This window comes from Tahibacter caeni (assembly GCF_024609805.1).
In the GTDB taxonomy this organism is placed as follows: domain Bacteria; phylum Pseudomonadota; class Gammaproteobacteria; order Xanthomonadales; family Rhodanobacteraceae; genus Tahibacter; species Tahibacter caeni.
Genome location: NZ_JANFVR010000004.1, coordinates 1 through 50,941, shown reverse-complemented (window position 1 = coordinate 50,941; position 50,941 = coordinate 1). Strand labels below are relative to the sequence as shown.

The window sequence follows — 50,941 nt, the reverse complement described above, 5'->3', positions numbered from 1 at the left end:
CTGTGCGCGGCAGCCGGTCGAGGACCTCGACACGGTGCTGGCCGAGCTCTGGCGAGGCGTGGCCGCGGAGCGACGCAGCGACGATCCATGAGCGCGCCGGCGACGAGCCTGATCCTGCTCGGCGCGACGCGCGAGGGCCTGGACATCGCCACTGGCGACGGCGTGCTGCGCCTGATCGAGGTACAGCGCGCCGGCGGCCGGCGCCTCGCCGTACTCGACTACCTCAACGCGCGGCCCGAACTGCGCCGGCCGGCCGCATGAACGACGCGCGCGCGCTTGCGGCGCAGGCTCTCGACCAGGTCGTGCGCGGCGGCGTCTCGCTGCGCAGCGCGTTTGCCGACGTCGCGCCGCGACTTGCCGACGCGCGCGACCGCGCGCTGGTCTCGGCACTGCTGCACGAGGGCGCACGCTGGTGGCTGCGCTACGACGCCTTGCTCGGCCGGCTGCTGCAGAAGCCGCTGCGTGGGCGCGAACCCGTGGTGCATGCGCTGCTCGTCGTTGGGCTGGTCCAGCTCGCCGTGCTCGGCCTGCCCGAATATGCTGCGGTCGCCGGCACGGTCGAGGCCGTACGGACATTGAAGCGGCCGCAGCTCGCCGGACTCGTCAATGCCGTGCTGCGCCGCTTCCTGCGCGAACGCGCGACGCTCGATGCGGCCGCCGCGGCCGACCGTGCGCTGGCCACGGCGCATCCGCCCTGGCTCGTGCAGCAGCTTGCGCGCGACTGGCCCGACGACGTCGACGCGATCCTGGCCGCGAACAACGCACCGGCCGCTTTGGTGCTGCGCGCCAATCGCCGCCGCACCACGCCGGATGCGCTCGTCGCGCGCCTGCTCGACGCGGGCCATGCCGCCGCCGCGCATGCCTGGCTGCCCGACGCGGTCGTGCTCGAGGACAGCACCGACGTGACGCGGCTGTCGGGTTACGCGCAGGGCGAATTCTCGGTGCAGGACGGCGCGGCCCAGCTCGCGCCGGACCTGCTCGATCTGCGCGACGGCCTGCGCGTGCTCGACGCCTGCGCCGCTCCGGGCGGCAAGAGCGCGCACTGCCTCGAGCGGCATGCGCTGGATCTGCTCGCGCTCGACCGCGACGCGCAGCGGCTCGCGCCGATGCGCGAGAACTTCGCCCGCCTGGGCCTCGGCGCGACCATCACGGCCGGCGACGCGGCCGACCCGGCCGGCTGGTGGGACGGCCGCGCGTTCGACCGCATCCTGTTAGACGCGCCGTGCAGCGCGACCGGCGTGATCCGGCGCCAGCCCGACATCCGCCTGCACCGCCGCGCCGGCGACATCGAGCGCGCCGCGGCCGAACAGGCGCAACTGCTCGACCGCCTCTGGCCGCTGCTGCGGCCGGGCGGGCGCCTGGTCTATGCGACCTGTTCCATCCTGCCGCGCGAGAACGCCGACCAGGTCGCCGCCTTTCTCTCGCGCACCGCCGACGCCCGGGCACGCGATGGCGTGCCGCCGCGTTTCGGCCGCGCCGCCGGTCCCGGGCGGCAGAACCTGCCCGGCGTCGACGGCATGGACGGCTTCTTTTATGCGGTCGTCGACAAGGTCGCCTGAGCGCCGCGGCCGCCGGCTGCGGCACCTGCTGCTCGTGCCGCTGCTCGCGCTGGCGCTGCAGGCCTGCGCACCGGCCGAGTCGAGCCTGAGTCTCGACCAGGCGCGCATCGACCAGCGCGGCGGGGTCAGCGTGCTCGTCGTCGAATGCGACTGGCGGCCGAGCGGCGCGATGCTCGATGCGCTGGACCACGGCATTCCGCTGACCCTGGAACTGGATCTGACGCGCGAGCGCCGAGGGCTGCTCGGCTGGCAGGTGCAGCAGCGCGAGCTGCACCGGCTGGAACTGCGCTATTTCCCGCTGTCGCGCAACTACCAGCTGCGCGACCTGGACCGCGCCACCGTGCGCAGCTTCGGCGTGCGCGCGGCCGCGCTCGCGGCGCTGAGCCGCATGGAGCTGCCGCTCAGCGGCACGACCCTGCGCGCCGTGGCGCCCGAACGGCAGCGCCTGCGCATCGTGCTCGACAGTACCGCGCTGCCAGGCGCGCTGCGCCTGCCGGCGCTGGTCGATCCGGCCTGGCGCCAGGCCGAGGTGGAACGCACATGGCCTGGCACTCCGGCAGCCTGACCTGGATCACGCGGCGCCTGCTGCCGGCCCTCGCCGTGCTGGCGCTGCTGGGCTGCGCGCTGCTGCTCGCCGGCGATGCCGCGAGCGGCAGCAACCGGTTCGGCCGCCTGCATCCGTGGATGGTGATCTTCGCGAGCGCGGCGCTGCTCGTGCTCATCGTCGTGATCGCGCTGCGCCTGCTGCGCCTGGTCGCCGACGCGCGGCGCGAGGTGCCCGGCGCGCGCCTGACCCGGCGCCTGCTGCTGATGCTCGTGCTGCTCGCCGTGCCGCCGGTCGTCGTGGTCTACGGTTTCGCGCTGAACTTCCTCAACGCGACGATCGACGCCTGGTTCAACGTGCGCCTGGAGCAGTCCCTCGACGACGCGCTCGAGATCGGCCGGCTCTACGTCGACGAGCGCCTGCGCATCAGCCAGGAAGCGAGCAACCGGCTGGCCGCGTCGCTGGAGACGCGCGAGGACGCCGACATGCAGGACGCGCTCGACGAGGTCATCGACGATCTCGGCGCGACCCAGCTGACCGTGTTCGGCGACAACGCGACCGTGATCGCGACGGCGAGTTCAGACCCGCGCTTCCTGACGCCGGTCTATCCGGATGCGGCCACATTGATGCGCCTGTCCGGCGGCGGCAGCTATGCCGCGGCCGAGCCGGTCGGCGAGCAGCTCATGCTGCGTGTGCTCGTGCGCAGCAACGTGGCCAGCGGTTCGCCGCGGCTGCTGCAGACCCTGTTCCCGCTGCCGCCGAAGCTGCGTCCGCTGACCCAGCGCGTCGAGGCCGCGAGCTTCGACTTCCGCCGGCTCAAGTTCCTGCGCGGCTCGCTGAAACTGACCTTCAGCCTCGTGCTGACCTTCGTGCTGCTGCTGTCGGTGCTGTTCGCGCTGCTGACCGCGTTCGGCGTCGCGCGCCGCCTGGTCGCGCCGATCGGCCGGCTCGCCGCGGCCACGCGCGCGGTCAGCGCGGGCCGCTACGACACGCCGCTGCCGGTAGCCAGCCGCGACGAGCTCGGCTTCCTGCTGAATTCGTTCAACCAGATGCAGCGCGAGCTCGAACGCGCCGGCGCGCGAGCGCAGCGCAGCACCGAGGAATCCGAAGCGCAGCGCGCCTACCTGCGCGCGGTGCTCGAACACCTGTCGGCCGGCGTGCTCGGCGTCGACCGCGACGGCGTGCTGCGCACGGCCAACCGCGCGGCCGACGCGATTCTCGGCGTGAGCCTGTCGCGCCAGCTCGGCCAGCCGCTGTCGAGCGTGCGCCATGCGAATCCGGCGCTCGCGCCGCTGATCGATCCGCTGCTGCGCCACCTGCGCGAGAACGCGCGCGAATGGCGCGAGGAAGTCGTCATCGACGGCGCCGCCGAAGGCGAGCGCCGCGTGCTGCTGCTGCACGGCACCGAGCTCGTCGGCGGCGGCCCCGAGCATGCGGGCTATGTCGCCGTGTTCGACGACCTGACCCTGCTGAACCGCGCCCAGCGCGACGCGGCCTGGGCCGAGGTCGCGCGCCGCCTCGCGCACGAGGTCAAGAATCCGCTGACGCCGATCCAGCTAGCGGCCGAGCGCCTGCGCCGCCGCTTCATCGGCCGGCTCGCCGCCGACGACACCGAACTGCTCGATCGCGCGACGCGCACCATCGTCAACCAGGTCGAGGCGCTGAAGGCGCTCGTCAACGCGTTCGGCGACTATGCGCGTCCGCCGCAGCTGTCGCCGCGGCCGCTCGCGCTGCATGCGCTGATCGGCGAAGTGCTGGACCTCTACGAAAACGACCAGCGCCTGCAGATCAGCCGGCGCTTCGCCGACGAGGAACTGCTCGTGCGCGCCGACACGGGCCGCCTGCGCCAGCTGCTGCACAACCTGCTCAAGAACGCGCTCGAGGCGATCGGCGACCAGAACAAGCCGCGCATCGAAGTGGCGACTGCGCGCATCGAGGACGGCGGACGGCAATGGGCCGAGCTGGTCATCGCCGACAACGGGCCGGGCCTGCCCGACGGCTTCGGCGAACGCTGGTACGAGCCCTACACGAGCAGCAAGTCGCGCGGCACGGGCCTGGGGCTGGCCGTCGTCAAGAAGATCGTCGAGGAACACGGCGGCAGCATCCGCGCCGACAGCCGCCCCGAAGGCGGCGCGAGCTTCCGCCTGCGCCTGCCGCTGGACTAGGCCCGCGCCGCCGGCGCCGCGAGCTTCGCCGGAAGCGCCCCGGAAGCGCCTGAGAAGCCGCCGGGGCCGGGCCGCTATACTGCGCGCCCCCGTTGCGCGTGCCTGCATGACATGTCCTCGTCTCCGCTGACCGAGCGCCAGCAGTTGTGGCTGTTTTTCGCGATCGCGCTGGTCGTCCTCGGCGCGGGCCTGGGCTTCCGCGATCCGTGGCCGGCCGACGAGCCGCGCTTCGCTCTCGTTGCCAAGCAGATGATCGAATCCGGCAACTGGCTGATCCCGCACCGCGGCAGCGAGCTGTATTCGGACAAGCCGCCGCTGTTCATGGCCGCGCAGGCGTTCTTCTACACGCTGTCCGGCAACTGGCGCGTCGCGTTCCTGCTGCCGTCGCTGCTCGCGGGTCTCGGCATGCTCGGCCTGGTCTACGATCTCGGCCGGCGCCTGTGGAACCACCGCGTAGGCGTCTACGCCGCGGCGGCGCTGTTGTGTACTTTCCAGTTCGTCTACCAGACCAAGCGCGCGCAGATCGATCCGACGGTCTGCTTCTTCCTGACCCTGGCCAACTACGGCCTGCTGCGTCATTTCCTGCTCGGCCCGGACTGGCGCGCCTACTGGCTCGGCTGCTTCGCGGCCGGGCTGGGCGTCATAACGAAGGGTGTCGGCGTGCTCGCGCTGCTGATGTTCGTGCCGTACCTGTTCGCGCACCTGCGCGACTGGCCCGGCGTCGCGCGGCCCGAGCGCCGGATCGGACACTGGCTGCTCGGCGTCGTCGCGTTCGTCGCGGCCACGGCGCTGTGGCTCGGCCCCATGCTGTACGCGGTCGCGTCGGAGTCGGCGCCGGAATACCGCGCTTACATGAACGACATCCTGTTCCACCAGACGGCCGGCCGTTACACCGAGTCCTGGGACCATCATCAGCCGCCGTGGTACTACCTCGGCGTCATCGCGTTCGCCTGGCTGCCGCTCGTGCTCGCGCTGCCCTGGGCCGTGCCGCGCTGGCGCGACGCCCTGCGCGCGCGCGACGCGCGCGTGCTGCTGCCGCTGGGCTGGATCGTGCTAATTGTTCTGTTTTTCACTTTTCCTAAAGGAAAGCGCGACGTCTACATCATGCCGGCGCTGCCGCTGCTCGCGCTGCTGGTCGGCGCGCAGCTCGAGGCGATCGCGCAGCGGCCGGCGTTCCGCCGCCTCGTGCTCGGCTTCGTCGCGGTACTCGGTGCGGCGTTCCTGATCGTCGGCGGGCTGGCCTGGAGCGGCCATCTGGCCGCGGCCAACCGGCTCGTCGAACAGCGCGGACTCGAGGCCGGCGGCCGCCAGCTCTGGCTGTTCGTGACCGGCGTCGGCGCGGTCGGTCTCGTCGCGGCGGCGACCTTGCGCGCGCGCCGCAGTCTGCTCGCCCTGGCCGCGACCCTGGCCGCGCTCTGGCTGGGCTGGAGCCTCTGGGCCTACCCGGTGCTCAACGACTCGACCTCGGCCGTCGCGGTCATGCGCCGCGCCGGCGAGATCATCGGCAAGGACGCCGAGCTCGGACTGGTCGCCTGGAAAGAGCAGAACCTGCTGCATGCGGACCGTCCGGCCAAGGACTTCGGCTTCGTCAAACCCTGGCATCTGCAGCTCGCCGAGGCGCAGCGCTGGCAGGCGCAGGCGCCGCAGCAGCGCTGGCTGTTCGTGCTGCGCGCGGCCTTCGGCCCCTGCGTCGACGCGGACAAGGCCCGCTACGTCGGCCACGCGAACCGGCGCGAGTGGTATCTGCTGCGCGCCGACGCGTTCCGCGCGGGCTGCGATCCGGCCGTCCAGGTCGAATCCGAGGACGCCGACGCGAACGCGGAATAGCGTTGCCGCTTAGGCGCATCGGTCATGACCGGTGTTCACCTCGGCCCTGCGGACGACTATGCTCGGCCGTACGCTCAGGGAGCCCGTTCATGCTCGATACCGCCGTTCCACGCAAGACGCTGCAAGGGCAGCGCGAGCTCGTCGACCGCCGCCAGAAACTGCATGCGCGTTCGCGCTCGCTGCTGATCGCCGTGCATGGCGAGCACACGGTCGCCGAGCTCAAGCGCCAGTTCGCAGCGCTCGGCGACGTGCCCGGCATTCTCGAAGAGCTCGGCGCGCTGGGCCTGATCACCGCGGACGCGCGCGCGCCCGCCGCGGGCGCTGCGGCTGCCGCTGCCGATCCGGAGCTGCCGCCGCTGCAGCTGGCGCGCGCCTTCATCAACGAGACCGCGGTCGCGACCCTCGGCCTGCGCGCGTTCCTGTTCACGCTGAAGCTGGAGCGCTGCTACACCAAGGCCGAGCTGACCGAGCTGCTGCCCGAATACCGCCGCGTGCTGGCCAAGGCCAAGGGCGAGGAATTCGCCGCGAGCATGGCGGCCCGCGTCGAACAGATCCTGCGCCGCGCCTGAAGCCGCGGCGGCGCCGGGCCGTGACGCGCGCGGTCAGACGATGCGCTGGCCGTGGCCGAGCAGCCAGAGCTTGATGAATTTCTGCCGCACGTAGTTGGCTTCGACCCAGGCGTAGATCAGCCCGCGCCAACCGTCGCGGAAGCCCGCGCGCAACAGGTAGCCGCGCACGAAACGCCAGAACGGATTGACGATCAGGTTGGACAGACGCGCGCGGCGGCCGCGCGCGTGGTCGTGCTCGGCCATGAGCTGCGCATAGCGTTCGAGCCGGCGCAGCTGGTCGGCCAGCGAGCGGTAGGCGCGGTGTTCGAGGTCGCCGGCCAGGCGTCGTACCGGTCCGTCGACGCTGACGTGCTCGTGGATCTCGCGCTCGCCGCGCCAGCCGCCGCGGCGCCGGTCGAACAGGCGCAGCACGCGGTCCGGATAGGCGTTGCCGTGGCGCAGGAACGCGCCGAAATACTCGGTCGCCCGCGCGAAGCGGTAGCCCGCGGCGGCGCCGAAGCCGGCCTCGCGGGCCGCTTCGATCGCCGCCCGCAAATCCGGCGTCACGCGCTCGTCGGCGTCCAGGCAGAGCACCCAGTCATGGCGCGCCTGCTGCACGGCGAAGTCCTTCTGCCGGCGGTAGCCGTCGAACGGCCGTGTCAGCACGCGCGCGCCGAGTGACGCGGCGCGTTCGGCAGTGCCGTCGGTGGACCCGGAATCGACCACGACGATCTCGTCGCAGAACGCGAGCGAGGCCAGGCAATCGGCTATGCGGTCGGCTTCGTTGAACGTGATGATGCAGGCCGAAAGGCCGGGGCGGGCAGGGGCGGACATGGGCAGAGCGTAGCAGCCGCGCACGGCGGCACAAATCGCGCCGGCCGCACATTGTGCGTATCCCAGGCACTACACTGCGCGCCGGTTCCCGTCTGCGCACGCCTATGCCGCCATCGTCCCGTTTCCGCCTGGTCCCGCCGAGCTGGCTGCTGCTCTGGTTCGCCGTCGCGCTGTTCGCGATCTTCCAGCACGGGCCCATGCCGCTGTATTCGACGCGCACCCTGGCCGTCGCCTGGGAGATGTGGGACCAGAACCAGTTCCTCGTGCCGCACATCAACGGCCATCCGTACAGTCACAAGGTGCCGCTGCTGTTCTGGCTGATCCACGCGGGCTGGGCCGTCGGCGGCGTCAACGATGTCTGGCCGCGGCTGCTGCAGGTGCTGATCGGCGCGGGCTGGCTGGCTGCCGCCGCGGCGCTGGCACGGCGCGTGTTCCCGCTGCGGCCGGCGGCCGCGCGCCTCGCGCCGTGGTTCCTGGTCGCGCTGGCCTATCCGTTCCTGTTCGGCCTGCAGATCATGTACGAGGTGCTGCTCGCGCTGACCGTCGCGCTGACCCTCTGCGCGCTCTGCGGCCGGCCGCGCTGGGGCTGGTTCGCCGTCGCGCTCGGCGCCGGTCTCATGACCAAGGGACCGGTCATGCTGCTGCACGTGATCTTCCCGTTCCTGCTCGGCCCCTGGTGGAGCGAGCATGCGCGCGCCGACCGGCGCGGCTGGTATCTGCGCGGCGCGCTGGCCTTCGCCGGCGGCATCGCGATCCTGCTGGCCTGGGCGCTGCCGGCCGGGTTCGCCGGCGGCGAGGCGTACCGCAACGAGCTGTTCTTCCTGCAGACCGCCGGCCGCGTCGTCGACAGCTTCGACCACGCGCGGCCGCTCTGGTGGTATCTGCCGATGCTCGCGGTGCTGCTGTTTCCGTGGATAGGCTGGCCGCGGCTCTGGCGCGCCGTGTCCACGTTCGCGCGGCCGCTCGGCGACAGCGAACGCTTCCTGATCGCCTGGCTGCTGCCGACCTTCGGCGTGTTCTGCCTCGTGTCGGGCAAGCAGGTCTATTACCTGCTGCCGTTGCTGCCCGGCGCGGCGATGGCGCTGGCCTGCGCGTTGGCGCGGCAGCAGGCTCGCGGCGCCAGCGGCGGCCGGCGCTGGAGCGCCTGGCCGCTCGCGCTCGCGGTCTTCGTCTTCGCGCTGCTGCTCGCGCTGCTGCCAGCCTGGCTGGCGACCGGCCATCTGCATTCGCACTGGCTGCACGACGCCTCGCGGCTCAGCGCGTGGTTCGCGGTCGGCTTCGCGGCGCTGGGCCTGTTGCTCCTGCTGCCCGGCGAAGGCGAGGGAGAACTGCACCGGATCGCCGGCACGTCGCTGTTCGGTGTCGCGCTCGCGCATGCCTTGTTCGCGCACGCGCTGTTCCACAATTTCGACCTGGACCCGGCCGCGGCGCTGCTGGCCCGTGCCCAGTCCGAGACGCGGGCCATCGCGAACGTCGGCCAGTACGAAGGCCAGTTCCATTTCCGCGCGCGGCTGCGCGGCAGCATCGACGAGATTCGCGTCGGCCAGATCGGCGAGTGGGCCCGGGCGCATCCGGACGGCGTCATCGTGCGCTATCCGTCCAGGCTCGATCCGCGCGCGCTGCGCTATGCGCTGCTGATCCAGCCGTTCCGCTCGCGCTGGCTGGAGGTCTGGTCCGCGAAGGCCCTGGCCGCGGTCGAAGCCGGCCAGACGCCGGCCGAACCGGCCCAGCGCACGGCGCTGTATCCGCCGGACTACTGGCGCTACGGCACGCCGGTGGAGCGCGACGACGACGGCGACTGATCGCGGCGCAGGCCGGGGCTCGCTGCGCTCGCCCCGGCCTGCACGTTCACGGCTGCCCGCTCACAGTTGCCGCAGGAACGCGACGAGGTCCTTCTTCTCGTCGGCGCTGAGCCTGGTCTCGAGCACGAGGTTGAAGAATTCGACCGTGTCGTCGAGCGTCAGCAGGCGGTCGTCGTGCAGGTACGGCGGCGAGTCCTTGATGCCGCGCAGCGGGAAGGTCTTGATCGGTCCGTCGGCGCTGGCCAGGCGGCCGTTGATGGTCTTCTCCTTGAAGAAGCGCTCGACCTGCAGGTTGTGCATGAGGTTGTCGGTGTAGTACGGCGGCGTGTGACAAGTGGAACATCTGCCTTTGCCGAAGAACACCTCCTGGCCGCGCAGCTCGGCTTCGCCGGCCTTCTTCGGATCGAGCCGGCCGTCCCAGCCCAGCTTCGGCGCCGGCGGGAAGTCCAGCAGCGCTTCGAACTCGGCCATGAAATGCACCTGGCTGCCGCGTTCGAGGATGTTCACGCCTTTCTTCGTCGCGATGACCGGGTCGCCGTCGAAATAGGCGGCGCGCTGCTCGAACTCGGTGAAGTCCTCGACCGTCTTGAGCGCGCGCTGCGAACCGAACAGGCGCTGGACGTTGACGCCGCGCAGGCTCGGCGTGTCGATGCGGTGGCGATGTTCCTGCGGCCGTATGTCGCCGACCAGATGCGTCGCCGCGTTGGTGTGGCCGTTCGCGTGGCAGTCGAAGCAGGCAACGCCGAGGCTCGGACGTTCCGAGCGCCGGTCCGCGGTCAGATTGAACTGTTGTTGCGGGAACGGCACGACGAGCAGGCGCAGTCCTTCGAGCTGCTTGGGATTGAGCACGCCGTTGAACAGCTCGTAGTAGTTGTCCGACGTGACGAGCTTGCCCTTGGACACGTCGCCGAGGTCCGGCCGCGTGGTCAGGTAGATCGGCGCGGGAAATTCCGGCAGCAGGTGATCCGGCAGGTCGAAATCCAGGTCGAAGCGCGTGAGGTCGCGGCGCGCCTGCTTGTTGACCTCGTCGATCTGGAATTTCGGAAACAGCATGCCGCCCTCGGCGTGGTTCGGGTGCGGCAGCGGATAGAAGCCGGCCGGCCAGAGATCCCTGGCCTTGATTTCCTCGGGCGTCATCGCCGCGAGCGCATCCCAGCTCTGGCCGCTGCGCAGCTTCACGCGCACGCCTTCCTGCAGCGGCTTGCCGCGCGACATCGTCGCGCCGCTCGCGGGTCGGTTGCTCAAGTCGTAGCGCTCCTGCAGCAGAGCGGACTGGCGCTGTTCGATCTGCGCCTTCTGGCCTTTCATGCGCGCCATCACGGCGCCGAAGTCCTCCTCGATGACGTTCGTGTAGCTCGTGGGTCTGGCCGGCTCGGCCGCGTGGGCGGAGCCCAGGGCACAGAGCAGGGTCAGGCTGGCTATCGCGGGGAATTGCGTGGACCTGTTCATGGAGCCTCCCGGGTTTTGGACTGAGGCGATGTCCCCTGATGCCACTTCGGCGGCCCGCGACGCGCGCGAATCGAGGCATGCGCGGGCGGTACCGCAGCGGCCCGGCGAGCATGGACCGGTGCGCGCTTGTATACCAATCAACCGATGCGATGGCTGCGATCGACCGCGTCAATGCTGCACAGCCGCAAGAGCCGCCGGCGGACGCGGCCGTGCCGGCATGGCCGCCGCCGGGGCGAAGGCGTTATGCTGCACCGTCGTTTTTTTGCCACAGGGGCGAGCATGGCTTCCGGTCACATCCTCGTCGTCGACGACGAACCCGATATCCGCAGCCTCGTGCAGGAAATCCTGCAGGACGAGGGCTATCAGGTCAGCGTCGCCGAAAACGCCGCGGCCGCGCGCGAGCTGCGCCGGCAGATCCGTCCCGACGCGATCCTGCTCGACATCTGGATGCCCGACACCGACGGCATCAGCCTGCTGCGCGAATGGTCCGAACGTGGCGGACTCGGCTGTCCTGTCATCATGATTTCGGGACACGGCACGGTCGAGACGGCCGTCGAGGCGACGCGCCTGGGCGCCTATGACTTCGTCGAGAAGCCGCTGTCGCTGGCCAAGCTGCTGCTGACCGTGGAGCGCGCGCTCGAAGCCAGCCGGCTCAAGCGCGAGAACGAGGGTCTCAAGCGTCAGATCCCGGTGCCGCTCGAACCGGTCGGTTCCTCGCGCGCGATGCAGGCCCTGCGCGGCCAGCTCGAGCGCATCGCCGGCCACGACACCTGGCTGCTGCTCAGCGGCGAGGCCGGCAGCGGCAAGGAATCGCTGGCGCGCTGGCTGCACGAGAAGAGCGCGCGGCGCAGCGGTCCGTTCGTCACGGTCGCGCCGGGTTCGATCGCGCGCGACCACGCGGCGCAGACCCTGTTCGGCGCCGAGGACGGCGGCACGGTGCAGCTGGGCCTGCTCGAACAGGCCAACGGCGGCACGCTGTACCTCGACGAAGTCGCCGAGCTCGATCCGGAACTGCAGCTGCGCCTGTCCTCGACCCTCGAACGCCGCGCGCTGATACGCTGCGGCGGCCGCGAGCCCGTCGTGCTGGATCTGCGCGTGATCGCCGCGACCGCGCAGGACCTCGATAACCTGGTCGCCGCGGGACGCTTCCGCGAAGAGCTGTACTACCAGCTCAAGGTCGTGCCGCTGGCCGTGCCGGCGCTGCGCGAGCGCATCGAGGACGTGCCCGAGCTGCTGCAGTACTACGCCGATTTCTTCTCCAACCGCGACAAGCTGCCGTACCGGATGTTTCCGGTCGCCGTGCAGAACCGGCTGCGCAACTACACCTGGCCGGGCAACCTGCGCGAGCTGCGCAATCTCGTGCAGCGGCTGCTGATCCTCGGCGCCGCGCCCGAGGTCGAGCTGGCCGAAGTCGAGCAGGCGCTCAGCGGCAGCGCGCCGCCGCCGCGGACCGCGCGCAGCGACGGTTTCGACATCGACTACGGCCTGTCCCTGCGCGAGGCGCGCGAGCAGTTCGAGCGCGTCTACCTGCTGCGCCAGCTGCAGGAAACCGGCGGCAGCGTCGGCAAGCTCGCCAAGCTCGTCGGCATGGAGCGCACGCACCTGTATCGCAAGCTGCGCGACCTGGGGGTCGATGTGAAGGCCGGTTCGCGCGAGGATTAGCGCGTCGCTGCGGGGGCAGGGGGAAAGCGTGCGCGAAGACGAACAGGAAACGATGGCCGATGCCGTCGCCGCGGCGGACGAGCCGCTGCCGGCGCAGATCGGTCCTTACCGCATACTCGGCCTGCTCGGCGAAGGCGCCATGGGCCGGGTCTACCGCGCGCAGGAGAGCCAGCCGCCGCGCGAGGTCGCGCTGAAGGTCATGCACGCGCTCGGGCGCTCGGCCCTGACCCGCTTCCGCCGCGAAGTGGAACTGCTGGCCCAGCTCGAACATCCGGGCATCGCGCGGCTCTATGCGGCCAGCGACGCGGCCGGCGAAGGCGCGGCGCCGCCGTGGCTCGCCCTGGAATACGTGCGCGGCCGCGACCTGATCGCGCATGCGCAGCAGCAGGCGCTGCCGCTGGACGCGCGGCTGCAGTTGCTGATCGAGATCTGTCGCGCCGTCCATTACGCCCACGGCCGCGGCGTCATTCATCGCGATCTCAAGCCCGGCAACATCCTCGTCGACGCGGCCGGCCAGCCCAAGGTGCTCGACTTCGGCATCGCGCGGCTCGCCGACGGCCTGTCGCGCGAGGTGACGCAGCTCGGGCAGGTGCTCGGCACCGTGCCGTACATGAGTCCCGAGCAGCTATCGGGCAACAGCGCCCAGGTCGACGCGCGCAGCGACGTCTATGCCCTGGGCTGCATCGCCTACGAGCTGATCGCCGGCCGCCTGCCGCATCCGCAGCTGTCGACCTCGACCCTGTTCGAGGCGATCGACATAGTGCGTCATCAGCGGCCCCAGGCGCTGGGTCGCCTCGCGCCGGCCGCGCGCGGCGATCTCGAGACCGTGGTCATGAAGGCGCTCGCGCAGGAGCCCGAGCGGCGCTACAGCTCGGCGGCCGAGTTCGCCGCCGACCTGCAGCGCGTGCGCGAGCATCGGCCCGTCGACGCGCGTCCGCCGACGCTCGGTTATCTGGCCGCGCGCTTCGTGCGCCGGCACCGCCTGGCCAGCGCCGCCGCGGCGCTGGCCGTGTTCGCGCTGATCGCCGCGAGCGTGGTGTCGCTGCGTCTGGCCTGGTCCGAGGCCGCCGCACGGCGCGAGGCCGAAGTCCGCGCGACCGAGGCCGGCGCGGTCACGAGCTTCCTCGAACGCATGCTGGTCTCGGCCGATCCCGACCGCAGCCAGGGCGGCGACCTGACCGTGCGCAGCGTGCTCGACGCGGCCCAGGCCGAGCTGGGCCAGGCCGGCCTCGCGCCGCTGGCCGCTGCACGCGTGAACCTGACCCTCGCGACGACCCTGCTCAAGCTCGGCGAAGCCGCGCGTGCCGAGGCGCTGTTCGCACAGGCGCTCGCCTCGCTCGATGCCGGCGCGCCGCAGCCGCTGCGCGACGCGCTGCAGGTCGGCCAGGCGCGGGCGCTGTACGTGCAGCAGAAATACGCCGCGGCCGACGCGCTGCTGTTGCCGCTGCTGCAACGCACGGCGCCGGCCGCCGAAGCGGCGATCCGCATCGATGCGCGCCTCGCCCAGGCCGAGGGGCTGCTCGCCCAGGGCAAGTCCGAGCCGGCCGAGGCGCTGCTGCGGCCGCTGCTGCGCGACGCGCGGCGCGAGCTCGGCGACAGCCATGCGCTGTCGCTCGCCGTGAGCCAGAACCTCGGCTCGGGCCTGCGCCTGGCCGGCCGCTACGACGAGGCGATCGAGCTCGCGCGCGCAACCCTGGCCGTGCACCTGGCCACGATCGGCCCCGAACATCCGCAGACCTTGAAGGTGCGCGGCCTGCTCGGTGCGCTGTACGAGCTCAAGAACGACGACGCGGCGGCCGGCGCCGAATTCCGCGAAGTCATCGCCGTGCGCACGCGCGTGCTCGGCGCGGCGCATCCGGAAACGCTGAATGCGCGCCAGGCGCTGGCCTCGTTCCTCGTGCGCCGCGGCGAATCCGAGCAGGGCGTCGCACTGATCCGCGACGTGCTCGAAGCGCGTCGCCTGCGCGGCGAGGACACCACGCCGAACAACCTGCTCGCGCGCAACGTGCTGGCGTATGCGCTCGAGGACCAGGGCCGCCTGGCCGAAGCCGAGGCCGAGCTGCGCCGCGTCGTCGCCGCGCAGAGCCGCGACGGCGGCCCGGCCAATGCCGAGGCCATCGGGCCGCGCAACAATCTCGCGATGCTGCTGCTCAAGCAGAAGCGCGCGGGCGACGCGCTGGTCGAGTTCGACGCGCTGGATGCCTGGATGCGCGCGAACCTGCCCGCCGGCCATCCGTATTTCGCCGTGTTCGCGAGCAATCGCGGCGAGTGCCTGGTCCAGCTCGGCCGCTGGGACGAGGCGCGCCGCGTGCTCGAGGGTGCGCATCGCGACCTGGCCGCGAAGTTCGGCGGCGGTCATGAGCGCACGCGCACGGCGGCCACGCGCCTGGCCACGGTGCTGCGCCATTTCGGCGATGCCGACGGCGCCGCGGCACTGATCGCGGCGGGCTCGCCGTGACGACCGCGCTGTCGCTCGCCGTGTTCGGCGTCGTGCTGCTGCTCCTCGCCGCGAGCTGGCGGCGCGAACGGCGAGCGCACGCGCAGACGCTGGCCGCACTGGACCGCGAGCGGCGCGAGCGCGAACGCGAGATCGGCGAGCAGGCCGCCGCGCAGGAGCGCGAGCGCATCTACCACGACCTGCACGACGATCTCGGCGCGAAGCTGCTGAGCCTGATCCATGCCGCGACGACGCCGCAGCAGGCCGACCAGGCCCGCGCCGTGCTGCAGGATCTGCGCGATACGGTCAGCCGTTCGCGCGGCACGCCGGGCACCCTGCTCGACGTGCTCGCCGACATCCGCAGCGAGGCGCGCCAGCGCCTGGCCGCGGCGCAGATCGAACTGCGCTGGGACGAGGCCGACGGCCTGCCGGACCCGCCGCTGCGCAGCGAGCAGTCGCTGCACCTGCACCGCATCGTGCGCGAAGCGATCAGCAACACGATCCGCCATGCGCAGGCCGCCTCGCTGCGCGTGCGCGTGGCCTGCCGCGGCGGCGACCTGCTGCTGGAGCTGACCGACGACGGCCACCTCGCGATCGCCGACGGCAGCGGCACGCGCGGCATGCGCCAGCGCGCGCACGAGCTCGCCGGCGACATCCGCTGGACGGCGGGCACGGCCGGCGGCACGAAGGTGGTGCTGGCGTTTCCGCTGCCGGTCGCGGCAGGATAGCCCGCATGGATCCGCACAGCGCCCTGGTCGTGGACGACCTCGCCGGCAGCCGCGACTGGCTGACGCGCGCGCTGGCGCTCGCGTTTCCGGGCATCGTCGTGCAGCAGGCCGCGACCCTGGCCGAAGCGTTCGCGCAGATCGCGCCGCCGCCGCCGCTCGCGCTGATCGACCTGGGACTGCCCGACGGCAGCGGTCTGCGTCTGATTGAGGCGCTGCGCGCGCAGCCGGATCCCGTGCTGTGCATCGTCGCGACCGTGTTCGACGACGACGCGCACCTGTTTCCGGCGCTGCGCGCCGGCGCCGACGGCTACGTGCTCAAGGATCAGACCCCCGAAGCGCTGGCCGACATGCTGCGCGGCATCGCCGCAGGCCAGCCGCCGCTGTCGCCGTCGATCGCGCGGCGCCTGCTGCGCCATTTCAAGCCGGAGCCGGAGCCGGCCGTCGCGGCCGACGAAGCGCTGACCGCGCGCGAGACCGACGTGCTGCGGCTCGTCGCCAAGGGACTCACGGTGGCCGAGGTCGCCGGCATGCTCGACCTGTCGCGGCATACCGTGGCCGGTTATCTGAAGGCCATCTATCGCAAGCTCAGCGTGAACTCGCGCGCCGAGGCCGCGCTCGAGGCGACGCGGCGCGGGCTCGTCGGGACCCGCTGAGCGTCCCGGTCGGCGGACTGCATCTGCCGGCGCGGCATCGGGCGCACCGGCGATGCTGTATCACGCCTGCCGTTCCTGCCATGCACGACCGGATGTCTGTGCTTCAGGCATCCGGTCGCGAGACTGTTGTCGCTATCCGGTTCTACCGGCCAATCGTCAGCTGCCGCGGCGCCAGGCCAGCAGGCCGGTCGCGGCTAGCAGCGCGGCCATCAGCAGCATGCCCAGACGATCGAGCGCCGGCACCGGGACCTGCGCGACCGGCACGCCGCCGCCGGTGCCGCCGCCGACCTGGGCCGAGCCGAAGCCGTCGACGTAGACATAGCCCGCGTGTCCGCTCAGCGAGCAGTCGGCGCCGATCACTGTCAGTTCGATCTGCTGGCCGACGGCCGAGGCCGGCAGTACCGCGTCCACGTTCTGGAACGGCAGGTACTTCCAGGTGCCCGTACCCTGCTGGAAGGTCACGCCGGGCTGGCCCGAATAGGCGAACTGCTCGAACAGCACGCTGTTGTCGGCGACGTTGCGCACGACGACGTAGAAGTACGGCTGTTCGTTCGGCGCATGCGCCGGGTCGTCGAGCACCGGCGCGAACGAGAAGCGCAGGTGCGGCAGGCTGTCGGCCGGATCCACGTCGGCCGCGGTCACGGTGTCGACCTGGCGCAAGGTGGTCAGGCGCGCGCCCGTGGCCTCGTCGTTGATCTTGGCCGTGTACTGGCCGACGCGCGGCAGGGTGATGCCCGGCGCGCGCGGATCGGCGCCGGCGCCGACGACGCTGGCCGGACCGGCCGCGCCCGGCGTGATCTGCACGCTTGCGCCGGTGAACGGCGGCGTGCCGGCGAGGCCGGGGTTGCTGCCGCCGCCGACGGTCCAGCCGGCGAGGCTGTTCTGCTCGAAACCGCCGTTGACGAAGATGGCGTGGCTGGCGCCGGCGCAGGCCAGCAGGGAGACGGCGGCGATCAGGCGGATACGGTGGCGCATGAGGACTCCAGGTTGCGGTAGGGCCGCCGGGGCGGCGCGGAGGGAATTCATTCGACGGCCTGCCGCAGGCTGCTGCCGGCAGCCAGGCGTACGCCGGGCAGGCTTTGCTGGGCCGCCGCGAGCACGGCGGCGTGTTCGTTCGGCGGCGCCTCGCGCATGAAATCGAAGCCGATCGCGAACTGGCGCGCCGGGCCGAGCTCGGCGCCGCGCAGGCTGCGCGCGATGCAGGGATTGCCGCGGAAACAGCCGCTCTCGTGCACGCGCAGCACGCGCTGGCGCCAGGCCTCCACAGCGGCCGCCGTCGTGCCCGGCGGAAAGACCGCGACATAGTCGAAGCGCGTGGCCGCGCCGACGGTCGCTTCGTTGGTCGTGCTTTGTCCGGTTCGCAGCAGCGCGTAAGCGGCCAGGATCAGCGCGACCAGCGCGAGCGCGACGGCGAGGCTGCGCCAGAACCGGCGCGATGCGAAGCGCGCCCGTCGCCGCAGCGGCAGTGCAGGTTGCAGAACCATCGGATTCCCCCGGTACGCACGGCGCCGTCTGCGGGCCGCGGTGTGGAGGAATGGTAGAAATCTGTGACGTGGTTCCGTACCCCGCGTTCAGGGGGTAGGGCGGGCGATGCCGATCACCGTCGTCAGCCGGTCATGGCTATGCGACTCTGCTGCGGCTGTTGAGCCCCCTTTAGTAAAGGGGGCGGCCAAACGCGAACGCGTTTGGCGGGGTTGTGGAGACGAGCAGCACGGCACAGAAGCGATGGCGCGGACGTTTACCTCGGCTTCCAATAAGGATTCGGTTCATCCGGATCCGGCCGGTACTGGAAGCGCTTGTAATGCCACTGATACTGCTCGAAGGCCAGGCGCACGCAGTCCTCGACGCCCTGGTTCAGTGCCGCGACGGCGCGCGGCAGGTCTTCGGAGGCGATGTCCGGTGGCGCCGCGCGGAAGCGCACGCGGAAGCCGCGGCCCCCGGGCAGGCGTTCGGCGAACGCGAACAGCACGGTCGCACCCGTGCGCTGGGCCAGCCGCGACACCAGCACCATGGTCAGCGCCGGCACGCCGAAGAACGGCGCGAACTCGCCTTCGCCCTGCTTGGGCTGCTGGTCCGGCAGGATGCCGACGACTCCGCCGACCTGCAGGCGCTTGTACAGCGCGCGCACGCCGGCGCCTTCGGCGCGGATCTGTTCCGGGTTGAGTGCGCCGCGGGCCTTGAGCAGCAGCGGTTCCAGCGCCGCATGGCGCGGCGGGCGGTAGACGATCGCGAGCGCGGTGCGGCTGCAGAGCCAGAAATTCAGCAGCTCCCAGCAGCCCAGGTGCGGCGCGGCGACGATCAGGCCGCGTCCGGAGGCCAGCGCGGCCGCGAACAGCGCCTCGCCGTCGACCTCGCGGACCAGCGCCAGCGCCCGCTCCGGACCGCCGCCCCAGATCTTCGCGATCTCGGTGAACGACTTGCCGGTTTCGCGCAGCGTTCGCTTGGCGGTCTGCTGACGTTCCTTTTCTCCGTATTGCGTATGTATCAACCGGAGATTCACTTCGGTGTGATGGCGCAGCTGGCTGCCCGACCACCAGAACAGGCTGCCGAGCAGCGCGCCCAGCCCGTGCAGCGCGCGCAGCGGCAGGCGTCCGACCAGGCGGAGCAGGAAATACAGGATGGCGAGAGGCAGGCGCATGCGAACCGCGGATGGTAACGGCCGGATTGACCCGCTGGCCATGCTTGCGCACCATCGCGTCCCCCCGAAACCCGAGGAAGCCGATGATCGCCCTGATCCAGCGGGTCAGCACCGCGCGCGTGGACGTGGACGGCGCGACGGTCGGCGCGATCGGTCCGGGGCTGCTCGCGCTCGTCGCGGTGCAGCCCGGCGACGGCGAGGCGCAGACCGCGCGGATGCTGCAGCGCCTGCTCGGCTACCGCGTGTTCGGCGACGACGCCGGACGCATGAACCGCTCGCTCGCCGATACCGGCGGCGGTCTGCTGCTGGTGTCGCAGTTCACCCTGGCGGCCGACACGGATTCGGGAATGCGGCCGAGCTTCACGACGGCCGCGGCCCCGGCCGAAGCCGAACGCTGGTTCAACCGCCTGGTCGAACTGGCGCGCGGCGCCCATCCGGGAGTGGAAACCGGGCGTTTCGGCGCCCATATGCAGGTCCATCTGGTGAACGACGGTCCAGTCACGTTCCGCCTCGAGGTCCGTTGACGGCCCGACCCGCCAGAACTCGCTATGCCTGGCCAGGTTCCCCGCCCGGGGCGCCCTTGACAGGCTGCCTATAATCTCAAGTCTTGCCCCCAGCCGAGCCCCCATGGCCATCGAGAACACCACCCAGGACCAGCAGTCCGACCTGAAGCTCCTCATCGTGAAGGGGCGCGAGCAGGGCTACCTGACCTACGCCGAAGTCAACGACCACCTGCCTGACGATATCGTCGATCCGGAACAGATCGAAGACATCATCGGCATGATCAACGGCATGGGCATCGAGGTGCACGAGACGGCGCCCGAAGGCGAAATGCTGCCGCAGGACGCGCCGTCCGCCGTCGCCGACGACGAAACCGCCACCGAAGAGGCCGTCGCCATCCTGGCCGCGGTCGACGCCGAGGTCGGCCGCACGACCGATCCGGTGCGCATGTACATGCGCGAGATGGGCACGGTCGAGCTGCTGACCCGCGAAGGCGAAATCGCGATCGCCAAGCGCATCGAGGAAGGCCTCAACGCGGTGCAGACCGCGCTGGCCAGCTTCCCGTGGTCGATCCAGCTGCTGATCGAGGAATACGACCAGCATCTCGAAGGCAAGCGCCGCCTGTCCGAAGTCATCGCCGGCTTCGCCGACGTGGAAGAGCCGCAGCCGGCGATCAGCGAGGAAATGCTCGAGTCCGACGAAGGCGGCGCCGCCCCGGCCGGCAAGGACGACGAGGACGAATCGGGCGAGGGCGGCGAGGAAGCCGGCCCCGGCGAGACCGGTCCCGATCCGGTCGAGGTCGCCCGTCGCCTCGACGAGCTGCGCCAGTTCTACGCCAAGTTCCAGAAGACCGCCGAGAAGTACGGCCTCATCGACAAGAAGGCGCAGAAGCTGCGCGAACAGATGGCCGAGAGCTTCTTGAAGCTCAAGCTGCCGGCCGTCATGATCGACAGCTTCGTCAAGAAGCTGCGCGACGTCGTCGGCAACATCCGCAACCACGAACGCATCATCATGGACCTCTGCGTGAAGTCCGCGAAGATGCCGCGCAAGGACTTCCTGCGCGCGTTCCCGGGCCACGAGATCGATCTCGACTGGACCGAGGAGCTGATCCGCAAGAAGCAGAAGTGGTCCTCGGGCATACGCGCGCACAAGGACGAGATCGTCGCGGAACAGGAAAAGCTCGTCTCGACCGAGAAGGGCCTGTTCCTGTCGCTGCCGGACATCAAGGAAATCAACCGCGCGATGTCGATCGGCGAGGCCAAGGCCCGCCGCGCGAAGAAGGAAATGGTCGAGGCCAACCTGCGTCTCGTCATCTCGATCGCGAAGAAGTATACGAACCGCGGCCTGCAGTTCCTCGACCTGATCCAGGAAGGCAACATCGGCCTCATGAAGGCCGTGGACAAGTTCGAATACCGCCGCGGCTACAAGTTCTCGACCTATGCGACCTGGTGGATCCGCCAGGCGATCACGCGCTCGATCGCCGATCAGGCGCGCACGATCCGCATTCCGGTGCACATGATCGAGACGATCAACAAGCTCAACCGCATCAGCCGTCAGATGCTCCAGGAAATGGGTCGCGAGCCGACGCCGGAGGAGCTGGCCAAGAAGATGGAGATGCCGGAAGACAAGATCCGCAAGGTCATGAAGATCGCGAAAGAACCGATCTCCATGGAGACGCCGATCGGCGACGACGAGGACTCGCACCTCGGCGACTTCATCGAGGACACCAACGTCGACTCGCCGGTCGAATCGGCGACGAGCACGGGCTTGTCCGAGACCGTCCGCGACGTGCTCGCGGGCCTGACCCCGCGCGAGGCCAAGGTGCTGCGCATGCGCTTCGGCATCGACATGAACACCGACCACACCCTGGAAGAGGTCGGCAAGCAGTTCGACGTCACGCGCGAGCGCATCCGTCAGATCGAAGCCAAGGCGCTGCGCAAGCTGCGCCATCCGAGCCGGTCGGAGCAACTGCGATCGTTCCTCGATCTCGAGTGACGCTGACGAAAAAAGCCCGCGCAAGCGGGCTTTTTTCTGTCGGGAACCGGGAATGGGGAATCGTAAGAGCGAAGCGCGGCGTACCGGTTCCGCCCCGTCTCAGGCCGCTTCGCGTTTCATCGCAATCACGCTGTCGCGCGCCTGCTGCGCGAGCGTCTGGCGGTCGATGTCCACGCCGCGCAGCGGCGTGCCGAAGCTCACGGTGATCGTGCCGGGACGCACGCGGAACAATCCGGACAGGCTCAGCACCTTGCCCGAGCCTTCGATCGCGACGGGCACCACATCGGCGCCCGCATCGAGCGCGACCTGGAACGCGCCGCTCTTGAACGGCAGCACCTCGCCGTCGCGGCTGCGCGTGCCTTCGGGGAACACGCAGAGCGTGGCGCCGGCCTTCACGAGCGCCGCCGCCTCTTGCATGCGCCGCGTCGCCTCGCGCGCGCTGCCGCGCTCGACGAAGATCATGCCCATCGCGCGTGCATAGGCGCCGACGAACGGCACCTTGGACAGCTCCTGCTTGAGCAGGAACTGCAGCGGCACCGGCACGGCATGAAACAGCGCGCAGATGTCGATCATGGACTGGTGGTTCGCGACGAGCACGTGCGGGCGGCTCCAGTCCACGCGCTCGAGCCCGCGCACGACCAGCCGCGCACCCGAGCCGCGCAGCAGTCCCGGCGCCCAGCAGCGCGCGGCCATGCGCAACGGCAGGCGCCGGCGGCGCGTGACCAGCAGCACCAGCAGCGCGAGCGTGATCCAGCCCGCCGTCCACAGCAGCGTGAACACGAGCTGCAGCGCGTTGAACGCCGCCCAGCCCCAGCGTGAAAAAGCCATCCGTCCTTCCCCCTGGTTTGCCGACCTCGGCTGGCCTGCGGCCGTCCGGCCGCGGCACCTGAAACCGCTCCGCCGCGGCCCGTGCCGTCGTAGCCGGCACGGCACATGCAACGCCATCCCCATGAAGCCACGCAGCGGCCGCACCTACATCGGCATCTCGGGCTGGCGCTATGCGCCCTGGCGCGGCGTATTCTATCCGCGCGGCCTGGCCCAGCGGCGCGAACTGGAATACGCCTCGCGCACGTTCTCCGCGATCGAGATCAACGGCACGTTCTACAGCCTGCAGCGGCCGCAGAGCTTTCGCGACTGGCGGCAGCAGACGCCGGACGACTTCGTCTTCACCGTCAAGGCGCCGCGCTACGTCACGCATGTGCTGCGGCTGCGCGACATCGAAACGCCGCTGGCCAATTTCTTTGCTTCCGGCGTGCTCGCGCTGCGCGAGCGGCTCGGACCGATACTCTGGCAATTCCCGCCGAGCCTGCGCTATGACCCGCAGCGCTTCGCCGATTTCCTCGCGCTTCTGCCGCGGACCGCGCGGCAGGCGCTCGCGCTCGGACGTCGCCGCGATACCGGACGGATGCGCGGCCGCACCGCGTTGCCGCGCCTCGACGACGCGCCGCTGCGCCATGCGGTCGAGATCCGCCACCCGAGTTTCTGCGAGGCCGAATTCGTCGAGCAGCTTCGTGCGCACAACGTCGCGCTGGTCGTCGCCGACACGGCCGGCCGCTGGCCGCTGATCGAGGAAACCACCGCCGACTTCGTCTACCTGCGCCTGCATGGCGACCGCGAGCTCTACGTCAGCGGCTACGACGCTGCCGCGCTCGACGCCTGGGCGCGGCGCATCCGCGCCTGGCGCCTCGGCTCGCAGCCGAAGGGTGCTCGCCGCATCACGCGCACGGCGGCGGCGAAGCGGCCGCGCGACATCTACTGCTTCTTCGACAACGACGTCAAAGTGCGTGCGCCGTTCGACGCCTATGCGCTCGCCGAGCGCCTCGGCAGCGCGACCGGCGCCGAACCGGGTCGTGCACTGTCGGGCGACTGAGCTCGTGCAGAACGCGGGGCGGGCTCGGGCACGGGAATCCAAGTCCGAACGGAAGTCGATCGCATCGACGAGCTCCGCGCGGCCGCGGCGCCATCGTTGCGCGCCGTTGCGGACGCGCCTATTCGACCGGCGCCGGCAAAGGCCGCGCGACTCCGTACGGACGCTTCGACCGGCGCCACCTGTAACTCGACCTCAAGGCAACTCGTCGTCGACCTCGATCTTGACGAGGCGGTCGCGCGCGAAGGCCTGATGCAGACGCTGCGCGAGTGCGTCGCGCGCCAATGTCGTCTCGACGCCGAGGGCGCAGTGCGGCGGCGAACCGTCGAACGTGACCGGCGGCGCGTCGAGCGCGTACACGCGCGCACGCGGATCCGGTGCCCAGAGCTGGCCGTCGCCGGGCCACAGGCCGTAGACGACGATCGACGTCACGCGCTCGAGCGCCCACGCCGGCGCGCCGAGTCGCGCGTGCACGGCGGCGGCATCGAGCTCGTCCAGCGGCGTGCCGCGCAGGTGCACGCGATAGCGAAGCACCGCTCCGTCGCCGGCCGTCGCGTCACCGATGCGTCCGTGCCATCGCTGCACTCGCTGCTCCCCGTTTGTCCTGACTGCATGCATTGCCCATGGTGGCCGCAATTTGCGTCACACCGCATGTGACGATAGTCCGGAGCACCGATGCACGAGCATGAAGAAATGTTTAGGTTCGATAGTTTCTCCACGCTGTTTTCACAGGCGTGAAACCTGCGCGGCGGCACGCGGCAAATGCAGCGGTGACCGCGACGGCGCTAAGCCCGCCACTGTCGGTCGCGTCGTTGGATGCACGCGTGTCTCGTGTGGTTTATCGCCAGTTCCACCGCTGCGCGGGCAGCGCCGGGTCTGTTGCCCGCGTCGCATGAGGAGGGTAGGGATGCGCCGCTGCTTCGTCGTTGCGCCGATGACGATCGTTCCGCGACCATGAACCCTGTGCGACAGGCGGGCGCGCTGCAACGTGACTGCGTGCCACCGGTGGCATATCCGGCGGTCAGTCCGCCGATTCCGGCCCCGGTGCCCAGCCCGCGGCCAGTCCGCTACAATCCCACTCCCGGCAGAGCCCGTCCGCCCGAGCCTGCTCGCACGACGCTCCGCCGCGGTGCTGCATCGCCGCCGCGTCGAGCACGGAGCACTTGCACCGGCGCGCCGCTCCAGGGCCTATAGCTCAACGGTTAGAGCAGAGGACTCATAATCCGCCATCTGGTCTATTCGGGTGCATGCATTCCGTTGCATTACCTAGCAGATTCGCGAACTTAGACGCGAATCTGTGGTTCAATCTGTTGCATGGAGCTGCCCGAAACTGGCGGATTTTTCCGCCAAGATTGCACGAGAATTACACGCGGAATTTGTATACACATTTCATCTAGGGCTGATCGAATCCATGCAGTCGACGGAACAGCCCTGCGACCCTAGCTCCCGTCTCTGTCCGCTGCTGAGCCTCAGTCATACCGAGCCTCACGAGCGTGCCGACGGCAGGCGGATCGTCGCCAATGTGGAACATTCCGGAGAAGCTGTACAAGCGCGCGGCAATCCGTCCTTCTCCATCGCCATGGTAATCGGCGTTCGCAAATGCTTCGCCGTGGTCGACCTCGAAGCGATACAGCGCCGCGTCGAATCGGTCGCCAGCCACCTTTTCGGACGGGTAGACGATGGGCCGGAACTCGGCGTTGACGATCAGCGTCAAGTCGATGGCGACAATAGGGATACTTTCGGGCAACACGGCTTTCGTCCGAACGAGTTGTCGATAGGCGCTGACCAAGTTCGGTTCGAGGTTTCTGGGCCCCCGAGGGCGCTTGCACTCAATCTGCAGCTCGGTTCCAGCAAGGTCTCTGACGCTGACGTCTGCGGGATGCTCAAGGCGAACGGCAAATCCCGCGGTGGCAAACCGTGCCGCTGTCGATAGCTCGAAACCGGCGTCTCGGCCCGGGTCTTGCGGTCCTTGGTTAGCGAAGTAGAACGGCTCTCCATCCACCATCGTGCGCAGCTTTCGGCGCGCCTGTGCCGAGTCGACCACTGCGTCCGGAAGAGCGGCAATATCGCAAAGCTGATCTATTTCGCAAATTGCACCGTAGTACTCGATCGTCTCGATCGGGATATCTGTACCTGGAGGCGTTGCGAGTGCGACGTCGAGAATCTCCCGATAACGTTCAAAGCGATGTCCCGGCGCAACGCGCTGTCGTTCGAGCCAATCAATTGCGGCATCGAAATCTTGGGACAACTGGTTGATGGTTCGGCGCATGCTGTCTCTCCAGTATTGCAGTTGCTGGCTTCTTAGGTCTGCGCTCGCGTTGGTCATGGCAAGAATCGAATACCGCCAACCCATCCAGACCCTAGCTCGTATTCCGGCCGCAGCGTGCCAACCACTAAGCCGATCCATCCGAAGTTCTCTTCTCCGACTGCAGCAATCTCGGCCGAGTGGCCCATCACCCGCCACGCGACGAGATCGCCGGGCTTCAACGTTGGCCCGGCTGTCCCCGCAGTCTCTGCTGGAACGACAAAGCCCCCGCTTCCTGATGGAATGCGGAGCATGACGAGTTGGTTCCCGGAATCCAGCCGCTTCGTCGGATGAGGCATACCGTAGACCCTTGCGTCTACGACGATCGCGGGGAGTGTTGCACCTGCGCTCACAGTGCAATCCATGTACGCACATGCGTACCTGAATGCTGACTCTCCGTCCTTGTAGACGAGCCTATCCGGCGGCCGCGCAGCAACAGCTTGCGCGGCCGCATTTTGAGGTGCTCGAAAGGACAACATCGTCAGCCAAGTGACCAACCCGGCCGCAACGGCGATCACCACGCCCAACAGCACGAACGGCAGCACCTCGGTCACAATCTGTCAACCTCGCTATCTCACCAGCCTGAGCGACCGGAGCGCGGCAGGCAGACGCATCCAGAGTCAGCCCTTGCGTTGGGGTGTTTCGTCCGGATAGGTGCGCTCGAAGTCGAATGTCCCATCCTTCAGATGCACGACCAACTGAGCGCGCCCGCCGTTCCGCATGATCGCTCTGCCGCGCGCCGCCCCTGCATCCACGGCGTCCTGCTTGGTCTCGTGTCGCGAAAGACCAACCCGTTCAATGCCAGTACCCTGCGTGAGCACCCAGTCAGAATGCTCTCTCGACCACGTTACCTCCAGCCTAGTCCGTGTTGCCATGCCGCTCTCCCGTCGCAGAAGTGTGGTTGCCTTGTGTCGCGTGAGAGCGTCGCCTCTCACGCCAGCGGTGGTACCGGCCGCGCTGCAGTCGCGCCGGCGGTGGCTCGATCGGCCAGGCGGGGCTTCATTCGTCCTCAGCGTATGCGAGCGTCCCTTGCCCGCCGCGTGCCCGCGACCTCACGAACGGGACCAGTGTGCGGCCGCAAGTTGTTGACCGCATCAGCATGGCGCTGGCCGAGGCCTCAGAAAATTCCGACTTCGTTGGCGACCTAGACGGCAGCTGAACTTCCCGCCCGAATCTGCCGCTCCCGCAGCTTCGGCTGGGCGTTGCCGAGCAGTCCCGACGCCATCTGATGCGACGTCTTCAGCCAAGTGTCCCGGCTGTTCACCCCGATCACGACCGGCGCGTGGTGAGCGAACCGTTCCCGGTCGCACCGCTGCCGCGTAATGATGCCGAATGAGTAGCGCTGTGGGGCGCCCTTGGGCTCACCCGCCCCGGCCAGGGAGCAGAAGATGCCGGCGAAGGTCGTCGGCTGCTCCTGGAACGGCAGGAATGCGGCGGTGCTGCCGGCGACGGTGGCGACGTACCCCGAGGCGGGAACCAGGCAGCGGCGGAGCAGCGCGTCGTTCGCCCAGATGGAGCGGAGCGGGTATGCCGAGAGCTTGGCGACGTCGAACGTCGCGAGCTGCGGCTGGCCGCCTGGGCCGGGCACGCCATCCGGGAGCAGCCCCCACAGTGACGTCACCACGGCCGCACCGCCCGCTGCGCAGGGGATGATGATCGGCGCCCAGTCCAGCGGCCGGCAGACCCTGCGGCGCGGCGGCAGCGCGACGCGCGCGATCGCGTCCCACATCGTGACGGACCCGTCTGCGGCGAAGGGTGGCAAGTCGTGGTGCGGGTCGGACCAGAGAGACAGCATACGACACGTACAATCGTACGGATCCGGTAGCGTACGCGGGCAAGCAAAGGTCCGCAATCTTCGAAACGCAAAGGCGCGGCCAACCACGGAAGTTGAATAAATTCAACGAGAAGCAATCCAGCTGCGGGTAGCTAACGCAGAAAGAAGCCGCTGCCGAGTTCTAGCTTAATGAGAGGATGAGCAGCCTAGCGGCAGTCTGTCGCAGTCAATGGGACGGTGCGGCGAGAAAATTGCTTGGCCTCGGCAATCAATTGCACGAAGCGACGACGTCAGCTGAACAACCGAAATCGAACTTGTGGCAGAAGCGTGATGATCGGCTGAAACGGCAAAATGGGTCCCGATATATACAGAAACCAAACGAACATAGTCTCAATGCGTGAGATTGACAGATGAAAACGGCGTATAGCAGTATCCTGGGTTCTATGGCGGCAACAGATCGCTGGACGGCCGCCTGTATCCAAGGAAGGTAAAACGAGTTAACCGCCCAGGTTAACTCGGGCGCTGCGATTTCGCAAGCAAATCGGCGATATTGCGGAAGAGAGTAGAGAGGAAGAAGAGGTAGGAGAAGCGAAATGGCCAGCAACATGAACCAAGCCAAAGAACTGCTCTTCGGCAAGGATGGCCTCAACGCGACCAATTTTCGGATGTTTCCGGGAGCCAACCGCGAGGCCAGTGCTGAAGATATCGCCGGCGAACTCGTTCGTTCGCTGACGCAGCTCATCGGACAACCGCAGCAGGAAGTAGAAATCGCGGATTGATCTGAAGCGTCAAGGGGAGACGTGGATGTCCTACAAGAAACTGTATGAGTTCTGTCAACAGCAGAACATTCCGGTAAGTCGAAGCGTTCTAATTCGAAAAGTAAAAGAACTGACCGGCAAATCCGCACTCGTTGTAAAAAGCGACTTGAACCCCGACTTGGTTCGGGGTTTTTTTCTGAGCGCGAATAACAAAAGCATTCGAATCGTCCAGCAGGCTCAGGGGCGTGCCGTTATCGTTCTGGCCCGCCAGTTGAACTACTGTTGGGAGCGATTCGTATGGTCGAAAGAGCTGATGCATCTTTTCGACGACAACGCAATCAATAACGTCTCCAACGCCGCCGACTTCGAAAACTTACTCGAAGAATTCGCCTCTCCGCAGCTCGAACGCTCGGACATGATGGACGCAGAGGTTCGCTCGTTCTGGATGGCGCTTGGAGCGTTGTGTCCCGAAGCGAAGCGACAAGAGTTCGAGGCACTTCGCCGGGCAGGTCAAATTACTGATCTGGAGATCGCAACTCGGCTCCGTATCCCCGAACACTACGTTCGAACGTTGTTCGAACAGCGGTTCAAGGAAAACATCCGCAAGCTGCTCGACGAGAACTAAGACCAATCACCCGCCGCCGGATCTACAACCGGTAGACCGTCAAGCGTGGCCGCATCGCTCAGCGCCGCATCAGCATCTGCAAGGCGCGAGCAAAGCAGTACGGGATCGCTGCGAGCCCCAGGGCCAACGCGGCGCCTGCGGCCTGCTGAGGCGCGCTCTCGGCTTTGGCGAAGGTCCAGGCGAGTTCAACGCCGGCCAGCACAGCACCCGAGAGGCACAGGTACCAACCCACACGCTCCACGAAGCCAGGCGCATTCGCCTCCGGGGCGGCCGCCCGGACTCGGCTACGCACCGTCTCGGCCTGCCGCTGCTGGGCCTGAGCCAGCGCGGCGCGCGCGTAGATCACGCCGCACTGCGGGCAGGTTTCCATCGGCTTGCCGGTCGCGGCATCGTTGGTGTGCTGACACTTCGGGCAGGTGATGACCATCGCGCGCTCCTCTGGGCGCTCTTTCCTGTCGCCGAGGCCACCAATCTCCCACAACGGGACCGGCCGTGGCGCAGTTCCGCCCCCTTTCCAACCCCGGCGCGACCGAACAGGCCGAGCAGCACCGCGGAGACCGCATCAGCGCTGCATTTCTCGGCGCGACCGAGCGGCTTTTCGGGCCTCTAGGACTTCCACCGCCACCCCGCCGAAACCTAGCACACTGCTTAAATTCGGCTGGCCGGCGATGGCAGTCTCGGGGCGATGGAACTGTAACGAGAATCGCGGCGCTCGTTACAGTTAAATTCTCGTAATACCCGGCTTTTTATGGATTTTTTTTATCTGTTGCTGTCACGCCATAGAGCCCGAAAAACTCTCTGAACGTGCGAGTCATCGTCCCCGCTGCGAGCCGAGCGCGTTTCAGGGACCCCGGCCGCTGGCGGCCGTTTGAAGGGGGTGCTGTTTTTGCCCCCCCTTGCAGTGCGTCACAGCAGGCGAACCCGGAACGCGCCGCGCTGGGCCAGCCGCTCGAGCGCTGGCGCGATCGCTCGAGCCAGCGCTTCGACCGCTGCCGGGTCCTGCGTCGTCTGCCTGATGTCAGCGGCGGTGCCCTTGATGTTGATGTCCAGCACGCCGCGGGTCACCGCTCCACCGCCTCCGCCGGAGTTGGTCGTCGCCTGCTGCTGCTCGCGCTGCTGATCCCGCTGGCGCGTCGACTCCTCCTGCCGGCGTTGCAGATTCTGCTGCTGCTCCATCTTCGCGTTCGCCAGGGCCTGAATCTGCGCCTGGCTGAGCAGGTTGTAGGACGACGTAAGCGAGTTGATGAGCTGCTTGCGCTCGTCCATCGCATCGTTGCTCGCCTGGATAGCCGCGAGCTCTTCGTTGTAGCGGCGGGTCTGCTCGTCGAGCAGGTTGAACGTCACGCGGTCCAGATTGCCTCCCATCTGGGCCGCGTTGGCGAACGCCTGGCTCGCACCGATCGCGGCGTCGGTGACGTTCTGCAGGCCGTCAGCGGCGTTGTTCGAGCTCTCGCCCAAGCCTTCAGCGCTGGCCGCAGCCTTGTCCGCTGACGCGGCGGTTTCGTCGAGTGCGGACGTCGCCTTGTTGGCGCCCGATGCGACGTCGTCGCCGGCCTTCTTGCCGGCCAAGCCAAGCTTCTCCAGCGTATCCACGACACCCAGCGCGGCAGCCTTGACCTTGATTTCGTTCTCGACGCGAGCGCGCGTCACGGCATCGCTGTCCCTGACGGTAGCCAGCTGGGCCTCAGCGGCCGCAACGAAGGCGCGCCGCACGTCTTCCGACGTCGCGGCACCGCGTCGCATCGCGCGCTCGACCGCATCCAGCGCGGCCTCAGCCTTCAGCGACTTCTCGTAGAGGTCCTCCTGCGAGACGATGCCGAGCACCTTGTAGGCCTGCTTGAGTTCATCCGCCGCTTCCTTGTTGCCTTGCAGCGCGGCCTTCGTCCGTTCCAAGTTGAGCGTCGCAGCCTGGAACTCGGCGTTCGCTGCGGCCAGCGCTTCGGGTGTGGCCTCTGCCGAGTGCTGAAGCTCGAGCAGCGCGTTGCGCGTTTCCCGCACTCGGTCGCGCGCCTCCTTCAGATTGGACTCGGCCTTGACGACCATCGTCCCCAGGTCCTGCACGGATTGCACGGCCGGCGCGGCGGCGGCCTGCATCTCGGTGGTCGCAGCGCCCAGCTCCTGCACGCCCGTCGTCGCGCCTGCGACCTTCTCCGGCAGCGTGGCGGCAGCGTCACCGATACCGGCGATCGCTGCGGCGCCGGTCTGTGCGGTCGGCGTTGCGGCTCCGATGGAACCCGCCAGTCCGTCGATGTTCTCCCAGAGCCCTTTCCAGGACTGCGCCGTCTGTTCGGCGTTGGTCTTGGTGGACTCCCACAACGTGCGCGCGAGCTCGTCGAGCTTCTCCGACGTCGTCTGTACGCCCGCGATCTTGTCGCCCATCTCGCGCGCGATGTCGAGCTTCGCGAGCAGCGCGGCGGTCTTGACCATGCCGGCCAGCGCGGTCGCGATCACCGTTGCGGCGCTGTGGATCACGACCGATGCCCCGTCGAAGGCGACGCCGATGCCGTTGATCGTCTTGCCGGCGAAGGTGGCGACCGCCTCGATATCGCCGTGGAACTTCGTGAAGAACTCGCTCGCGTTGGTGCCGAAGTTGGCCAGGTTCTCCGCGACCTTCTTGAAGTCGATCTGCGAGACGAACTGATTCAGCGCAGCGATCCCGGTGGTCACGAACTTGACCAGCGCGTCCTGCAGATTCCGGAACGCTTCGGTCTTGCTGAACTCGTTGAGCGCCTTCTCGACGACGACGATTTCGTCCTTCAGCGGCGCCAGGATCGGCTGCAGGAACTCGGTGGCGAGGTTGTCGAAGGCGTCGACCGTGTTCTTGAAGGCGCTGCCGAGGTTGTCGTCGATGGCCGCAGCGACCTTGCTTGCCGTGCCCCCGGCCGATTCCAACGACTTCGTGAACTCCCCGATCGCGTTGCCGCCCTGCTGCAAAAGGAACAGCACCAGGTTCCGCGACGACGCGTCGAGTGCGTCGAGGGTCTTCTTCCCCTTCTCGCCCGCACCGGCCAGCGTGCTGATCGCGGTGGCGAAGTCGCCGGAGTTGTCGCCCAGCGCGGCGAGGTTCAGGCGCAGGTCCGACGTCGGATCGCGCAGGTCGTCGAAGATCTTGAGCAGGCCCTTGGCCGCCTTCTCCGCGCTGAAGCCGTTCTGCACGAAGACGCCGAGAATGCCGGCCGTCTGCTCGAAGCTGAGCCCCGCATCGCGCGCAGTCGGGGCGATCTTCGAGAGTGCGCCAAGGAGCCCGGCCAGGCCCTCGTCCGAACCCTTCGCGGCTGCGACCAGAACGTCGACCGCATCGCCCGCCTTCTCGGCGCTGAGCCCGAACAGGTCGAGCACGTCGTCGACGTAGCCAGCGGCTTGGCCGACCTCGATCTGGGCAATCTTCGCGAGCCGCAGCGTCGGCACCAGGGAGGCGAAGGCTTGGTCGATGTTCTGGCCCTGGGCGGCCAGGGCAGCGAGCCCGGCGGCTGCGGCCTCGGGCCCGACCTTGGCCTCGCGCGCGGCCTCGTGAATCTTCGTGCCGAGCTGCGCGACCCGATCCGTCGCGCCTTCGGCCAATGCCTGCACACGCGCCAGCGACTGCTCGATCGCGACCGCGCCAGAGAACTCGCCGGCCCCGAGCTGCACGCCCTTGAGCGCAATCCCGATGCCCGCGGCCAGGACGCTGATCTTGCCGAGCGTCGCGATCAGTCCGTCGGATTCCTTCTTGTTCTCCTTGGTCGACTTGTTCAGCCGGTCAATTCCGTCGGCCGCATCGCGCGCGCCTTTGCCGGCAGCGCTCGCGCCGAGCGCGAACTCGCGCAGCTTTTGCGTCAGCTTTTGCGCCTCGTCGTTTAGCCGGCGATCCGCTTCGGTCAGCTTGGTCGTATCGAAGCCGGCCTTCGTCAACGCACCGCCGAGCTTCTGCAATTCGACCGACTGCCGGTTTTCCGCTTTCGTCAGCCGGTCTACCTCTTTCTCGGCGGCGTTGAACGACTTCTGCAGGCTCTTGCTCGCCGTGTCCGACTTGCCCATCTCGCCGCGCAGGCGCTCGAGCTCGGTCTTCGCACCGGCGAGCTTCGTGCCGGTTTCGGTCAGCTCGGCCTTGAGCTTGACGAACGACTGAATCGCCGACTTGTCCTTGCCGACGCGCTCGATGTCGTCGATCAGCTTGCGGGCCTCCGGGTCCGCCTTCTCGGCCGCCTTGCCCACGGCGTCGAAGGCCTTGCCGACTTCCTCGACGCTCTTCTTGCCTTCCACCTGCGCAACGAAGCGCAGGATTTCGTCACGATTTGCCATGCTTCAGAGCCTCCCTAACTGGCGCCGTACCTCGGCGCTGGACGTCTGCTGTGCGAACTGAATGAGTCGCTCCTTGAGCTGCTGATTGCGCAGGATCTGCGCGACGCTCGGCCCGTACTTCACGTCGATCGGCGTGCGGCGCTGGCCCTTGTAGTTGCCTTTCGTCATGACCCGCTTGAACGCGCCCTTGCCGTAGGCGACGCGCTGGAACACCTGACGATTGCTGCTCACGCCCGAGGCGATGAAGGCGTGCCGCAGTCGCACGGGCCCGGTCGCCTTCGCAACCGTGACGGTTACGCCGGCGGCCGAGGCCTTCGCGCCGAACTGCATCAGTCCGGTCGGGCGGTCGTAGCCGGTCAGCTGAACCGCATTGCCGCGGCGCATGACGGCGCTGCTCGCGCGAACGCGTGCCGGTGCAATGTTGTGCGTGACCTGCGCACCGCGAACGAACTCGGGGACGAGCCTGCGCTGCAGGTCGGAGGCCGCGAGCTGCTCGGCCTTGGCCATGCGGGCGGCCATGTCCTTGAAGCGCGTGCCAGCGCGGTAAGCGCCGCGCGCGTCGGTCTTCACAGCCATCGCTACTTGCCCCCCTGCCGGCCGTCGCTGTCGTGGCGCAGGCCGAGCTTGTCGGCGCGGACGTTGTCACGCTGCTGCTGGCGGTCCACTTCTTCGGGATCCTCACCCTGTTGCAGGATCACGCCGGACCGCGCCTTGAAGCCGGCACGCACGGCCTTGGATTCGGCCTCGACGTCTTGCACCGGATGACTCCAGGGCCAGCCTTGCGGCATCCACAAGGTGGAGGTGATTTGGTCGCGCAGCTCGGTGTAGTTCGGGAACTGCAGCCGCCCCGACAGCACGGCCGCATCGAACCACGCGCCGCGGATTGCTTGGCACAGGTTCGGGATCATGTAGAGCCACTGGTCCGACTCGATCGTGCGCCGGAACTCGTTCAGGATCAGCTTGAGCGCGCGATCGCTGACGTCCCTGAGATCGCCGGTGAGCACCTCGTAAGGAATCCCTGCGCGAGCACAGAAGGCGAGGATCTCGGTGCGAACGAAGTCGGCGTAGTCGTTGCCAGCACCGGGCGGCGTCGAGAACTTGACATCCCATCCCTCCGGCAGCTCCTGCATGGTCGCCGGTTCCAGGCCGGCGATCGGCGTCTCGTCCTCGTCTGTGCCGACCTTCGACTCTTCGAGAATGCTGTCATTCGCCGAATCCTTCGGCCGAATGAACCAACCCGCGAACAGGTTCTGAATCGCCTGGCGCTCCGCGACGTTGTCGCGCACGCGGTCGAGCGTCTTGATCAGCACCAGCACCGACTGCGCCCGGGGAAGTCCGCGCATCTGCCCTGCGCGCAGCGGCCGATACAGGTGGATGACCTGTTCAGCCGGGACACGCACGAGCTCGTTGCCGCGACTTTCCATCCAGGTCGCATCGCCAGGGTGCGTGCGATACATCCAGTAGGCCGCGCGCTTGCCGATGCTGCTGAACTCGATGCCCTGGCGAATCGCGTTGCCGTTGCTCGCCGTGCCGTAGTAGTCGCGCGGGCACTGCTCGGATTCGATGAGCTGGACCTGCATCGGCACGGGCAAGCCATCCGCCGGCCGGCGCGCCCGGATGCGCCCGAACACTTCGCCCGCCTCGTCCCATTCGCGCCAGGCGAGTTCCTGCAGCCCGTAGAAGGTGCACACGCCGTCGGCGTCCAGGTACGGAAGGGACTGTGTCCAGAGCGCATCCACCTCGGCGCGCTGCGCCGGTGTTCCGTAGAGCGCCTTCGCCTGGATGCCGCAGCCGATTGCATTGGCCGCGCGCTTGTCCATCGACGCACCGGCCCACGCGTTGTTCCGCACCGCGTCGCGCATTCGCGCGAGCACCGTGCCAACGTTCGTGGCCGAGTTCGGCCCGGACATCGGCGGACGCCAGAGCTTGAGCCGTCGCCCGCTTCCGCCTGAATTTAATTCTGAGCCGCTCACAATCCGCTCCCTGTCTGCGCTATCCGGTAGGTGCGGCGGCGTGGCTTGCCGCCCGCTTGTTGAATCTCGGTGCGCAGCTGCGCGATGTAGGCATCGAGTGCACCCATCGATGCCTGCGTGAAGGTCAGGCTCCGATCGCCGTGGCTGAGCGACACCAGCAGCTTGCCGGTGTTCAGCTTGTGGCGTGCGAGGTAAGCCTCCTCAAGCCACGTCTGCAGTTGTTCTGTCGCGGGCATTGCGCACTCAGAGCCCGTACTCGGTGCGCAGCTGATCGAGCACGGATTGGTCGACGGGTTGATCGCTGGCGTAGAGCGGAACGTGGGACGTGGTGGCGCTCGGCAGCACTTCGATTGCTCGGTGCAGCACTTCCTGAACTTCGGCCGTGTGATGCACCTGCACGGTCTGTTCGATTTCGACGAAACAGCGAGTGCGCTCGCCGTTGTCTGCCGTGACTTCGGGATTCCACTCCGCCCCGTCGTCTCCCGAGACGCGGTTGTGCGGCAGCTGGGCGCGGCCGTAGTACGGGTGTTCCGGATCGCGCAGGCCCACGCGGCGCTTACGAGTCACGGACTCGCTACGGCCGCGCTGGCAGCGAATCGCGTTCGTGGGCGCAACGCATTCGAGGCCTGCACGGGCGAGCGTGTAGTTCGCGCCTTCCACGAGTTCATCGACCGCGCGCAGTTTCTGCAGGACCTTGGCGAGTTCGTCGGCTGCTTTCGCGTACTCGTTGCGAATGAGCCCTTCGCCGAATTGACGCAGGCGATCGACACGCTCGCGGAGCTCGCCGAACTTCGCTTGCTGCTCCTGCTGCTCGCGCTCGCTGAGGCGCTTGCCCAGCAGCTCGATGCGCTCCTGAATGCGAAGCTGCGCGGCGCGGCTCTCGTTGATGCTCGCTTCGACCTTGTCGAGTTCTGCGTCGTTGCCGCTTTCGAGCAACGGGATGCGCGCGGACTCAAGCTGCTTCTCGCGCTCGCCCTCCTCGTCCAGGCGCTTGCGTTCTGCGTCGATGCGGTCGCGCACGCTGCCGCTCGTGATCGCGTCCAGCGCAGCGACAATCGCGTTACGAATTTTTCCGCCCATGGTTCACCTCCAGTTTCGCGAGAAGCGTACGGAGGTGCGGCGTCTGACCTGGCGACGCGTGGCGACAGGTGGCGACGCGTGGCGAAGAATTTTCAGCTATCGAGGGGATCGACCGAACAGAGCCGCAAGTACTCGTCGAGCTCGGCCAGCGGGTACCAAACGCGGCCCGACACGACCCGATAGCACGGCCCCCGACGCTGCTGCCGATACCGCTGCAGCGATCGCGCGCTGCATTGCAGGTACGCGGCGGCGTTTTCCTCGTCGACCATCCCCGACGCGGTGACGTGAATCGAATCGCGGCGGACCAGGACGCGCCGGCCATCAGGCGTGGTGACCTCCTCCGCGACGGCAGATGGCGGGGTCTGTGCGGTCATGGCAGCTTGCAAGCCTCATCTGCGACAGGGCGCAAGGGGCGCAACCCTCCAGCCCGCACCACGCCTACGAAGTTGGGGGGTTGCTGTTGCGCCCTTAGGGACCCGAAAACTGTCGATCCCTGCGAGTCGGCGTCCCCGCTGTGAGTCGATCGCGTTTCAGGGGCCCCCGGTCGCGCCGGCTGATAGCATTGCGCTAGCACGTGGCCTCTCCGAGCCAGGCGAGGCGGTAGCGCGCCCGAGTGCCGCGCCGGTACGGCAGGACGCGCGCGATCAGACCGCGGCGCTCGAGCTCCCTGCGCGCCCGCAGCAGGACTGCAGCGTTGTGCCAGCGGTGGCGGCGCATCGTTGCAGGCGACATGCAGACCAACCCGTCGGCGCTCGCGGCGTGCTGGGCGATCAACCGCAAGGCCAGCAGCTGCGCCTGCGGCGTGAGCGTGGTCAGCACTATCGGCACCGCGATCGTCTGCATCACCGACCCTGCCCCCGCACGTACAGCGGCAGCCGTGCGCGCTCGTACGGTGCTGATCCGCTGGTGAACTCTTTGCGCGCCGGACTGGCCTCGATGCGACGCAGCTGGAAGCGGCCGGCATAGCATTCAGGCACGTCGATCGCATCGGCCGGGCGCTCGATCGGCAGCGGCCCCGTCGCGGGCTTGGCGATGCCGGTGCGTCGGCTGGTGCCGGTGAGCAGCAGCAGCTCGTTCACCTCGCGCAACCGATCGGCGACGCGCTCGCCCATCATCGCGCAGGCTTGGTCGCCGGTTGCATTGGTGCAGACGATCGTGGGCAGCTCCTCGCGGTATCGGTGATCGATGACGTCGAACAGCACGCCGAGGTCGTATTCGCTGCCGGGGCGCACGCCGATCTCGTCGAGCACCAGGACATCGGCGCCCTTGAGTTCGTCGATCACATCGGCAGCGGCATTGTCTCGGCGCGCCGCGCTGGTCTTCAGCTGAGCCAGGGTGTCGGCCCATTGCGCGTATCGCGCGCTCTGCCGCGAGTGCTGGAGCACGTACCACAGTGCGGCCACGCCAAGATGCGTCTTGCCCAGGCCGGGAGGTCCGCTCAGCGTGAGCCCGAGCCCGTCGTCCTCGCCAGCAGCGGCACGCTCGCACCAGCGGCGGACCAGGCCCAGCGTCACGCGCTGCGCCGGTGTCGCGGCGATCCATGAGTCCAGCGTCGCGCGAGCGAACCGCGCTGGTATTCCTGCCGCGACGACGCGGCGCCAGGTCGCCCAGGCTGCGCGCCATGCGGCTTCCAGGGCGTGGGCCTCAGCGCGGCAGGACCGACAGTCTTCGGGGGCGGCAGCCGTGTAGCGATCGCCTGCAGCGACATACTCGCCGTGGCGCTCGCAGCTGAATGCGCGGGGTTCGGTCATGCTTGGCTCTCCTCAGTGCTCTCGGCGTGCAGCAGCGCGCGTGTCGCTTCTGGATCGAGTGAGCCGGCAATCATGGCCTCGAGCTGCTCCTCCTCGCTGCGCGGATCGCGTGGCAGCATCCCGGCCGGCAGCCGCGGCTGTTGCGCCCAGGCCGCCTCGAAGTCTTGCGTCACGTTGCCGGTGCCCTTCAAGCGCTGCAGCGCGACGAGAGCGCGACCGGTTGCCGACCCGAGCTGCTGGCCGTCGGCGAGGGTGGCGTCGCTTGGGTAGATCCCGGTCCAGCCGCGCTCGATGGCGAGCTCGATCAGGCGGACAGGGTCGTGCCCGCTCTGCCGGTGCCGGCCGATGGTCTTCAGACTCAGCTCGAGCGCCCGTGCCGTGAAGCCCTTGAGCTTCGAGCGGTAGTCGACCCACTCGGCCCAGGCATTCGGATCCAGCCAATCCGGTGCGACCGGTACGACAACAGCAGCGCGCGGCTTGCGCGCGGGCTTTTGTTTCTTGGTGGGTTCTATTGGGTGGGTTATATGGGTGGGTTGGAGGTGCGCTGGCGCACCTACCCCAGGCGCGTCCACGCACCTACCCCCAGGTGCGTCCACGCACCTACCTAGCTCAGTTCCGGTAGGTGCATCGGCGCACCTAGGTGCGTCTACGCACCTAGGTGCAACATCGCCTCTAGGTGCGTAGTCGCACCTACCTTCCTCGCCGTTCTCGGGTTCAGATACGACCAGTCCAGGACCATCGACCAAGACGTAGACGTTCGCGCTCACGCGGCTGCCGCTGGTGCGTCCGATGTACTGCAGCTCCTCGAGCCGGGCAACGCTCCGCACCGCGGTTGAACGGTCCACGCCGGCTCTTCGCGCAATCGTCGTGAGCGACGGGAAACACCGCAGGTCGTCGTCCATGTGGTCCATCACGGCGAACAGCACCGATCGGTCAGCTCCGGTCAGGTGCGAGTCGGCCACGGCGCGCGCCATCTGTCGCCAGCATCTCCTGAGCCTCCTGGCTGCCCCGCTCTCTGCTTGCGGCGTAGTCGTCACGGCCCGACCTTCGGCTTAGGGTTGGGCACGGCCAGCGGCAGCGACGCCAGCCAGACGCTCTCGTCGAGCAGCTCAGCAACCCGCAGCTTCTGCCGGTCGAATTCGGTCGTCGGCCTCGGCGCGGATAGCGGGAAGGCCACAACGTTGCCGCCGATGGCGATCTTGCCCGGCCGTGCTCGGCGCTTGCGTTGCGGCCGCAGTGCGTCGGAGTTCTCGGCCGTCACCAGCAGCAGCCGGGGGCGCGGCGCGACCGTTGCTAGCGATCTGCTAGCAGCGGCCCCGCCCTCTCGCATGAACTTCATGCGCTCCGCGAACACGGACAGCGCGCGGCGCGTTTCAGCGTCCATCGGGGCTCTCCTTTGCCGGCCTCGACCGCATAGGAGGTGGTGCGTATCCGAGCTCGATCCAGGCCGCAGCCCAATGCTCGTCGTACCGCGCCGCGTTGAACGTGCCCCCTCCGAGCTGCTCGTGCTTCTGCAGATCGCGCAGAGTGCGAGCTGCAGCGCGCGTGTTCACGCGCCTGCGCAGGTCCGGATCGTCGGGAGCCGGCGGCAGCCCGCGCGCTGCGCTCTCCCTCTGAATGGAGCGCACCATCTCTCGCATCCAAGTCGTCGCGCGATCCTCGCTCGGGGCCTGCTGCGGGCGCGGGCGGAACGCGACGACGTTGCCGCCGATGGGTACCTTGCGCGCGCGCCCGAGACGCTTTGGTGCCTCAGAGAATTCGTGTGCGTTACCCGGCGTGACGGCCCGCAGCTGCGCCTGTGCTGGGCCAGCCCGCAGCCTTGCAATTGCGCGATCGAGGCACTCCGCGAAGGATGGCCGCGGCCGCCCGCCCACCGGCTGACAAAGCATCGCCATTGCGAGCGATCGCACCTCGGGCGACTGGTGGCTCAGCCTTGTCGGCGGCGTGCGGCCCGGCATCTGTCCGCCGTGATAGTTCCTCACGATGGTGTCGATGACCCGCTGCTGGTGTTCGCCAATCTCGTTACGCATGGCGAACTCCTTTCGCGTGACGGCGTGGACCCTCTTTCACAGGCCGGCCGTGGCAGCCGGCGCGTTTGAGCAGATCCGCGACGGCGCTCCGTCCACCTGCGCCGATCAGGCGCGCGCAGCGCACCGGCAAGGGCTGCGGACTCAAGGCGGCCAGCACCGCAGCGTCGCATTCCGCCAGGTCAAGCTGTTCGGTCGGGAACCCCTGCGCCTTGAGCGCCTTGAGCATGAGGTGCGTGCAGATCGCGACCATAAGCGAGCGGTACTGTTCGGGCGTGCTCTGGTAGTCGTCGTGCCACTTTCCGAACATGCCGGCCGCGAGCGTTTCCAGGTTCGTTTTGCGGTCCGGGTTGCCTTTCTGAGTGGAGGAATCAGCCATGGCTGACCCCCGATTCGATGCGAGCGAGCACCCGACAAAGCGCCGCGGTGGCGGTGGCAACCTGACGTCTGTCCACCGGGTTCAGCCCATCGCCCTGAGCGGCAGTCAACGTATCGTAGACCTCGTGCAGGATGAACAGCGCAAGGCCGTCCGCCACCACGGGCGCGACGCCGGCGATGCCGGTGATCTGCGCTTCCTTACGGACCAGAGCGCGCCCCAACCGTCCCGCGGCACGCTGCGACACTTCGATCGTCGGCAATGCGCGACCGGCCGACTTGTCGTCGCGAGGCGAGAAGCTGATCTGAACGCGCCTCCCGTTGAGGCCGAGCGCGATGTGCATCGACTCGGCGCTGATCGTTTCGGAGCGACGCCTAGCCATTGGACACCGCCTGCGCAGCAAGCGCAGCAGCGTGGCGCAGCAGCGCATTCCCGAGCGCCCGGGCGCCCTCGGCGCGAAGTTCCAGCGCGACGCGCGGGCCGTTCGAGATGCCGGGCGGAACGTGAGCCGGACGCAGCCGGACGAACAGCACGTCACTCACTCGCTCGAGGTCGATGCGGATCGCATCCGCGTCGAGGGACTGCTGAAAGGGAAGTTGCGGCGCGTCGGCCGCAGGTATACGATTTGTCACGTCGATCTCCTGCTAGGGATTGGACACCGACCCGCCGCGCCAACGGCGGGTTTTTCATTTGGGCGGTCCTGCCCGCTACGACGACTGCCCTTCGCCAGGTTCGTCGTTGATTTCGCTGACCGCATCCCTTCGTGTCATCCGCCGAACCAGCGACTCGACTTCGGAGCGCAGGTCAGGCTCGACCACTTCGAACAGCTCACACGTCGATTCGTATGCGCGGATCGCGTTGTAACGGGCGAAGATCAGATCCTCCGGGCATCCCTCCGGATACTTCGCGCGGTGTGCCTCGAAGATGCGGCGCGCGGCCTCGCCGAACGTGATGGAAGCGGCTAATGCGACTGCAGCCTTGCCGCGATCGCCCGCGCTCGGCTCCGCGGGCCGCGTGAACATCTTCGGCACGATCGGCGTCGCAGCAGCTGTGCCGACGATCCTATCGATGTGCGCTCGCATCGCGTCGAGTTCGGCGTTGAGAGCGCGTTGCTGCTCTTCGGCGAGCCCCGGCGCTGGAATCAGAACTCCGGATCGGAGTGCGGCCAGGATTCGGGTCATGTGGGCCAGCAAGGTAATCTCGGTCATGCGCGTTTCCTCCCAGTGAGCTGCAGCTGAGTTTGATCGCCGGGCCTACCCCAGATATCTAGGCAGGCCCGAAAGCTCGCCTGCGGCTCGGTGCGCGCGCCGCAGCGGGCGCACTCGATGCGATGCCTGACACCGTGGCCGCGGAACTGGCCGACGGCGCGCGGCGCGTTACCCTGGCCGAGCAGCGCGACGTGCTGAGGCCGGGCGCCGCACTCGCAGAGTGCGAGCGGCCGGGCGCGGACGGGAATGGCGATCTGGATCATTGCGGGCCCCGAGCCTGCGCCGCGCGCAGGAGGTTGACGCGCGTCTGGGCCTCCTCGACGTCCTGCCGGAGCGCGCGCTCGTGGGCCGTTCCGGCGACGTCCTGCAGGCGCTCGCGGGCGGCGTAGAGCAGCGCCTCTGCCTGGTCCAGCGTCATCGCCAACGGCGATACCTGCACGTCGTCCGGCTTCAGCACGCCCAGCTCGCGGGCAATGCGCGGCAGGTCGACGTTGCGGTCGGTGACGACTCCGCGCGCGTCGGTGATGTAGTAGGCGCCCAGCTCTGAGCGTTCGCGGGAGCGCTCGGCGCACGCCTTCACGCGGCGGCCGTCGCGGCGCATCGCCGGGGCGCGGTTCACGCGCTTCACCAGAGCGTCCGCGTTTACGAGGTCTGCAGTGGTCATGCTTCCTCCGTCGTGGTGGCCAGGGCGACCTGCCCCTGGATGGCTGCGCGCGCGGCGCGCATCTGTGCGTGAGCGGCCCACTGGTCGGACGTCACGCGGTCCAGCGCGGCGCGCACCTCGCGGGCAATGACCTCGCTGAGGCTCTGGCCGAGCAGGTCGGCAAGATCGACAAGGCGGTCGTAGTCGGTGCGCTCGAGTCGGATCGAGAACTGAACGCCGTCGACGAACGACGCCGGCCGGCCGCGCATCTGGCGCTTCTTCGGCGTGGTCACGGCTGCACCTCGCTCAGCTCGACCGCGACGCGCTGGCGCGTTTCGCGCATCTGCTGCAGCACCTGCCAGCTGTCAGGCGTCATCGCGGCGAGGCGCTTCTCCAGGATCTCGACGACGGCCGCCGAGTCGGACAGGCCGAGCAACTCGGCGAGGTCGGCCAGGCGCTCCCGTGTCGCGCGCGGCATCCGGATCGTCAGATGGTCCAGGCGCTGGCCCCTGGCGATGCGGCCGATGCGCTTCGACTCCCGAGGCCGCGCGGTCACCGGCGGCCCCCGGTCGCTTGCTGGGCCTGCCGGCGGCTGTCGGCGGTCTCGACGATTCCGCCGTTCATCCAGTCGTCGAGGTCTTGTGCGCGGTAGCGGACGGCGCCGCTCAGGCGCACGAACCGCGGACCCTTGCCGAGGCAGCGGAATTTCGTGAGGGAACTGACACTTAGGCCGGTGTAGGCAGCGGCCTCGGGAGTGCGCAGCAGCCTCGGAGGGGCGGGCAGGTTGGAAGCGGCAGGCATAGAATCCCTCGAATCTCGTGAAACTTGCGATGCGCGAGTTTCGCGTGAGCAAAACTACCCTTGGACGAATAGAATTGCAACAGGCGCGAGATTCGGGGGTTGCATGGAAGACGTCGAAAAAACTGCAAAACGCCGTGGCCCGGCACCGAAGCCCAAGGGGGAGAAGGCTGAGCAGTTGACGATTCGGCTAACGCCGAAGCTGAAGCTCGGACTCGACTTGTTGCAGCGCGCGCAACGTGGACGCTCGCTAAGCCAGGTTGTTGAGTGGGCGATTCAGCGTGGACTTAACTCGGTTTCTCTCACCAGCGGCGCAAACCTAGGCGACGTTCTGGACACGCTTTGGGAGCAACAGACGGAGTGGACTCGCCTCTGGTGGCTATTCAGCGAAGCGCCGGAACTTCTGGATTTTGCGGAAAAAGCAATCGCTGAGACGGTGCAGTTTTCGCAGGAGGCCTCTTACTTTCTCGACGAAGAGAGCGCGATGTACAGCGAGGTTGAATCTGGACGTGAGCGCGACGAGCTCACTGGCCGCGCAGAAGATGCACTGACTTCAATAATTGAGCAGAACTGGGATCGGCTTAAGCGACTCGTTGCTGAGCGCGATATCCAGGGCAAATCTACCGAGGGTGTTTCATTGGCTGACCTGCTAGGCATTAAGCACCCACTCTTCAATTTGGAGATGCTAGAAAAATACGCTAGCGGGGATCGACAGTGGCCTCCTTCCGAAAGCTAGTTCGCGACAACTTGCGCAAGCTCAAGGCGGGGGCATCGATCAACGAGCACGGCATCGTCTACACGCGCACGGCGACCGACGGCCGTTGGTCCGTGAACGTGATGATCGCCGGCCAGCGCGTTCACAAGGTCGTCGGCTTCGAGTCCCAGGGATATACGCGGCAGCAGGCCGAGGACTACGTCGCGACGCTGAAGGCGACCAAGCACGAGCGCGAGACCGGCATCGTCGCGCCGCGCAATCGCAAGTCGTTCAGCTTGGCCGACGCCGTTGACGACTACCTGCAGTATCTCCGCGAGCACGGCGGCAAGGATCTCGACAACAAGGTTCGTCGGTTCGAGCAGCACGTCGTCCCGCACCTGGGGAAGCTGAAGCTCCACGCGATCACGGATGACGACTGGGCGCGCTATGTCGTGAAACGGAAAGGCGAGGGCGCCAAACCCGCGACGATCAATCGCGAGCGATCGGCGCTACTCCACCTGCTCAACACGGCGCGCAAGCGGAAGCTGCTGCGTGATGTGCCGGCGCTCGAGCGCCAGGTCGAGCCGCCCGGCAAGCTGGTCTACCTGTCGCCGGCGCAGGGGCAGCGCCTCCTCAAGGCGGCCGAGTCAGACCAGAGCGAGCACGCGCTCCCGTTCGTGATGATCGCGCTTTACACCGGCATGCGGCACGAGTCGATTCTTGCTCTGCGCGTCCGCGACGTCGACGACGAGCGGCGCATTCTCTGGGTCGGCGACGACAAGGCCGGCCAGCGCGAGCAACCGATGCCGAGCATCCTGGCCACGTACCTGCGCGAGCTCGTGCGCGGGCGCGCGGCCGACGCCTTCCTGTTCGCGTCGGCACGCGCGAAATCGGGAAGGATCTATCAGGCCTCTGCGATCTTCGCCCGATGCGTGGAGCGAGCAGGGCTCGGCACCGGCATCACGCCGCACACGCTGCGCCACACGGCCGCGACCAACGCTGCCCACGCCGGTCTCGACTCCGCTACAATTCAGGGGCTCGGCGGCTGGAAGACACGAGCCATGGCCGACCGCTACACGCACGCGGCGAACCTCAGTGTGGCAATGGATGCGCTGGGGGCCAGATTGTCCGGCACGGTTACACCAGAATTACACCGCGGTTCCGGAAAACGCCGCTAAGTCCTTGATGGGCCTATAGCTCAACGGTTAGAGCAGAGGACTCATAATCCTTTGGTTCACGGTTCGAATCCGTGTGGGCCCACCAATTAACCTGCTGAATTTCCTACACTTTTCGCGGACTTGGCCGCGTTGGTGCGGACGGTGTCGGCCGATCACGGTGCCGGCGACCTGCAGCGTTGTCGACGGTTTCGTTGCAGCGAAGCGGTCTTCCCCGCACGACCTGTGCGATGTGGAAATGTACAGTCGCAATCAGGCTGGCCGTGACGCGTGAGCTGCCACGCAGACGAAGTGGCCGAGCTGCAGGCCGAGGAAGGTGGAGTGCATAACCGAGCTCTTGCGCGAGTGGTCGTGCGATCCGGGCCCGACGTGCTCGACATCGCCGCCCGACGTCGAGCGCATTGCCGGACCAAGCGTCGCCCAACTCAGGTAGCGGAGGTCTTCGCCTTCTTGCGCGCGGCGGATCGTGCTCGGGCCACAGCGCCGTGCGATGCGGCGGCTTCAGGCCGCTCCGGGTTTCCGTAGAGAACCTGGCATTGGTTACAGAAGAACGAGCGGCGCTGGGTCGTGCCGAGCTTCGCCTTCTCGAGCGGCACGCCGCAGCGTGGACAGATCTGTCGCGTGTGGACCAGCCAGTGCTTTTTCAGCTCGTAGGCTTTCTTCCATTCGAGAAATTCGAAGGCGTAGGTCCGGGCTTCGCGCACCAGCGCGTTGTGCTGTGCGACCGGCAGCGCGCCGATCGTCGATAGCGGGTGGACACGGATGCGGAACAGCGCCTCGTTCTTGATGATGTTGCCGACGCCCGCGAATATCTCCTGGTCCAGCAGCGCGTCGCAGGCCTGCAGCTTCGGTCGGTCGACGAGCTTCCTGCGCGCACGGGCCGCGCTCCATTGATCCGACATGACGTCGGTGCGCCAGTCGTAGACGTCGTCCAGCGGCTGCTCGATCCAGCGCAGCGAGCAGGCGTAGAGGTTCAGTTCGCCCCGGGCGCCGCTCAGGCTCAGGCGCGGCGCCATGCCCTCCCGGCGCTCGTCGATGCGGTAGCTGCCGAACAGCAGGAAGTGCACGCGCAGGCTGAAGTCCTCGAACTCGATCAGGAAATGCTTGCCCCAGGAGCGAAGCGCGACGATGGTCTGCCCGACCAGCCGCCGGGTGTCGAGCCGCGTGTTCCCCGACGCGTGCGTGATGCACATGCGAGTCAGGTGGGCTGCTTGTTCTCGCAGGATGACGATGGAGGGACCTTCGGGCATGGCGGGACTCTGGTGGGTTCGTCTTGCGGCGGACGTCGCGTTTCGGTCGGCGGACAGAGCGGCCGTCCATACGGTCAACTTGGTCGAAATGTCGCCTGTGGCATGTGACGCCGCGGTCGTGCGGCTCGAGGCGCGCAAGGCCATGGCGGGCTCGAGGACGACCGACTAGAATGAAGAAATTTCAATGTGGATAAATCATTAGTGCGCCGGAGCGGGCTGGAGCATCTGCCGAGCGCGATGCGGATGGCGACGCATCGAATGCGGCGATCGGCGGTCGCCGCGCACGATGCGCGGCAAGCCTGCGTGCAGCTCGCATGGCGAGCCCGGATACGAATCGCACCGAGTATGAGGTTGCCGTTGGCAAACGGGTTGCTGTCGGTCATCGCGAAGCCATCGGCGATGCGCGCCGTCGAGCGGACCTGCTCGGTGCCGCGCGTCGCACGCCCAGTCACCCACCTTGCAACGAGGAACTGCCATGTCCCGCGAACCCGATTCGTTTTCACCGCAGCGTCGCGCCGTGGTCGGTGGCGTCGCGCTCGCTCTGGCCGCCGGCGGCGCGGCGACGGTGCCAGCGCAGGAAACCGCTGCGGCCGGCTCCGACGGGTTGCCGCCGCCGGCCCCGCTCGCGGACCCGCGCGCGCTGTACCGCAAGCCGCCGTTCGAACGACGGTCGCGGCCGTGGCCGGGTCTCGCCGCCAGGATGAATCCGCCGCCGGATCACGGCGAAGAAAGTTACAAGGGGCACGGCCGGCTGACCGGTCGCAAGGCGCTGATCGCCGGCGGCGGCTCCGGCATCGGCCGGGCAGCGGCGATCGCCTATGCGCGCGAAGGTGCGGATGTCGCGATCTCCTATCTCGCGGCCGAGGAGGACGACGCCCAGTCGACGGCCGACTGGATACGCAAGGCCGGACGCAAGGCGGTGCTGCTTCCGGGCGACATCCGCAACGAAAGCTTCTGCCAGCGCCTCGTGGAGGATGCCGTGAAAGGCCTCGGCGGGCTCGACATCCTCGTGAACAATGCCGGCCGGCAGAAGATCGCTGGGTCCATCCTCGACATCAGGACCGAGGACTTCGACTGGACGCTGAAGACCAACATCTATGCGATGTTCTGGATCACCAAGGCAGCCGTACCGCACCTGCCGCCGGGCGGCATCATCATCAACACCTCGTCGTTCACGGCCTACGATCCGCCGGAGAACCTGCTCGACTACGCCGCGACGAAGGCGGCGATCGCGAATTTATCGAAGTGCCTGGCCAAGCAGCTCGCGCAGAAAGGCATTCGCGTGAACGCCGTGGCGCCGGGGCCGTACTGGACGCCGCTCCAGGTCTGCGGCGGGCAGACGATGGAAAAGCTGGAGTCGTTCGGAGGCGACACGCCGCTGGGTCGTCCCGGGCAGCCCGCCGAGATCGCGACGGTCTACGTGGACCTGGCGTCGACCGAGGCCAGCTACGTGACGGGCCAGGTATACGGCGCCGCCGGCGGCCGCGGAAATCCGTAGCGGAGTCCTGCCGCACCGACGGCGCCGCGATCTACGGCTGCTTGCAGCCCGCCGCAATCAGCCGATCCAGGTTCATTTCCGCAAAGCGCTGGCGCAGCAGCGCGCTGCGCCGGTCGACGGCGCCGCGCGTCGCGGACGGGGATTGGCTGCCCGCGTTGGCTTCCGCCTGCAGCAAGGTGGCGCGGAACGTATTTGCGACGCGGCCCAGCCGCCCTTCGCCGTGGCCGGCGTCGAGGGCCGCCTTCAGCGTGCCGGCGGTGAGTTCGATGTCGGTCGCCGCCAGGAAGGTTCGCGCTAGGGTCTCGTAGCTGATCCGCGATGCAGCCGGCGGTGCGATGCCGCTCGCGTTCGCGAAGGCGACCAGAGCGTTCCATTGCTGCGCGAACACGCTGGAGCCGTCGACGCACGCTCGAAGGTACTGCGTGCGCAGGGCTTCGCTGGACTGCAATGCCGGCAGCACGAGGACTTCGGCGACCGGCGTTTTTCCGTCACCGGTCCAGGCGATCGCGCACGGCCTGCCGAAACGGCATTTCCCTTGGCCGATGAGCTTGCGTCCGAAGTCGTCCTGGTCTCGCAGCGCGAGCCAGAACGTCCCGTTCCACTGCTTCATGTCCGCAAACACGTCGACCGCATGGCTGGCATCGTCGTGAGCCCGGGTTCTCGCGCTGGCGAGGCCGAACCAGTTCGGCCGGCAGCCTTCCTTGCCGTTCTCTGTCTGCCGGAAACACAGCAGCACGTCGGGCAGCGATGCCAGGTCGTCGCCGGATTCCCAGGCCTGGCCCGGCGCGGCGGTCGCGGCGATCTCGGTGATGACGATCACGCCTTCGGAGGCGAAGAGGGTGTTGTCGGACGATCCCTCTGCGACGGGTGCCGTCGGCTCCGCTGTGCCAGGTGTCGTCGGCTCCGTTGTGCGGAGTGTCGGGAGCGCGCTGACCGACTCGCTTGTCGATTGCCGGTCCCCGTCGTGATTCAGCACTGCTGGAGTCGTTGTTTCAGAGCCAGAGGCCGCCCGGTCGGTTCCCGCCGGTGCATCGGGCGTTGGTTGTCGCCTGGAAACGGAGTCCTTCGTCGAGCCCGGGCTCCGTTCCGAGAGCAGCGACACCGGCCGCGCCGGCTCGGGTCCAGGCTGGCTGCGCCAGGGTTGCCAATAGGCGAGTCCGGCCAAACCGAGAACGCCTGCGGCCGCGACGCCGAGATAGCGCGACAGCCGGATGAGCGGCGGATCTACTGATGTAGGTGTTTCGATTTCTGCCGTGGCCTGCCTCGGCTTGACTAATTTACGAAGAGCGTGCGCGATGTCGCGGTAGGCCTCGTCCTGGTTCGACCAGCTCGCGATCGGTTTGCCGTCGCGGGGATACGCCGGCAATTCGCCGAACGGCGCCGTCTTCCAGTCGCACGCGCGGATGATCACCGGAACGACCTTCGCGAGCTTCTGCTCGTGGCGTTCCATCGCCGATTTCAGCTCGCGCGAGTAGCAGTAGTTCGAGGCGATGAAGCTCGCGCTGATCAGCAGCAGGATGATGTCGGCCTTCTTCAGCTCGCCGTCGATCTGCCGCGTGAAGTCCTCACCGGCCTCGATGCGGCGATCGTGCCAGGGCTCTATCAGGCCTTCGCGCTCGAGCAGGGACAGGTGCTTGAGCAACTCGTTCTTGTACTGCTCGTCCTCATGCGCGTACGAAATGAATACCTTTGCGGCCATCGTTCTCCCCTTCGCGCGTCCGGACCGGCTCAAGCTACTGGCGCGACGGCAGGCAAGATCTCAGGGCGGTTGCTTCCGCGAGGGCGATTTGTCCGCGGCAGCTGGTCGACGGTCCTGATCCGGGCTCCTGGAAACGGTCGGGCCTGTCCGCCTCGAGCATTCGGAGGACATGGCGCGGCGCCGGCCCCGTGCGGTTCCGCCTGCCTGCGCGTTCGGACGAGGGGCATAGGATGAACTGCCGCAAGGGCGGGCTCTCACCAGCTGCGGTGCGGAAACTCGCGCAGCCGTCGCCCGCGCCCGCCGTCGATCGACGCCGAGCCCGTATCCGCCGCCGATCGTCGAAGCGATGCGGGCACACGCCGGTCACGGCCACAACGGCACCTCGATGGCGACGCCGCACGTGACCGGCTGCGCCGCGCTGGACGTGCCCTCGCACAGCGGCGCGAGCGCCGCCTCGATCAAGGCGGCGATTCTCGGTTCCACGGTCGCCACCTCGTCGCTGGCGGATAAGGTCGCCGCGGGCGGACGCCCGAACTGCAGCGGCTTCTGATCGTCGGCGACACACAGCGCGAAAGGCCCGGCTCTGCCGGGCCCTTTTTATGTCTGGTGCGCAAGATCGTCTCGTTCGCGACAGGCTGCCGCGCCGCTTCGCGCAATATCGGCAACGGCGTGCGAGAGAATCGCGGCTCGCGATGCAGCGCAAATTGCCGCGTCCGCGCAATCCCGCGACAATCGCGCGGCATCGGTTCCGGGAGCTTGCATGGGCGCAGCGGCGCACGATTGGCCTGTCGACGGCGCCCGTCCGCGCGGTGCGGCTGCCGGCCGGACCGCCGCGCGATGAGCGGCTACGGCGGCGACGAAGCGCGTCTCGACGGCCTGCTGCTGCAGGCGCTGCGCCTGGACGGCGAGGAGCGCGAGCGCTTTCTGGCCGAGCTGCGCGGGAGCGACGCGGATGCCCACGGGAAACTGCTCGCGCTGATCGAACTCGCCGAGCGACCGCTGGCCCTGCTCGAGACCGCGCGCTCGGACCGCGCCGACGCACTGGCCGCGCTGAGCGAGCGCGTTGCTGCCGACGATGCGCACAGCGGCCGGCGCATCGGCAGCTGGCGCCTGCTGCGCCAGGTCGGCCGCGGCGGCATGGGCAGCGTCTACGAGGTCGCGCGCGAGGACGGCGTCTTCGTGCAGAAGGCCGCGCTCAAGCTGATACGCAGCGACTACGCCGCACCGGATTTCCTCGCCCGCTTCAGCCTGGAGCGGCAGATCCTCGCGACGTTGAACCATGCGGGCATCGCGCACCTGCTCGACGGCGGCGAGACCGAGGCCGGCGATCCCTATCTCGTCATGGAATACGTCGACGGCGTGCGCATCGACGCCTGGTGCGACGAACGCCAGCTCGATCTCGACGCGCGGCTCGCCTTGTTCCTGCAGGTGGCCGAGGCGGTCGATCACGCGCACGCGCGCCGCGTCGTGCATCGCGATCTCAAGCCGTCGAACATCGCGGTGACCGGCGACGGCCAGGTCAAGCTGCTCGACTTCGGCATCGGCAAGGTGCTCGACGCCGACGGCGCAGCCGAGCGCGGCGAGCGCACGGCGACGCAGCTGTTCACGCCGGACTACGCCACGCCGGAGCAGGTACTCGGCCGCTCCGCCGGCGTGCCGTCGGACATCTACCAGCTCGGCCTGCTGCTGTACGAGCTGATCACGGGACAGCACGCGCAGCAGCCGGCCGACGTGACCCAGGCCTCGCTGGAGCGCGCGGTCTGCCGCGACGATCCGCCGTTGCCGAGCGCCGCGGCCGCGGCCGCACCGCCGCCGAG

54 protein-coding genes, 1 tRNA gene and 1 pseudogene are annotated in these 50,941 nt (G+C 68.2%); 22 read left to right on the top strand and 34 right to left on the bottom strand.

Annotated elements, in window-relative coordinates:
• Nucleotides 1–87 precede the first annotated feature (87 nt).
• The 6 genes from NON22_RS01030 (at nt 88) to NON22_RS01005 (ending at nt 6,664) form a co-directional block, all read left to right on the top strand.
• A complete protein-coding gene (locus tag NON22_RS01030; protein ID WP_257385031.1) occupies nt 88–261 on the top strand; it encodes a hypothetical protein in 174 nt (57 codons plus the stop codon).
• Nucleotides 258–1,559: a 16S rRNA (cytosine(967)-C(5))-methyltransferase RsmB gene (gene rsmB, locus NON22_RS01025; RefSeq protein WP_257385030.1), complete on the top strand. Its 1,302-nt coding sequence runs from the start codon at nt 258–260 to the stop codon at nt 1,557–1,559. Before NON22_RS01030 ends, rsmB begins: the two co-directional genes overlap by 4 nt.
• Nucleotides 1,534–2,124, top strand: coding sequence for a DUF4390 domain-containing protein (locus NON22_RS01020; RefSeq protein ID WP_257385029.1), 591 nt, complete (start codon nt 1,534–1,536; stop codon nt 2,122–2,124). Before rsmB ends, NON22_RS01020 begins: the two co-directional genes overlap by 26 nt.
• Nucleotides 2,100–4,268, top strand: coding sequence for a sensor histidine kinase (locus NON22_RS01015; RefSeq protein ID WP_257385028.1), 2,169 nt, complete (start codon nt 2,100–2,102; stop codon nt 4,266–4,268). The genes NON22_RS01020 and NON22_RS01015 overlap by 25 nt, the downstream gene beginning before the upstream one ends.
• A gap of 111 nt (nt 4,269–4,379) precedes the next feature.
• Nucleotides 4,380–6,095 carry an ArnT family glycosyltransferase gene (locus NON22_RS01010; protein WP_257385027.1) on the top strand — a complete coding sequence of 572 codons (1,716 nt, stop codon included), beginning with the start codon at nt 4,380–4,382 and terminating at the stop codon, nt 6,093–6,095.
• A gap of 89 nt (nt 6,096–6,184) precedes the next feature.
• A complete protein-coding gene (locus NON22_RS01005; protein ID WP_257385026.1) occupies nt 6,185–6,664 on the top strand; it encodes a hypothetical protein in 480 nt (159 codons plus the stop codon).
• Nucleotides 6,665–6,697: 33 nt separating this feature from the next.
• Here the strand turns inward: NON22_RS01005 and NON22_RS01000 are convergent, their stop codons facing one another.
• Complete coding sequence (locus NON22_RS01000; RefSeq protein ID WP_257385025.1) at nt 6,698–7,477, bottom strand: glycosyltransferase family 2 protein; 780 nt, start codon at nt 7,475–7,477, stop codon at nt 6,698–6,700.
• A 104-nt stretch (nt 7,478–7,581) separates the two neighbouring features.
• Between NON22_RS01000 and NON22_RS00995 the strand changes: the two genes are divergently transcribed.
• Nucleotides 7,582–9,279: an ArnT family glycosyltransferase gene (locus tag NON22_RS00995; protein WP_257385024.1), complete on the top strand. Its 1,698-nt coding sequence runs from the start codon at nt 7,582–7,584 to the stop codon at nt 9,277–9,279.
• 60 nt (nt 9,280–9,339) lie between these two features.
• On the opposite strand, the gene NON22_RS00990 is transcribed toward NON22_RS00995, so the two are convergent.
• Nucleotides 9,340–10,728: a hypothetical protein gene (locus tag NON22_RS00990; protein ID WP_257385023.1), complete on the bottom strand. Its 1,389-nt coding sequence runs from the start codon at nt 10,726–10,728 to the stop codon at nt 9,340–9,342.
• A gap of 279 nt (nt 10,729–11,007) precedes the next feature.
• Here NON22_RS00990 and NON22_RS00985 point away from each other — a divergent pair, with 279 nt between their 5' ends.
• Genes NON22_RS00985 through NON22_RS00970 form a run of 4 tightly spaced genes read left to right on the top strand, consistent with a single transcriptional unit; the run spans nt 11,008 to nt 16,208 of the window.
• Nucleotides 11,008–12,390, top strand: a complete 1,383-nt coding sequence (locus NON22_RS00985; RefSeq protein ID WP_257385022.1) for a sigma-54-dependent transcriptional regulator — start codon at nt 11,008–11,010, stop codon at nt 12,388–12,390.
• Nucleotides 12,391–12,418: 28 nt separating this feature from the next.
• Nucleotides 12,419–14,848: a protein kinase domain-containing protein gene (locus NON22_RS00980; RefSeq protein WP_257385021.1), complete on the top strand. Its 2,430-nt coding sequence runs from the start codon at nt 12,419–12,421 to the stop codon at nt 14,846–14,848.
• Nucleotides 14,845–15,555, top strand: coding sequence for a sensor histidine kinase (locus tag NON22_RS00975; protein ID WP_257385020.1), 711 nt, complete (start codon nt 14,845–14,847; stop codon nt 15,553–15,555). The genes NON22_RS00980 and NON22_RS00975 overlap by 4 nt, the downstream gene beginning before the upstream one ends.
• A gap of 5 nt (nt 15,556–15,560) precedes the next feature.
• Nucleotides 15,561–16,208, top strand: a complete 648-nt coding sequence (locus NON22_RS00970; RefSeq protein WP_257385019.1) for a LuxR C-terminal-related transcriptional regulator — start codon at nt 15,561–15,563, stop codon at nt 16,206–16,208.
• A 156-nt stretch (nt 16,209–16,364) separates the two neighbouring features.
• Here the strand turns inward: NON22_RS00970 and NON22_RS00965 are convergent, their stop codons facing one another.
• From NON22_RS00965 to NON22_RS00955, 3 genes are all read right to left on the bottom strand, one after another.
• Nucleotides 16,365–17,183, bottom strand: coding sequence for a hypothetical protein (locus tag NON22_RS00965; protein WP_257385018.1), 819 nt, complete (start codon nt 17,181–17,183; stop codon nt 16,365–16,367).
• Between the two features lie 47 nt (nt 17,184–17,230).
• Nucleotides 17,231–17,692, bottom strand: a complete 462-nt coding sequence (locus tag NON22_RS00960; RefSeq protein ID WP_257385017.1) for a hypothetical protein — start codon at nt 17,690–17,692, stop codon at nt 17,231–17,233.
• Between the two features lie 254 nt (nt 17,693–17,946).
• Entirely contained in the window at nt 17,947–18,846 is a 900-nt protein-coding gene (locus NON22_RS00955) for an LpxL/LpxP family acyltransferase (protein WP_257385016.1), read from the bottom strand.
• A gap of 83 nt (nt 18,847–18,929) precedes the next feature.
• On the opposite strand from NON22_RS00955, the gene dtd reads away from it, so the two are divergent.
• Together dtd and rpoD are read left to right on the top strand one after the other, a co-directional pair.
• Nucleotides 18,930–19,370, top strand: coding sequence for a D-aminoacyl-tRNA deacylase (gene dtd, locus NON22_RS00950; protein WP_257385015.1), 441 nt, complete (start codon nt 18,930–18,932; stop codon nt 19,368–19,370).
• A gap of 103 nt (nt 19,371–19,473) precedes the next feature.
• The gene (gene rpoD / locus NON22_RS00945) at nt 19,474–21,342 is read left to right on the top strand and encodes an RNA polymerase sigma factor RpoD (RefSeq protein WP_257385014.1); all 1,869 of its coding nucleotides are present in this window, start codon (nt 19,474–19,476) and stop codon (nt 21,340–21,342) included.
• Nucleotides 21,343–21,441: 99 nt separating this feature from the next.
• Here rpoD and NON22_RS00940 read toward each other — a convergent pair whose 3' ends face one another.
• The gene (locus tag NON22_RS00940) at nt 21,442–22,170 is read right to left on the bottom strand and encodes a lysophospholipid acyltransferase family protein (protein WP_257385013.1); all 729 of its coding nucleotides are present in this window, start codon (nt 22,168–22,170) and stop codon (nt 21,442–21,444) included.
• A gap of 121 nt (nt 22,171–22,291) precedes the next feature.
• Here NON22_RS00940 and NON22_RS00935 point away from each other — a divergent pair, with 121 nt between their 5' ends.
• On the top strand, nt 22,292–23,212 hold the full coding sequence (locus NON22_RS00935; protein WP_257385012.1) for a DUF72 domain-containing protein: 921 nt from the start codon (nt 22,292–22,294) through the stop codon (nt 23,210–23,212).
• Nucleotides 23,213–23,404: 192 nt separating this feature from the next.
• Here NON22_RS00935 and NON22_RS00930 read toward each other — a convergent pair whose 3' ends face one another.
• The 5 genes from NON22_RS00930 to NON22_RS00910 form a co-directional block, all read right to left on the bottom strand.
• The gene (locus NON22_RS00930) at nt 23,405–23,794 is read right to left on the bottom strand and encodes a hypothetical protein (RefSeq protein ID WP_257385011.1); all 390 of its coding nucleotides are present in this window, start codon (nt 23,792–23,794) and stop codon (nt 23,405–23,407) included.
• Between the two features lie 808 nt (nt 23,795–24,602).
• Nucleotides 24,603–25,478 (bottom strand): hypothetical protein, encoded by an 876-nt coding sequence (locus NON22_RS00925; RefSeq protein WP_257385010.1) that lies wholly within the window; start codon nt 25,476–25,478, stop codon nt 24,603–24,605.
• Nucleotides 25,479–25,531: 53 nt separating this feature from the next.
• Nucleotides 25,532–26,068, bottom strand: coding sequence for a hypothetical protein (locus tag NON22_RS00920; protein WP_257385009.1), 537 nt, complete (start codon nt 26,066–26,068; stop codon nt 25,532–25,534).
• A gap of 66 nt (nt 26,069–26,134) precedes the next feature.
• On the bottom strand, nt 26,135–26,389 hold the full coding sequence (locus NON22_RS00915; RefSeq protein WP_257385008.1) for a DUF2188 domain-containing protein: 255 nt from the start codon (nt 26,387–26,389) through the stop codon (nt 26,135–26,137).
• A gap of 269 nt (nt 26,390–26,658) precedes the next feature.
• Nucleotides 26,659–27,309, bottom strand: coding sequence for an SOS response-associated peptidase family protein (locus NON22_RS00910; protein WP_257385007.1), 651 nt, complete (start codon nt 27,307–27,309; stop codon nt 26,659–26,661).
• Between the two features lie 572 nt (nt 27,310–27,881).
• Here NON22_RS00910 and NON22_RS00905 point away from each other — a divergent pair.
• Nucleotides 27,882–28,067: a hypothetical protein gene (locus NON22_RS00905; protein WP_257385006.1), complete on the top strand. Its 186-nt coding sequence runs from the start codon at nt 27,882–27,884 to the stop codon at nt 28,065–28,067.
• A 25-nt stretch (nt 28,068–28,092) separates the two neighbouring features.
• Nucleotides 28,093–28,671, top strand: a complete 579-nt coding sequence (locus NON22_RS00900) for a hypothetical protein (protein WP_257385005.1) — start codon at nt 28,093–28,095, stop codon at nt 28,669–28,671.
• Between the two features lie 58 nt (nt 28,672–28,729).
• Here the strand turns inward: NON22_RS00900 and NON22_RS00895 are convergent, their stop codons facing one another.
• The 21 genes and pseudogenes from NON22_RS00895 to NON22_RS00800 form a co-directional block, all read right to left on the bottom strand.
• A complete protein-coding gene (locus tag NON22_RS00895; protein ID WP_257385004.1) occupies nt 28,730–29,098 on the bottom strand; it encodes a hypothetical protein in 369 nt (122 codons plus the stop codon).
• A 479-nt stretch (nt 29,099–29,577) separates the two neighbouring features.
• Entirely contained in the window at nt 29,578–32,952 is a 3,375-nt protein-coding gene (locus NON22_RS00890; RefSeq protein WP_257385003.1) for a phage tail tape measure protein, read from the bottom strand.
• Between the two features lie 3 nt (nt 32,953–32,955).
• Entirely contained in the window at nt 32,956–33,528 is a 573-nt protein-coding gene (locus NON22_RS00885) for a phage tail protein (protein ID WP_257385002.1), read from the bottom strand.
• A gap of 2 nt (nt 33,529–33,530) precedes the next feature.
• Nucleotides 33,531–34,925, bottom strand: a complete 1,395-nt coding sequence (locus NON22_RS00880; RefSeq protein WP_257385001.1) for a phage portal protein — start codon at nt 34,923–34,925, stop codon at nt 33,531–33,533.
• Nucleotides 34,922–35,161, bottom strand: coding sequence for a gpW family protein (gpW, locus tag NON22_RS00875; protein ID WP_257385000.1), 240 nt, complete (start codon nt 35,159–35,161; stop codon nt 34,922–34,924). The genes NON22_RS00880 and gpW overlap by 4 nt, the downstream gene beginning before the upstream one ends.
• Nucleotides 35,162–35,168: 7 nt before the next feature.
• Nucleotides 35,169–36,005 carry a hypothetical protein gene (locus NON22_RS00870; RefSeq protein WP_257384999.1) on the bottom strand — a complete coding sequence of 279 codons (837 nt, stop codon included), beginning with the start codon at nt 36,003–36,005 and terminating at the stop codon, nt 35,169–35,171.
• Nucleotides 36,006–36,097: 92 nt separating this feature from the next.
• Nucleotides 36,098–36,379 (bottom strand): helix-turn-helix domain-containing protein, encoded by a 282-nt coding sequence (locus NON22_RS00865; RefSeq protein ID WP_257384998.1) that lies wholly within the window; start codon nt 36,377–36,379, stop codon nt 36,098–36,100.
• Between the two features lie 193 nt (nt 36,380–36,572).
• Nucleotides 36,573–36,848 (bottom strand): hypothetical protein, encoded by a 276-nt coding sequence (locus NON22_RS00860; protein ID WP_257384997.1) that lies wholly within the window; start codon nt 36,846–36,848, stop codon nt 36,573–36,575.
• Nucleotides 36,848–37,756: an ATP-binding protein gene (locus NON22_RS00855; protein WP_257384996.1), complete on the bottom strand. Its 909-nt coding sequence runs from the start codon at nt 37,754–37,756 to the stop codon at nt 36,848–36,850. Before NON22_RS00855 ends, NON22_RS00860 begins: the two co-directional genes overlap by 1 nt.
• Nucleotides 37,753–38,328 (bottom strand): hypothetical protein, encoded by a 576-nt coding sequence (locus NON22_RS00850; protein ID WP_257384995.1) that lies wholly within the window; start codon nt 38,326–38,328, stop codon nt 37,753–37,755. Before NON22_RS00850 ends, NON22_RS00855 begins: the two co-directional genes overlap by 4 nt.
• A gap of 228 nt (nt 38,329–38,556) precedes the next feature.
• Nucleotides 38,557–38,730: pseudogene (locus NON22_RS24930) on the bottom strand (helix-turn-helix domain-containing protein); the annotation flags it as partial.
• A 59-nt stretch (nt 38,731–38,789) separates the two neighbouring features.
• On the bottom strand, nt 38,790–39,140 hold the full coding sequence (locus tag NON22_RS00845) for a hypothetical protein (protein WP_257384994.1): 351 nt from the start codon (nt 39,138–39,140) through the stop codon (nt 38,790–38,792).
• Nucleotides 39,130–39,786: a hypothetical protein gene (locus NON22_RS00840; protein WP_257384993.1), complete on the bottom strand. Its 657-nt coding sequence runs from the start codon at nt 39,784–39,786 to the stop codon at nt 39,130–39,132. The genes NON22_RS00845 and NON22_RS00840 overlap by 11 nt, the downstream gene beginning before the upstream one ends.
• Nucleotides 39,779–40,162, bottom strand: a complete 384-nt coding sequence (locus NON22_RS00835) for a hypothetical protein (RefSeq protein ID WP_257384992.1) — start codon at nt 40,160–40,162, stop codon at nt 39,779–39,781. The genes NON22_RS00840 and NON22_RS00835 overlap by 8 nt, the downstream gene beginning before the upstream one ends.
• Entirely contained in the window at nt 40,155–40,541 is a 387-nt protein-coding gene (locus NON22_RS00830; protein WP_257384991.1) for a hypothetical protein, read from the bottom strand. Before NON22_RS00830 ends, NON22_RS00835 begins: the two co-directional genes overlap by 8 nt.
• Complete coding sequence (locus NON22_RS00825) at nt 40,534–40,791, bottom strand: hypothetical protein (protein WP_257384990.1); 258 nt, start codon at nt 40,789–40,791, stop codon at nt 40,534–40,536. The genes NON22_RS00830 and NON22_RS00825 overlap by 8 nt, the downstream gene beginning before the upstream one ends.
• A gap of 75 nt (nt 40,792–40,866) precedes the next feature.
• Complete coding sequence (locus NON22_RS00820) at nt 40,867–41,367, bottom strand: hypothetical protein (RefSeq protein WP_257384989.1); 501 nt, start codon at nt 41,365–41,367, stop codon at nt 40,867–40,869.
• 259 nt (nt 41,368–41,626) lie between these two features.
• On the bottom strand, nt 41,627–42,031 hold the full coding sequence (locus tag NON22_RS00815; RefSeq protein ID WP_257384988.1) for a hypothetical protein: 405 nt from the start codon (nt 42,029–42,031) through the stop codon (nt 41,627–41,629).
• The gene (locus NON22_RS00810; protein WP_257384987.1) at nt 42,028–42,303 is read right to left on the bottom strand and encodes a hypothetical protein; all 276 of its coding nucleotides are present in this window, start codon (nt 42,301–42,303) and stop codon (nt 42,028–42,030) included. Before NON22_RS00810 ends, NON22_RS00815 begins: the two co-directional genes overlap by 4 nt.
• Nucleotides 42,300–42,566, bottom strand: a complete 267-nt coding sequence (locus NON22_RS00805; RefSeq protein ID WP_257384986.1) for a hypothetical protein — start codon at nt 42,564–42,566, stop codon at nt 42,300–42,302. Before NON22_RS00805 ends, NON22_RS00810 begins: the two co-directional genes overlap by 4 nt.
• Nucleotides 42,563–42,811, bottom strand: a complete 249-nt coding sequence (locus NON22_RS00800; RefSeq protein ID WP_257384985.1) for a helix-turn-helix transcriptional regulator — start codon at nt 42,809–42,811, stop codon at nt 42,563–42,565. Before NON22_RS00800 ends, NON22_RS00805 begins: the two co-directional genes overlap by 4 nt.
• Before the next feature lie 103 nt (nt 42,812–42,914).
• On the opposite strand from NON22_RS00800, the gene NON22_RS00795 reads away from it, so the two are divergent.
• From NON22_RS00795 to NON22_RS00785, 3 genes are all read left to right on the top strand, one after another.
• Nucleotides 42,915–43,544: a hypothetical protein gene (locus NON22_RS00795; RefSeq protein WP_257384984.1), complete on the top strand. Its 630-nt coding sequence runs from the start codon at nt 42,915–42,917 to the stop codon at nt 43,542–43,544.
• 11 nt (nt 43,545–43,555) lie between these two features.
• Entirely contained in the window at nt 43,556–44,680 is a 1,125-nt protein-coding gene (locus tag NON22_RS00790; protein WP_257384983.1) for a tyrosine-type recombinase/integrase, read from the top strand.
• Nucleotides 44,681–44,689: 9 nt separating this feature from the next.
• Nucleotides 44,690–44,765: transfer RNA gene (locus NON22_RS00785), tRNA-Ile, on the top strand.
• Nucleotides 44,766–45,102: 337 nt separating this feature from the next.
• On the opposite strand, the gene NON22_RS00780 is transcribed toward NON22_RS00785, so the two are convergent.
• The gene (locus NON22_RS00780; RefSeq protein ID WP_257384982.1) at nt 45,103–45,927 is read right to left on the bottom strand and encodes an endonuclease; all 825 of its coding nucleotides are present in this window, start codon (nt 45,925–45,927) and stop codon (nt 45,103–45,105) included.
• A 475-nt stretch (nt 45,928–46,402) separates the two neighbouring features.
• Here NON22_RS00780 and NON22_RS00775 point away from each other — a divergent pair, with 475 nt between their 5' ends.
• Complete coding sequence (locus NON22_RS00775) at nt 46,403–47,425, top strand: SDR family oxidoreductase (RefSeq protein ID WP_257384981.1); 1,023 nt, start codon at nt 46,403–46,405, stop codon at nt 47,423–47,425.
• A gap of 31 nt (nt 47,426–47,456) precedes the next feature.
• On the opposite strand, the gene NON22_RS00770 is transcribed toward NON22_RS00775, so the two are convergent.
• Nucleotides 47,457–49,124, bottom strand: a complete 1,668-nt coding sequence (locus tag NON22_RS00770) for a toll/interleukin-1 receptor domain-containing protein (protein WP_257384980.1) — start codon at nt 49,122–49,124, stop codon at nt 47,457–47,459.
• Nucleotides 49,125–49,470: 346 nt separating this feature from the next.
• Between NON22_RS00770 and NON22_RS00765 the strand changes: the two genes are divergently transcribed.
• Nucleotides 49,471–49,674: a S8 family serine peptidase gene (locus tag NON22_RS00765; protein WP_257384979.1), complete on the top strand. Its 204-nt coding sequence runs from the start codon at nt 49,471–49,473 to the stop codon at nt 49,672–49,674.
• Between the two features lie 287 nt (nt 49,675–49,961).
• A partial coding sequence (locus tag NON22_RS00760) for a serine/threonine-protein kinase (RefSeq protein ID WP_257384978.1) occupies nt 49,962–50,941 on the top strand: 980 nt, incomplete at its 3' end.

What these genes read in the sequence shown, in the direction of transcription:
- NON22_RS00885 (WP_257385002.1), bottom strand. Translation starts at nt 33,528, where the DNA reads ATGGCTGTGAAGACCGACGCGCGCGGCGCTTACCGCGCTGGCACGCGC.
- NON22_RS00800 (WP_257384985.1), bottom strand. Translation starts at nt 42,811, where the DNA reads ATGCCTGCCGCTTCCAACCTGCCCGCCCCTCCGAGGCTGCTGCGCACT.
- NON22_RS00855 (WP_257384996.1), bottom strand. Translation starts at nt 37,756, where the DNA reads ATGACCGAACCCCGCGCATTCAGCTGCGAGCGCCACGGCGAGTATGTC.
- NON22_RS00905 (WP_257385006.1), top strand. Translation starts at nt 27,882, where the DNA reads ATGGCCAGCAACATGAACCAAGCCAAAGAACTGCTCTTCGGCAAGGAT.
- NON22_RS00985 (WP_257385022.1), top strand. Translation starts at nt 11,008, where the DNA reads ATGGCTTCCGGTCACATCCTCGTCGTCGACGACGAACCCGATATCCGC.
- NON22_RS00955 (WP_257385016.1), bottom strand. Translation starts at nt 18,846, where the DNA reads ATGCGCCTGCCTCTCGCCATCCTGTATTTCCTGCTCCGCCTGGTCGGA.
- NON22_RS00845 (WP_257384994.1), bottom strand. Translation starts at nt 39,140, where the DNA reads ATGGACGCTGAAACGCGCCGCGCGCTGTCCGTGTTCGCGGAGCGCATG.
- NON22_RS00895 (WP_257385004.1), bottom strand. Translation starts at nt 29,098, where the DNA reads ATGGTCATCACCTGCCCGAAGTGTCAGCACACCAACGATGCCGCGACC.
- NON22_RS01015 (WP_257385028.1), top strand. Translation starts at nt 2,100, where the DNA reads ATGGCCTGGCACTCCGGCAGCCTGACCTGGATCACGCGGCGCCTGCTG.
- NON22_RS00830 (WP_257384991.1), bottom strand. Translation starts at nt 40,541, where the DNA reads ATGGCTAGGCGTCGCTCCGAAACGATCAGCGCCGAGTCGATGCACATC.
- NON22_RS01010 (WP_257385027.1), top strand. Translation starts at nt 4,380, where the DNA reads ATGTCCTCGTCTCCGCTGACCGAGCGCCAGCAGTTGTGGCTGTTTTTC.
- NON22_RS00870 (WP_257384999.1), bottom strand. Translation starts at nt 36,005, where the DNA reads ATGGGCGGAAAAATTCGTAACGCGATTGTCGCTGCGCTGGACGCGATC.
- NON22_RS01020 (WP_257385029.1), top strand. Translation starts at nt 1,534, where the DNA reads ATGCGGTCGTCGACAAGGTCGCCTGAGCGCCGCGGCCGCCGGCTGCGG.
- NON22_RS01005 (WP_257385026.1), top strand. Translation starts at nt 6,185, where the DNA reads ATGCTCGATACCGCCGTTCCACGCAAGACGCTGCAAGGGCAGCGCGAG.
- NON22_RS01030 (WP_257385031.1), top strand. Translation starts at nt 88, where the DNA reads ATGAGCGCGCCGGCGACGAGCCTGATCCTGCTCGGCGCGACGCGCGAG.
- NON22_RS00910 (WP_257385007.1), bottom strand. Translation starts at nt 27,309, where the DNA reads ATGCTGTCTCTCTGGTCCGACCCGCACCACGACTTGCCACCCTTCGCC.
- NON22_RS00860 (WP_257384997.1), bottom strand. Translation starts at nt 36,848, where the DNA reads ATGCAGACGATCGCGGTGCCGATAGTGCTGACCACGCTCACGCCGCAG.
- NON22_RS01000 (WP_257385025.1), bottom strand. Translation starts at nt 7,477, where the DNA reads ATGTCCGCCCCTGCCCGCCCCGGCCTTTCGGCCTGCATCATCACGTTC.
- NON22_RS00970 (WP_257385019.1), top strand. Translation starts at nt 15,561, where the DNA reads ATGGATCCGCACAGCGCCCTGGTCGTGGACGACCTCGCCGGCAGCCGC.
- NON22_RS00865 (WP_257384998.1), bottom strand. Translation starts at nt 36,379, where the DNA reads ATGACCGCACAGACCCCGCCATCTGCCGTCGCGGAGGAGGTCACCACG.
- NON22_RS00840 (WP_257384993.1), bottom strand. Translation starts at nt 39,786, where the DNA reads ATGCGTAACGAGATTGGCGAACACCAGCAGCGGGTCATCGACACCATC.
- rsmB (WP_257385030.1), top strand. Translation starts at nt 258, where the DNA reads ATGAACGACGCGCGCGCGCTTGCGGCGCAGGCTCTCGACCAGGTCGTG.
- NON22_RS00835 (WP_257384992.1), bottom strand. Translation starts at nt 40,162, where the DNA reads ATGGCTGATTCCTCCACTCAGAAAGGCAACCCGGACCGCAAAACGAAC.
- NON22_RS00765 (WP_257384979.1), top strand. Translation starts at nt 49,471, where the DNA reads ATGCGGGCACACGCCGGTCACGGCCACAACGGCACCTCGATGGCGACG.
- gpW (WP_257385000.1), bottom strand. Translation starts at nt 35,161, where the DNA reads ATGCCCGCGACAGAACAACTGCAGACGTGGCTTGAGGAGGCTTACCTC.
- NON22_RS00940 (WP_257385013.1), bottom strand. Translation starts at nt 22,170, where the DNA reads ATGGCTTTTTCACGCTGGGGCTGGGCGGCGTTCAACGCGCTGCAGCTC.
- NON22_RS00770 (WP_257384980.1), bottom strand. Translation starts at nt 49,124, where the DNA reads ATGGCCGCAAAGGTATTCATTTCGTACGCGCATGAGGACGAGCAGTAC.
- dtd (WP_257385015.1), top strand. Translation starts at nt 18,930, where the DNA reads ATGATCGCCCTGATCCAGCGGGTCAGCACCGCGCGCGTGGACGTGGAC.
- NON22_RS00775 (WP_257384981.1), top strand. Translation starts at nt 46,403, where the DNA reads ATGTCCCGCGAACCCGATTCGTTTTCACCGCAGCGTCGCGCCGTGGTC.
- NON22_RS00815 (WP_257384988.1), bottom strand. Translation starts at nt 42,031, where the DNA reads ATGACCACTGCAGACCTCGTAAACGCGGACGCTCTGGTGAAGCGCGTG.
- NON22_RS00925 (WP_257385010.1), bottom strand. Translation starts at nt 25,478, where the DNA reads ATGCGCCGAACCATCAACCAGTTGTCCCAAGATTTCGATGCCGCAATT.
- NON22_RS00780 (WP_257384982.1), bottom strand. Translation starts at nt 45,927, where the DNA reads ATGCCCGAAGGTCCCTCCATCGTCATCCTGCGAGAACAAGCAGCCCAC.
- NON22_RS00915 (WP_257385008.1), bottom strand. Translation starts at nt 26,389, where the DNA reads ATGGCAACACGGACTAGGCTGGAGGTAACGTGGTCGAGAGAGCATTCT.
- rpoD (WP_257385014.1), top strand. Translation starts at nt 19,474, where the DNA reads ATGGCCATCGAGAACACCACCCAGGACCAGCAGTCCGACCTGAAGCTC.
- NON22_RS00965 (WP_257385018.1), bottom strand. Translation starts at nt 17,183, where the DNA reads ATGCGCCACCGTATCCGCCTGATCGCCGCCGTCTCCCTGCTGGCCTGC.
- NON22_RS00990 (WP_257385023.1), bottom strand. Translation starts at nt 10,728, where the DNA reads ATGAACAGGTCCACGCAATTCCCCGCGATAGCCAGCCTGACCCTGCTC.
- NON22_RS00890 (WP_257385003.1), bottom strand. Translation starts at nt 32,952, where the DNA reads ATGGCAAATCGTGACGAAATCCTGCGCTTCGTTGCGCAGGTGGAAGGC.
- NON22_RS00935 (WP_257385012.1), top strand. Translation starts at nt 22,292, where the DNA reads ATGAAGCCACGCAGCGGCCGCACCTACATCGGCATCTCGGGCTGGCGC.
- NON22_RS00795 (WP_257384984.1), top strand. Translation starts at nt 42,915, where the DNA reads ATGGAAGACGTCGAAAAAACTGCAAAACGCCGTGGCCCGGCACCGAAG.
- NON22_RS00900 (WP_257385005.1), top strand. Translation starts at nt 28,093, where the DNA reads ATGTCCTACAAGAAACTGTATGAGTTCTGTCAACAGCAGAACATTCCG.
- NON22_RS00995 (WP_257385024.1), top strand. Translation starts at nt 7,582, where the DNA reads ATGCCGCCATCGTCCCGTTTCCGCCTGGTCCCGCCGAGCTGGCTGCTG.
- NON22_RS00960 (WP_257385017.1), bottom strand. Translation starts at nt 17,692, where the DNA reads ATGGTTCTGCAACCTGCACTGCCGCTGCGGCGACGGGCGCGCTTCGCA.
- NON22_RS00820 (WP_257384989.1), bottom strand. Translation starts at nt 41,367, where the DNA reads ATGACCGAGATTACCTTGCTGGCCCACATGACCCGAATCCTGGCCGCA.